54 protein-coding genes (2 of these 54 cut by a window edge) are annotated in these 56,640 nt (G+C 59.8%); 30 read left to right on the plus strand and 24 right to left on the minus strand.

What is annotated here, in order from left to right:
- Positions 1–186, plus strand: partial view of a lysophospholipid acyltransferase gene (locus H8B20_RS12500; RefSeq protein WP_210623297.1) — the end only. It extends 702 nt beyond the left edge of the window; only the last 186 of its 888 coding nucleotides appear in the window; the start codon falls outside the window, past its left edge; it ends in the stop codon at positions 184–186.
- A 121-nt stretch (positions 187–307) separates the two neighbouring features.
- Positions 308–547, plus strand: a complete 240-nt coding sequence (locus H8B20_RS12505) for a PilZ domain-containing protein (protein WP_042561928.1) — start codon at positions 308–310, stop codon at positions 545–547.
- Positions 548–562: 15 nt separating this feature from the next.
- On the opposite strand, the gene H8B20_RS12510 is transcribed toward H8B20_RS12505, so the two are convergent.
- The 5 genes from H8B20_RS12510 to def all read right to left on the minus strand — a co-directional run bounded on the left by H8B20_RS12510 (position 563) and on the right by def (position 5,289).
- Positions 563–877, minus strand: coding sequence for a tetratricopeptide repeat protein (locus H8B20_RS12510; RefSeq protein WP_200616575.1), 315 nt, complete (start codon positions 875–877; stop codon positions 563–565).
- A gap of 168 nt (positions 878–1,045) precedes the next feature.
- On the minus strand, positions 1,046–2,422 hold the full coding sequence (trkA, locus tag H8B20_RS12515) for a Trk system potassium transporter TrkA (protein WP_042556912.1): 1,377 nt from the start codon (positions 2,420–2,422) through the stop codon (positions 1,046–1,048).
- A 22-nt stretch (positions 2,423–2,444) separates the two neighbouring features.
- A complete protein-coding gene (gene rsmB / locus H8B20_RS12520; protein WP_210623298.1) occupies positions 2,445–3,755 on the minus strand; it encodes a 16S rRNA (cytosine(967)-C(5))-methyltransferase RsmB in 1,311 nt (436 codons plus the stop codon).
- Positions 3,752–4,711 (minus strand): methionyl-tRNA formyltransferase, encoded by a 960-nt coding sequence (gene fmt, locus H8B20_RS12525; RefSeq protein ID WP_210623299.1) that lies wholly within the window; start codon positions 4,709–4,711, stop codon positions 3,752–3,754. Before fmt ends, rsmB begins: the two co-directional genes overlap by 4 nt.
- A 71-nt stretch (positions 4,712–4,782) precedes the next feature.
- Positions 4,783–5,289: a peptide deformylase gene (gene def / locus H8B20_RS12530; RefSeq protein ID WP_042556915.1), complete on the minus strand. Its 507-nt coding sequence runs from the start codon at positions 5,287–5,289 to the stop codon at positions 4,783–4,785.
- A gap of 159 nt (positions 5,290–5,448) precedes the next feature.
- Here def and H8B20_RS12535 point away from each other — a divergent pair, with 159 nt between their 5' ends.
- The 8 genes from H8B20_RS12535 to H8B20_RS12570 all read left to right on the plus strand — a co-directional run bounded on the left by H8B20_RS12535 (position 5,449) and on the right by H8B20_RS12570 (position 13,618).
- Positions 5,449–6,474, plus strand: a complete 1,026-nt coding sequence (locus tag H8B20_RS12535) for a LysM peptidoglycan-binding domain-containing protein (RefSeq protein ID WP_042556916.1) — start codon at positions 5,449–5,451, stop codon at positions 6,472–6,474.
- Between the two features lie 83 nt (positions 6,475–6,557).
- Positions 6,558–7,655, plus strand: coding sequence for a DNA-processing protein DprA (gene dprA / locus H8B20_RS12540; protein ID WP_210623300.1), 1,098 nt, complete (start codon positions 6,558–6,560; stop codon positions 7,653–7,655).
- A gap of 55 nt (positions 7,656–7,710) precedes the next feature.
- Complete coding sequence (tsaC, locus tag H8B20_RS12545; protein WP_210623301.1) at positions 7,711–8,268, plus strand: L-threonylcarbamoyladenylate synthase type 1 TsaC; 558 nt, start codon at positions 7,711–7,713, stop codon at positions 8,266–8,268.
- Positions 8,269–8,748: 480 nt separating this feature from the next.
- Positions 8,749–9,216 carry a GNAT family N-acetyltransferase gene (locus tag H8B20_RS12550; RefSeq protein WP_224795351.1) on the plus strand — a complete coding sequence of 156 codons (468 nt, stop codon included), beginning with the start codon at positions 8,749–8,751 and terminating at the stop codon, positions 9,214–9,216.
- Positions 9,194–9,928 carry an iron-containing redox enzyme family protein gene (locus H8B20_RS12555; RefSeq protein ID WP_042556920.1) on the plus strand — a complete coding sequence of 245 codons (735 nt, stop codon included), beginning with the start codon at positions 9,194–9,196 and terminating at the stop codon, positions 9,926–9,928. The genes H8B20_RS12550 and H8B20_RS12555 overlap by 23 nt, the downstream gene beginning before the upstream one ends.
- A 42-nt stretch (positions 9,929–9,970) precedes the next feature.
- Positions 9,971–11,065, plus strand: coding sequence for a DUF3419 family protein (locus H8B20_RS12560; protein WP_210623303.1), 1,095 nt, complete (start codon positions 9,971–9,973; stop codon positions 11,063–11,065).
- Positions 11,062–12,330, plus strand: a complete 1,269-nt coding sequence (locus H8B20_RS12565; RefSeq protein ID WP_210623304.1) for an aminotransferase class I/II-fold pyridoxal phosphate-dependent enzyme — start codon at positions 11,062–11,064, stop codon at positions 12,328–12,330. The genes H8B20_RS12560 and H8B20_RS12565 overlap by 4 nt, the downstream gene beginning before the upstream one ends.
- Complete coding sequence (locus H8B20_RS12570; protein WP_210623305.1) at positions 12,320–13,618, plus strand: phenylacetate--CoA ligase family protein; 1,299 nt, start codon at positions 12,320–12,322, stop codon at positions 13,616–13,618. The genes H8B20_RS12565 and H8B20_RS12570 overlap by 11 nt, the downstream gene beginning before the upstream one ends.
- Positions 13,619–13,625: 7 nt before the next feature.
- On the opposite strand, the gene H8B20_RS12575 is transcribed toward H8B20_RS12570, so the two are convergent.
- Positions 13,626–14,603, minus strand: a complete 978-nt coding sequence (locus H8B20_RS12575; protein WP_042556922.1) for a quinone oxidoreductase family protein — start codon at positions 14,601–14,603, stop codon at positions 13,626–13,628.
- A gap of 164 nt (positions 14,604–14,767) precedes the next feature.
- On the opposite strand from H8B20_RS12575, the gene hemF reads away from it, so the two are divergent.
- Entirely contained in the window at positions 14,768–15,682 is a 915-nt protein-coding gene (hemF, locus tag H8B20_RS12580; protein ID WP_210623306.1) for an oxygen-dependent coproporphyrinogen oxidase, read from the plus strand.
- Between the two features lie 9 nt (positions 15,683–15,691).
- Entirely contained in the window at positions 15,692–16,513 is an 822-nt protein-coding gene (aroE, locus tag H8B20_RS12585; RefSeq protein ID WP_210623307.1) for a shikimate dehydrogenase, read from the plus strand.
- Positions 16,514–16,631: 118 nt separating this feature from the next.
- Here aroE and H8B20_RS12590 read toward each other — a convergent pair whose 3' ends face one another.
- The 3 genes from H8B20_RS12590 to betC form a co-directional block, all read right to left on the minus strand.
- Entirely contained in the window at positions 16,632–18,200 is a 1,569-nt protein-coding gene (locus H8B20_RS12590) for a SulP family inorganic anion transporter (protein ID WP_210623308.1), read from the minus strand.
- A gap of 256 nt (positions 18,201–18,456) precedes the next feature.
- Positions 18,457–19,377, minus strand: coding sequence for a choline ABC transporter substrate-binding protein (gene choX, locus H8B20_RS12595; RefSeq protein ID WP_210623309.1), 921 nt, complete (start codon positions 19,375–19,377; stop codon positions 18,457–18,459).
- A 16-nt stretch (positions 19,378–19,393) separates the two neighbouring features.
- Positions 19,394–20,908 (minus strand): choline-sulfatase, encoded by a 1,515-nt coding sequence (gene betC / locus H8B20_RS12600; RefSeq protein WP_210623310.1) that lies wholly within the window; start codon positions 20,906–20,908, stop codon positions 19,394–19,396.
- Positions 20,909–21,022: 114 nt separating this feature from the next.
- Between betC and H8B20_RS12605 the strand changes: the two genes are divergently transcribed.
- A complete protein-coding gene (locus tag H8B20_RS12605; protein ID WP_210623311.1) occupies positions 21,023–21,973 on the plus strand; it encodes a choline sulfate utilization transcriptional regulator in 951 nt (316 codons plus the stop codon).
- Between the two features lie 4 nt (positions 21,974–21,977).
- Here the strand turns inward: H8B20_RS12605 and H8B20_RS12610 are convergent, their stop codons facing one another.
- Positions 21,978–22,640, minus strand: a complete 663-nt coding sequence (locus H8B20_RS12610) for an NAD(P)-dependent oxidoreductase (RefSeq protein WP_210623312.1) — start codon at positions 22,638–22,640, stop codon at positions 21,978–21,980.
- An 82-nt stretch (positions 22,641–22,722) separates the two neighbouring features.
- Between H8B20_RS12610 and H8B20_RS12615 the strand changes: the two genes are divergently transcribed.
- The 10 genes from H8B20_RS12615 to H8B20_RS12660 all read left to right on the plus strand — a co-directional run bounded on the left by H8B20_RS12615 (position 22,723) and on the right by H8B20_RS12660 (position 33,899).
- Positions 22,723–23,049 carry a DOPA 4,5-dioxygenase family protein gene (locus H8B20_RS12615; RefSeq protein WP_115147892.1) on the plus strand — a complete coding sequence of 109 codons (327 nt, stop codon included), beginning with the start codon at positions 22,723–22,725 and terminating at the stop codon, positions 23,047–23,049.
- A 370-nt stretch (positions 23,050–23,419) separates the two neighbouring features.
- On the plus strand, positions 23,420–24,727 hold the full coding sequence (locus H8B20_RS12620) for a CitMHS family transporter (protein WP_210623313.1): 1,308 nt from the start codon (positions 23,420–23,422) through the stop codon (positions 24,725–24,727).
- A gap of 85 nt (positions 24,728–24,812) precedes the next feature.
- Positions 24,813–25,580, plus strand: coding sequence for a TerC family protein (locus H8B20_RS12625; RefSeq protein ID WP_042556932.1), 768 nt, complete (start codon positions 24,813–24,815; stop codon positions 25,578–25,580).
- A 398-nt stretch (positions 25,581–25,978) separates the two neighbouring features.
- Entirely contained in the window at positions 25,979–27,637 is a 1,659-nt protein-coding gene (locus tag H8B20_RS12630) for a Na/Pi cotransporter family protein (RefSeq protein ID WP_042556933.1), read from the plus strand.
- A gap of 175 nt (positions 27,638–27,812) precedes the next feature.
- Entirely contained in the window at positions 27,813–29,192 is a 1,380-nt protein-coding gene (locus H8B20_RS12635) for a M16 family metallopeptidase (protein WP_042556934.1), read from the plus strand.
- 112 nt (positions 29,193–29,304) lie between these two features.
- Positions 29,305–30,333: a DUF5924 family protein gene (locus H8B20_RS12640; RefSeq protein ID WP_042556935.1), complete on the plus strand. Its 1,029-nt coding sequence runs from the start codon at positions 29,305–29,307 to the stop codon at positions 30,331–30,333.
- A 54-nt stretch (positions 30,334–30,387) separates the two neighbouring features.
- Positions 30,388–31,536 carry an ABC transporter permease gene (locus H8B20_RS12645; protein ID WP_042556936.1) on the plus strand — a complete coding sequence of 383 codons (1,149 nt, stop codon included), beginning with the start codon at positions 30,388–30,390 and terminating at the stop codon, positions 31,534–31,536.
- Positions 31,533–32,336 carry an ABC transporter ATP-binding protein gene (locus H8B20_RS12650; protein ID WP_042556937.1) on the plus strand — a complete coding sequence of 268 codons (804 nt, stop codon included), beginning with the start codon at positions 31,533–31,535 and terminating at the stop codon, positions 32,334–32,336. Before H8B20_RS12645 ends, H8B20_RS12650 begins: the two co-directional genes overlap by 4 nt.
- Before the next feature lies 1 nt (position 32,337).
- Complete coding sequence (locus tag H8B20_RS12655; protein WP_210623314.1) at positions 32,338–33,276, plus strand: MlaD family protein; 939 nt, start codon at positions 32,338–32,340, stop codon at positions 33,274–33,276.
- Positions 33,273–33,899 (plus strand): ABC-type transport auxiliary lipoprotein family protein, encoded by a 627-nt coding sequence (locus H8B20_RS12660; protein ID WP_210623315.1) that lies wholly within the window; start codon positions 33,273–33,275, stop codon positions 33,897–33,899. The genes H8B20_RS12655 and H8B20_RS12660 overlap by 4 nt, the downstream gene beginning before the upstream one ends.
- A 115-nt stretch (positions 33,900–34,014) precedes the next feature.
- Here H8B20_RS12660 and H8B20_RS12665 read toward each other — a convergent pair whose 3' ends face one another.
- The 5 genes from H8B20_RS12665 to H8B20_RS12685 all read right to left on the minus strand — a co-directional run bounded on the left by H8B20_RS12665 (position 34,015) and on the right by H8B20_RS12685 (position 38,486).
- A complete protein-coding gene (locus H8B20_RS12665; protein WP_042556940.1) occupies positions 34,015–35,244 on the minus strand; it encodes a nucleoside recognition domain-containing protein in 1,230 nt (409 codons plus the stop codon).
- A gap of 218 nt (positions 35,245–35,462) precedes the next feature.
- Positions 35,463–36,794 (minus strand): glutamate/aspartate:proton symporter GltP, encoded by a 1,332-nt coding sequence (gltP, locus tag H8B20_RS12670; RefSeq protein WP_210623316.1) that lies wholly within the window; start codon positions 36,792–36,794, stop codon positions 35,463–35,465.
- A 701-nt stretch (positions 36,795–37,495) separates the two neighbouring features.
- Complete coding sequence (locus tag H8B20_RS12675; protein WP_047299191.1) at positions 37,496–37,960, minus strand: inhibitor of vertebrate lysozyme family protein; 465 nt, start codon at positions 37,958–37,960, stop codon at positions 37,496–37,498.
- A 2-nt stretch (positions 37,961–37,962) separates the two neighbouring features.
- Positions 37,963–38,127: a DUF1328 domain-containing protein gene (locus tag H8B20_RS12680; protein WP_042556943.1), complete on the minus strand. Its 165-nt coding sequence runs from the start codon at positions 38,125–38,127 to the stop codon at positions 37,963–37,965.
- A 74-nt stretch (positions 38,128–38,201) separates the two neighbouring features.
- A complete protein-coding gene (locus tag H8B20_RS12685; protein ID WP_042556944.1) occupies positions 38,202–38,486 on the minus strand; it encodes a hypothetical protein in 285 nt (94 codons plus the stop codon).
- Between the two features lie 427 nt (positions 38,487–38,913).
- On the opposite strand from H8B20_RS12685, the gene algB reads away from it, so the two are divergent.
- Both algB and H8B20_RS12695 read left to right on the plus strand, forming a co-directional pair.
- Complete coding sequence (algB, locus tag H8B20_RS12690; protein ID WP_042556945.1) at positions 38,914–40,260, plus strand: sigma-54-dependent response regulator transcription factor AlgB; 1,347 nt, start codon at positions 38,914–38,916, stop codon at positions 40,258–40,260.
- Positions 40,261–40,270: 10 nt separating this feature from the next.
- Positions 40,271–42,061, plus strand: coding sequence for a KinB sensor domain-containing domain (locus tag H8B20_RS12695; protein WP_210623317.1), 1,791 nt, complete (start codon positions 40,271–40,273; stop codon positions 42,059–42,061).
- On the opposite strand, the gene H8B20_RS12700 is transcribed toward H8B20_RS12695, so the two are convergent.
- The 7 genes from H8B20_RS12700 to H8B20_RS12730 all read right to left on the minus strand — a co-directional run bounded on the left by H8B20_RS12700 (position 42,058) and on the right by H8B20_RS12730 (position 49,321).
- Positions 42,058–43,671: an EAL domain-containing protein gene (locus tag H8B20_RS12700; protein WP_397464662.1), complete on the minus strand. Its 1,614-nt coding sequence runs from the start codon at positions 43,669–43,671 to the stop codon at positions 42,058–42,060. The genes H8B20_RS12695 and H8B20_RS12700 overlap by 4 nt on opposite strands.
- A gap of 76 nt (positions 43,672–43,747) precedes the next feature.
- Entirely contained in the window at positions 43,748–44,530 is a 783-nt protein-coding gene (locus H8B20_RS12705; protein WP_210623319.1) for an N-acetylmuramoyl-L-alanine amidase, read from the minus strand.
- Positions 44,531–44,629: 99 nt separating this feature from the next.
- Complete coding sequence (locus tag H8B20_RS12710) at positions 44,630–46,687, minus strand: diguanylate cyclase (protein WP_210623320.1); 2,058 nt, start codon at positions 46,685–46,687, stop codon at positions 44,630–44,632.
- Entirely contained in the window at positions 46,684–47,562 is an 879-nt protein-coding gene (locus H8B20_RS12715) for an endonuclease/exonuclease/phosphatase family protein (RefSeq protein ID WP_210623321.1), read from the minus strand. Before H8B20_RS12715 ends, H8B20_RS12710 begins: the two co-directional genes overlap by 4 nt.
- Before the next feature lie 14 nt (positions 47,563–47,576).
- Entirely contained in the window at positions 47,577–48,218 is a 642-nt protein-coding gene (locus tag H8B20_RS12720; RefSeq protein WP_042556951.1) for a thiol:disulfide interchange protein DsbA/DsbL, read from the minus strand.
- A 188-nt stretch (positions 48,219–48,406) separates the two neighbouring features.
- Positions 48,407–49,018 (minus strand): c-type cytochrome, encoded by a 612-nt coding sequence (locus tag H8B20_RS12725; RefSeq protein ID WP_042556952.1) that lies wholly within the window; start codon positions 49,016–49,018, stop codon positions 48,407–48,409.
- Positions 49,019–49,063: 45 nt separating this feature from the next.
- A complete protein-coding gene (locus H8B20_RS12730; RefSeq protein ID WP_042561931.1) occupies positions 49,064–49,321 on the minus strand; it encodes a c-type cytochrome in 258 nt (85 codons plus the stop codon).
- A 217-nt stretch (positions 49,322–49,538) separates the two neighbouring features.
- Here H8B20_RS12730 and yihA point away from each other — a divergent pair, with 217 nt between their 5' ends.
- Positions 49,539–50,183, plus strand: a complete 645-nt coding sequence (gene yihA, locus H8B20_RS12735) for a ribosome biogenesis GTP-binding protein YihA/YsxC (RefSeq protein WP_150595860.1) — start codon at positions 49,539–49,541, stop codon at positions 50,181–50,183.
- A 329-nt stretch (positions 50,184–50,512) separates the two neighbouring features.
- Here yihA and polA read toward each other — a convergent pair whose 3' ends face one another.
- Positions 50,513–53,317, minus strand: coding sequence for a DNA polymerase I (gene polA, locus H8B20_RS12740; protein ID WP_210623322.1), 2,805 nt, complete (start codon positions 53,315–53,317; stop codon positions 50,513–50,515).
- A 74-nt stretch (positions 53,318–53,391) separates the two neighbouring features.
- On the opposite strand from polA, the gene H8B20_RS12745 reads away from it, so the two are divergent.
- Both H8B20_RS12745 and H8B20_RS12750 read left to right on the plus strand, forming a co-directional pair.
- On the plus strand, positions 53,392–53,682 hold the full coding sequence (locus H8B20_RS12745) for a DUF2782 domain-containing protein (protein WP_042556955.1): 291 nt from the start codon (positions 53,392–53,394) through the stop codon (positions 53,680–53,682).
- A 60-nt stretch (positions 53,683–53,742) separates the two neighbouring features.
- Positions 53,743–54,696 carry a homoserine kinase gene (locus tag H8B20_RS12750; protein ID WP_210623323.1) on the plus strand — a complete coding sequence of 318 codons (954 nt, stop codon included), beginning with the start codon at positions 53,743–53,745 and terminating at the stop codon, positions 54,694–54,696.
- 91 nt (positions 54,697–54,787) lie between these two features.
- Here the strand turns inward: H8B20_RS12750 and H8B20_RS12755 are convergent, their stop codons facing one another.
- Positions 54,788–55,708, minus strand: coding sequence for a zinc ABC transporter substrate-binding protein (locus tag H8B20_RS12755; protein ID WP_080896088.1), 921 nt, complete (start codon positions 55,706–55,708; stop codon positions 54,788–54,790).
- A gap of 66 nt (positions 55,709–55,774) precedes the next feature.
- Between H8B20_RS12755 and H8B20_RS12760 the strand changes: the two genes are divergently transcribed.
- Together H8B20_RS12760 and znuC are read left to right on the plus strand one after the other, a co-directional pair.
- Entirely contained in the window at positions 55,775–56,257 is a 483-nt protein-coding gene (locus H8B20_RS12760) for a Fur family transcriptional regulator (protein WP_042556958.1), read from the plus strand.
- A protein-coding gene (gene znuC / locus H8B20_RS12765; RefSeq protein ID WP_042556959.1) for a zinc ABC transporter ATP-binding protein ZnuC crosses the window boundary here: on the plus strand, positions 56,257–56,640 show its start. Its footprint extends 402 nt past the window's final position; only the first 384 of its 786 coding nucleotides appear in the window; it begins with the start codon at positions 56,257–56,259; the stop codon falls past the right edge of the window. The genes H8B20_RS12760 and znuC overlap by 1 nt, the downstream gene beginning before the upstream one ends.

Genomic DNA, 56,640 nt, shown 5'->3' on the forward strand with positions numbered 1-56,640 from the left:
GATGGCTCCGGCTACAAAGTGATCCTCGAAGCCGCGCCAGAGGCCATGTACAGCACCGATACCGCCGAGTCCTGCGCTGCCATGAGCAAAGTCGTCGAGCGTTACGTGGCAGCATATCCAAGCCAGTACATGTGGAGCATGAAGCGCTTCAAGAAGCGTCCACCGGGCGAAGAACGCTGGTATTAACCGATTTGGCACACTCTGTGGATAACGTGTAGGCGTTGCCGCAGGTTCGGGACGTGATCGGACGATCGTTTGATCTTCCTCCCGTTATCCACAAAAGAAGTTCAGCGAAGGGCGCATGAAGATGTCCGAACACCGCAAATCATTCCGCATCAAGATCAGCCACGACAGCTTCGGCGATTGCCTCGGCCAGACCCGCAATCTGTCGCCCACCGGCGTCTATGTCCAGCATCCGCGCCTCGCATCGTTGCCCAAAGGTGCGGTGGTCTATGGCCAGGTGCAGGATTTACCCACAGGCGCGCCGCGAGTGCGGATGGAAGTGGTGACGGTGGATGCCGAGGGCATCGGTCTTCGTTACTTGTGAACAAGATCCGCTGATCTACTGCGCCTGACGATCGAGCTTCTTCAGAAACACCGTCATCTCTTTCTCGGCCTGCTTGTCGCCATGAGCACGAGCGGCTTCCAGACCGTGTTCCCACGCCTGACGCGCGGCGGCGTGATCGCCCAGCGCCAATTGCGCCTTGCCCAACAGTTTCCACGCCGCGGAATACTTTGGATCGAAGCCGACACAGCGCTGGAAATGCTCGGCGGCCTTGGCGTTTTCCCCAAGATCCAGATAGCCCTTGCCCAGACCGAAGCGCAGCAATGAGTTATCCACACCCTTGGCGAGCATTTTTTCCAGGGATTCGAGCATGAGTGGATTCCTTTGGTGGTGTGTCAGTGAAGATTCGTGCCGCCGCCCTCGCCGGCAAGTCAGCTCCCACACGGTTCTCGGATGTACGTCCTATCCATGAACAACCCAATAACCTGTGGGAGCTGGCTTGCCAGCGATGGGGCCAGTCTGATCACCAGATAATCCGGATCAGAAAAAGCTCAACCCCACATGGAACAGCTTCTCCACATCACGAATATGCTTTTTATCCACAAGGAACAGAATCACATGGTCGCCCGCTTCGATCACCGTATCGTCGTGGGCAATGATCACCTGATCATTGCGGATCACCGCGCCGATGGTGGTGCCCGGCGGCAGGCCGATTTTCTCGATGGGCTTGCCAATGACCTTGCTCGACTTGGCATCGCCGTGGGCAATCGCCTCGATCGCTTCCGCCGCACCGCGACGCAATGAATGCACGCTGACGATATCGCCACGGCGCACGTGGGCAAGCAGCGTGCCGATGGTCGCCAGTTGCGGGCTGATGGCAATGTCGATGTCGCCGCCCTGGATCAAGTCGACGTAAGCCGGGTTGTTGATGATCGTCATCACCTTCTTCGCCCCCAGCCGTTTGGCCAGCAGCGACGACATGATGTTGGCTTCGTCGTCGTTGGTCAGTGCGAGGAAAATATCCGCGTCGGCGATGTTCTCTTCCATCAGCAAATCGCGATCCGACGCGCTGCCCTGCAGCACCACGGTGCTGTCGAGGGTGTCGGAGAGATAGCGGCAGCGCGCCGGATTCATCTCGATGATCTTCACCTGATAACGGCTTTCAATGGCTTCGGCCAGCCGCTCGCCGATCTGCCCGCCGCCGGCGATGACGATGCGCTTGTAGGTCTCGTCGAGACGGCGCATTTCGCTCATCACTGCGCGAATATCCTCACGCGCGGCGATGAAGAAGACTTCGTCATCGGCTTCGATCACCGTATTGCCTTGCGGCAAAATCGGTCGGTCGCGGCGGAAAATCGCTGCGACGCGGGTCTCGACGTTCGGCATGTGCTCGCGTAATTGCCGCAGTTGCTGACCCACCAACGGCCCGCCGTAGTAAGCGCGTACGGCCACCAGTTGCGCTTTGCCTTCGGCGAAGTCGATCACCTGCAAAGCGCCGGGATGCTGGATCAGGCGTTTGATGTAGTTGGTCACTACTTGCTCGGGACTGATCAGCACATCGACCGGAATGGCTTCGTTCTGGAACAGCTGCTCTTCGCGGTTCAGATAGGACGCTTCGCGCACCCGGGCGATCTTGGTCGGGGTGTGGAACAACGTGTGGGCGACCTGACAGGCGACCATGTTGGTTTCGTCGCTGTTGGTCACGGCCACGAGCATGTCGGCGTCGTCGGCGCCGGCCTGGCGCAGCACCGATGGCAGCGAGCCACGGCCCTGCACGGTGCGGATGTCGAGGCGATCGCCGAGGTCGCGCAGGCGCTCGCCATCGGTGTCGACCACGGTAATGTCGTTGGCTTCGCTCGCCAAGTGTTCAGCCAGCGAACCGCCGACCTGTCCTGCACCAAGGATGATGATTTTCATCCAGTCACTCCAATGAATCCGTTTAGCCGCGTGCGGCAGCGATCTTGATCAGTTTGGCGTAGTAGAACCCGTCATGCCCGCCCTGCTGGGCCAGCAGTTGGCGACCATGGGGCTGCTTGATCCCGGCAGTCGTGGCCAGGTCCAGCTCGCGTGCGCCAGGTGTGCGCTCGAGGAACGCGGCGATGACTTCGGTGTTCTCGGTCGGCAGGGTCGAGCAGGTGGCGTAAAGCAGGATGCCGCCGACTTCGAGGGTTTTCCACATCGCGTCGAGCAACTCGCCTTGCAGTTGCGCGAGGGCGACGATGTCGTCGGGCTGACGGGTCAGCTTGATGTCCGGATGACGGCGGATCACGCCGGTGGCCGAGCACGGCGCGTCGAGCAGGATGCGCTGGAACGGTTTGCCATCCCACCACTTCTCGATATCACGACCGTCAGCGGCGATCAGCTCTGCGCTCAAACCGAGGCGTTCGAGGTTTTCCCTCACGCGCACCAGACGCTTGGCTTCCAGATCCACCGCCACCACGCCGGCCAGTGCGGGCTCGGCTTCGAGGATGTGGCAGGTCTTGCCGCCGGGTGCGCAGCAGGCGTCGAGCACGCGTTGGCCCGGCGCCAGATCGAGCAGATCGGCGGCCAGTTGAGCGGCTTCGTCCTGCACGCTGATCCAGCCTTCGGCGAATCCCGGTAGGCTGCGCACATCGGCAGCGGCTTCAAGAATGATGCCGTCGGGGCTGAAGACACACGGCGTCGCCGCGATACCGGCCGCAGTCAGGAGACCGAGATAGGCGTCGCGGCTGTGATGGCGACGGTTGACCCGCAGGATCATCGGCGGATGCGCGTTGTTCGCTTCGCAGATCGCTTCCCACTGCTCTGGCCAGAAGGCCTTCAGGGATTTTTGCAGCCAGCGCGGGTGAGCAGTGCGTACCACTGGATCGCGTTCCAGCTCGGCGAAAATCGTTTCGCTTTCACGCTGGGCATTGCGCAATACGGCATTGAGCAGGCCCTTGGCCCAAGGCTTTTTCAGCTTGTCGGCGCAACCGACGGTTTCACCGATGGCTGCGTGGGCCGGAACGCGGGTGTAGAGCAACTGATAGAGGCCGACCAACAGCAATGCCTCGACATCGGCATCCGCAGCCTTGAACGGCTTCTGCAGGAGTTTTTCCGCCAGTGCCGACAGCCGTGGCTGCCAGCGCGCGGTGCCGAACGCCAGATCCTGAGTGAAACCGCGATCGCGATCCTCGACCTTGTCCAGTTGCGTCGGCAGAGAGCTGTTGAGCGAGGCTTTGCCGCTCAGTACGGCGGCGAGAGCCTTGGCGGCGGCCAGACGAGGGTTCATTGCGCGTCCACCGCTGCGCCAAGAAGGGTGCCGACGGCGAATTTTTCACGACGGCTGTTGAACAGGTCGCTGAAATTCAGCGCCTTGCCGCCCGGCAATTGCAGACGGGTCAGGCACAGCGCCTGTTCGCCGCAGGCGACGATCAGGCCGTCCTTGCTGGCGCTGAGGATTTCACCCGGTGCGCCTTTACCGTCGGCAAGTGTTGCCGCCAGCACTTTCAGCGCTTCACCGTTGAGGGTGCTGTGGGTGATCGGCCATGGATTGAAGGCGCGCACCAGTCGTTCCAGCTCAATGGCCGGACGGCTCCAGTCGATGCGTGCTTCGTCCTTGTTCAGTTTGTGCGCGTAGGTGGCGAGGTCGTCGTTCTGCACTTCGCCCTCAAGAGTGCCAGCCGCCAGGCAGGCAATCGCCTGCACCACGGCCGGCGGGCCCATCTCGGCGAGACGATCGTGCAGCGTGCCGCCGGTGTCTTCGCCGGTGATCGGCGTGACGACCTTGAGCAGCATCGGTCCGGTGTCGAGGCCCGCTTCCATGCGCATCACGGTCACGCCGCTTTCGGCATCGCCCGCTTCGACGGCGCGCTGAATCGGCGCCGCTCCGCGCCAGCGTGGCAGCAAGGATGCATGGCTGTTGATGCAGCCCAGACGCGGAATATCGAGCACCACTTGCGGCAGGATCAGACCGTAGGCGACCACCACCATCAAATCCGGCTTCAGCGCCGCGAGCTCGGCTTGTGCGTCAGCGTTGCGCAGGGTCGGCGGCTGCAACACCTGGATATTATTTTCCAGCGCCAGCTGTTTAACCGGGCTCGGCATCAGTTTTTGTCCGCGACCGGCTGGACGATCCGGCTGGGTGTAGACCGCAACGATCTCGTAAGGGCTGCTCAGCAGGGCCTTGAGGTGCTCGGCGGCGAATTCCGGAGTACCGGCAAAAACGATGCGCAGTGGCTCAGTCATTGAATGGCTCTCTATGGCAAAGCTTCATAAAAAGAAAAAGGCTTGCCGCAGCAAGCCTTTGAAGGAGGGCATCAAGCGTTCTGGCGATGGAGCTTTTCCAGTTTCTTCTTGATCCGGTCGCGTTTGAGTGTGGACAGGTAATCGACGAACAATTTGCCGTTGAGGTGGTCGCATTCGTGCTGGATGCACACGGCGAGCAGGCCTTCGGCAATCAGTTCGTAGGGCTTGCCGTCGCGGTCCAGCGCCTTGATCCTGACCTTCTGCGGACGGTCGACGTTTTCGTAGAAGCCGGGCACCGAAAGGCAGCCTTCCTGATACTGATCCATTTCTTCGGTTAGCGATTCGAACTCGGGGTTGATGAATACCCGCGGCTCGGAGCGGTCTTCGGAAAGGTCCATCACGACGATACGTTTGTGCACGTTGACCTGGGTCGCGGCGAGGCCGATGCCCGGCGCTTCATACATTGTTTCAAACATGTCATCGACCAACTGACGCACTTCGTCGTCCACTACAGCCACAGGCTTGGCGATAGTACGCAGACGCGGGTCCGGAAATTCGAGGATGTTTAAAATGGCCATAGGCTGATTGCTGCACGTGTTGAGTAAAGTCGGGTCGATGGCCTGGCAGGTCCGAAGATGCAGGCTACCGTTGTGAAGCGTAGCTTGTGCATTTTGCTCAAGCGAGCCACGGGGGCTCTGACGATTCACGCGAGCGCACATGATAAAGGGATTCACTGCATGAGGAAAACACTACTCGCCCTGCTGCTGTTGGCTTCGGCTGGCGCGGCGCAGGGGCAAGTGCAACTCAGGGATGGTTTTCCACAGCAATACACGGTGGTTTCAGGGGACACTCTCTGGGATATTTCCGGCAAATACCTGCGCGAGCCCTGGCAGTGGCCACAACTGTGGCGGGCCAATCCGCAGATCGAGAACCCCAACCTGATCTACCCCGGCGACACGCTGACGTTCAGTTACGTCAACGGCCAGCCACGCCTGACCCTCAATCGCGGCGAGTCGCGCGGCACCATCAAGCTCTCTCCACGCATTCGCACCAGTCCGGTGGCCGAGGCGATTCCGAGCATTCCACTCAAATCCATCAACAGCTTTCTGTTGAGCAATCGCATCGTCGACAAGGCCGAAGACTTCGACAAGGCGCCGTACATCGTCGCCGGCGATGCCGAACGGGTGCTCAGCGGCACCGGCGACCGCATTTTCGCTCGTGGCCACTTCGACCCGGATCAGCCGGTGTACGGCATCTTCCGACAGGGCAAGATTTACACCGATCCGCAGACCAAGGAGTTTCTCGGGATCAACGCCGATGACATTGGTGGTGGGGAAATCGTTGCCACCGAGGGCGATGTCGCCACCCTCGCCCTGCAACGCACCACACAGGAAGTACGCCTCGGCGACCGCTTGTTCAGCGGCGAAGAGCGCTCGATCAACTCGACCTTCATGCCCAGCGCGCCGACCAGCAACATCAACGGCGTCATCATCGACGTGCCGCGCGGTGTCACCCAGATTGGCGCGATGGACGTGGTCACCCTGAACAAGGGCAAGCGTGACGGCCTGGCTGAAGGCAATGTGCTGGTGGTGATGAAAACCGGCGAAACCGTGCGCGACCGGATCACCGGTCAGCCACTGAAAATCCCCGACGAACGCGCCGGATTACTGATGGTGTTCCGCACCTACGACAAACTCAGCTACGGCCTCGTCCTTAACGCATCGCGCTCATTGGCGGTGCTCGACAAGGTGCGAAATCCGTAGCGTGCTTAACAAGTTACCAACAGAGTTATCCACAGCTTGCTCCGAATGGTTCGGGGCTTATAACGATCAAGGATTGATCCTTTATGCTGCCTGTCTGTACACCGGTTTCCCCTGCGGAACTGGAAGCGCGCCTGCGCCTGCACCGCTTGCCGACAATCGGTCCGAAGCGCTTTCTCAAATTGCTTGAAGCCTTTGGCTCGGCGTCCAAAGCCATCAGCGCCCCGGCCAGTGCCTGGCGTTCGCTGGGATTGCCGGCGGCGTGTGCCGAGGCGCGGCGATGTCCTGAAGTGCGCGATGGCGCAAGCCACGCAATGCGCTGGCTAGAGCGGCCCAATCAACATTTACTGATGTGGGATCAAGCGGATTATCCGGCGCTGCTCGCACATATCCCGGATCCGCCGCCGTTGTTGTTCGTCGCGGGGGACCCACTGATTCTTGAAAAACCGCAACTGGCGATGGTTGGCAGCCGCCGTGCTTCGCGTCCGGGAATGGACACCGCCGCAGCCTTCTCTCGCTGCCTGGCGGGCGCCGGTTTTGTCATCACCAGTGGTCTGGCGCTGGGCATTGATGCCGCCGCGCATCAGGCCGCGCTGGATGTCGGCGGGCAAACCGTGGGTGTGCTGGGCACCGGCCTGGAAAATTTTTATCCACAGCGCAATCAGCGGCTGGCCGATGCGATGATTGCCTCGGGCAGCGCAGTGCTTTCGGAGTTTCCGCTGGATGCCGGTCCAAGCGCCAGCAACTTCCCGCGGCGCAACCGGATCATCAGTGGTTTGTCCCTTGGCGTGCTGGTGGTCGAGGCGAGTGTGGCCAGCGGTTCGCTGATCACCGCGCGGTTGGCGGCGGAACAGGGGCGGGAGGTTTACGCCATTCCCGGTTCGATTCATCACCCCGGTGCACGTGGCTGTCACCAGTTGATTCGAGATGGCGCAGTGCTGGTCGAAACCATAGAGCACATCCTCGAAGCCCTGCGCGGCTGGCAGCATCTACCGATGTTTATGGACACGCCCAAAGAGACTCATCCACTGCTCACGCTACTGCACGCCGCACCGCATACCAGCGAAGGCTTGGCTGATAGCAGTGGCTGGGCCTTGCCCAAAGTGTTGGCGGCCCTCACGGAACTGGAAATGGATGGCCGTGCGGTGTGCGAAAACGGTCGCTGGCTGGCCAGGACGAGCTAGGTTTTACAAGGAAGATCGGTAAACTGCGCGAAACCTGTTTGTGGAGAGTTTTTTCATGGTCAACAGTTGGCGTGTGCAACAAGCCGCGCGAGAGATTCGCGCCGGGGCGGTGATTGCCTATCCAACCGAAGCTGTCTGGGGGCTGGGTTGCGATCCGTGGAATGAAGAAGCGGTGGATCGACTGCTGGCGATCAAGAACCGTTCGGTCGACAAGGGCCTGATTCTGATCGCCGACAATATTCGCCAGTTCGACTTTCTGTTTGAAGACTTCCCGCAGGACTGGATCGACCGCATGTCCAGCACCTGGCCAGGGCCTAACACCTGGCTGGTGCCGCATCAGAACTTGTTGCCGGAATGGGTCACCGGTGTGCATGACACCGTCGCGTTGCGGGTCAGTGATCACCCGCAGGTGCGTGACTTGTGCTCAATGGTCGGGCCGCTGATTTCGACATCGGCCAACCCGCAAGGACGTCCGGCGGCGCGCACGCGCTTGAGGGTCGAGCAGTATTTCCGCGGACAGATTGACCTGGTATTGGGTGGACAACTGGGTGGGCGCAAAAACCCCAGCGTCATCCGTGACCTGGCCAGCGGCAACGTCATTCGTCCTGACTGACGTTCTCTTTCAAGCTTATATAGATATATGTAGTACTCCTCGGCTTTCAAGGCGAGGAGTACTACATATGGCTGCGACTTTTCCTTCAAGTAACTATTAAAATACAACAACTGTTTGTTTATATCTGTCTTTAATGTGTCGGACTAATCGACGAGCATCCAGTTTCAGTAATTTTTCCTACGTCATTATCAGAAATCGCGCAGTGGCGATATTTCTAAAAGCATCCATCATTTCAATGCGCTCAGAAAACTTCGATAAGTTAACGTCTGCGGAGAAGGAATGGATACTACGGATTTACAACTCACGGATTATCTGCAGGCACTTCAGTCGACATTAAAACGTCAGCATGAAAATTGTCGTGTGGTTACTCTCGAAGCCGGATCAGACACGCGAGAGTTTGAACGGTTTATTGGTCGGCAATTTCGGCTGCGATTGCAACACTACATGCTGACCTCCAGAGCCCGTTTGCTGGAAACAAGCTTGGCGATAACGGCCCGCAGCACGCACTTTCTGCTCTATCAACAAGACCAGTTGATGGCGGTATTGAGAGTGACGCCCTCACCGTTTGAATGGGCATCACTGGCGCATCAGCATCTTTCGCCAACCCAGGCGCTGTCGCGTCATGTCGAGTTCAGCCGGTTGATCACCCTTTCCCAGGGTCACTTGCCGGTGTCGGTCAACTGCCTGCTGGCATCGGCCACCGAATGGGCGATCAAGCGCGGTTATGAGGGCGTCACCGCCCTGTGCCGATCACCCCAGCGGCGACTGTTCCAGCGCTTCGGCCTGACATCGATCACCACCGACTCCCTGCATATCGAACAACGCGCCCGCGGCGATTACTGGCTGCTCTCAGCGCAATGGCCGCAGATCCTCGCAGCCGTTCAACAACCCGCCCACACCGCCCTCAATTCACCGGAGAGTCACGATGACCGCGCATGTCAGTTTTGAACAACAGTTGAGCCTGCTGGACGAACGAATCGAAAATGTATGGGCCGATATTCTCGATAACTCGCGGCTGGTTAAAGCCATCCGCGGCGGCAGCGTTTCGAAGGCCTTGTATGCGATTTACATGATCGAGACTTTCCACTACACCGCACACAATGCGCGAAATCAGGGTTTGGTGGGCGTGCGCCATGCCGATAATCCGGTGTATGCAAAATTTTGTTTTGAGCATGCGGCGCAAGAGGTCGGCCATGAAAAAATGGCACTGCATGACGTCATGAGTCTGGGCCTCAAGAATGAAGTCTTCGATATACCGACGGCACTACCGGCCACCGAAGTGTTAATCGCCTATTTATACTGGATATCTTTTACCGGTAATCCACTGCAACGGCTGGGATACAGTTATTGGGCAGAAAACGCCTATCAATTTATTAATCCGCTTATTAATGGCTTGAGCGAAACATTGTCGTTAAAACCGGCTCAGCTGACATTCTTTATCGCTCACTCCGATATTGATATCGAACACTTCAACGAAATCAAACTCATCCTGCAGCGAACTTGCAAAGATCAATCCGATTGGGACGCCGTTGCTACCGTGATGGAAACCAGTTTGCGTTTGACCGGCAACATGCTTGAAGCCGTCTATGAGCAGTATGAGGCCTGGCAAAACGGCCTCGCACCGCGCTATGACTTCCTGCACGCACTGGATAACTCATGAGTCCTTCACGGCGATTTTCCCGAATGACGCACGGGGGCAGGCATGGCTGACTATTTCGAGCGACTGAACTATGCGCTGGGGGATGAAGACACCGCACTGGAATTCGCCATCCTGCCCCCGCGGGCCAGGCACGTGGTCGGCGTCGCGGGAAGTGGCGGACGGCTGCTGCCGCTGCTGGCCCGCAACCCCGCACGCATGACCTGCATCGATGTAAGTGCGCCGCAACTGGCGTTCACGCGACTGCGCTTTGCTCTGCTGGAACAGACTGATTACACATCGTTTATGGACTTCATGGGTTACCACCCAGGGGTTTTGCCGTCGCGACGCCAATCCATACTTGAGCAACTGGATCTGCCGCATGTCGATCGCCACTGGCTGGCGGAGTTTTTCCAGACACGTCATTGGCAGGCGCCGATCTACATGGGGGCTTTTGAGCAGACTTTGCAGCGATTGGCGAAGGTCAATCGACTGTTTACCGGCGAGGCGGGGAGAGAGATTTTTCAGTGCTGCGATCTCGGCGAGCAAACCGATTATTACCGAACCCGTTTTCCCCTCAGGCGCTGGCGGGCTGTGATCTCGCTGCTGGGCAATGCAGCAGTGCTCAATTCGTTGTTGTACAAAGGTTCGTTTCCACCCAATAACCTGGGTATTAGCTCCCGCGCAGCGTATCTGGACATCTTCCACACCTTGTTTAACACGCAGATCGTGCGCGAGAGCTTCTTTCTGCAAATGCTGTTTTTTGGTGAGCTGCGCTACCCCGAAGGTTTCCCGCTGGAGTGCGATCCGCGGATCTTCAAGCGTGCCCGAGAGGCCATTCAGCAGTGTGAGTTGCGCATCGTGCAGGCCGACATTATCGATTGCGCCGCCAAACACACGGACGTCGATTTCGTATCGCTCTCGGACGTGCCTTCCTTCATGCCCGAGGTCGCTGGAGCGAGTGTCTTGCAACGGCTGCGGCCGTCCCTTGCCGAAGAGGCGTTGCTGGTCATGCGTGGACATTTGCACATCGTCCAGCCCGATTTTGCAGGCTTCTGCGATATCACTGCCCATTACCAGGACGCGATCGCACGAGAAAAAACCCAGCTCTGGCGCGTGCAGATCTACCGCCAGACGACACCTTCGCAGGTATCCCGATGAACAATCAGCACCCAACCGTCAACTGGGTAAAAAACCGTGTGCGTCAGGCCCGTGACGATCAGCAGCAGCTGTTTGATGCCGGCCTCAATGGCTTGAAACTGGTGAGCCGTGAGGGCAAGACCATCGAACTGAGCAGCGGTGAGCGGCTGACCGAGTTTCTCTCATGTTCTTACCTGGGACTGGAGTGCGACCCGCGTCTGATTCAAAGCGCGGTAAGCGCCGTGAAATCCTTCGGCGTGCAATTCGCCGCCGCACGAACCCGCGTACTGCTACCGCCCATGCGCGAACTCGACGAGCAGTTGAACCAGATATTCCAGGGCTATACGGTGACCTTCAACTCGGTGGGCAGTGCGCATCTGGGCTGCCTGCCGTTACTGGGCTCAGGCGAGTTACCGTCCTATCCGTTGCGTCGTGGCCCGGGCTGGATCGTCGACCGGGCGGCCCATGCCTCAATGCAGGTGCTGCAAGGGATCCTGTGGCAGTTCGGCCCTGTACAGCGATGCGACTGCAATGACGTGGACCAAGTCGAACAGGCTTGCTCCACGGCGGTAGCGGCAGGCAATACACCCATCATCCTCACGGACAGCATTGGCTCGATGCGGGGTTTGTATCCGATCAATCGACTGTTGCAGCTGGCGGAGCGCTTTGAAGGCTATTTGTACGCCGATGACGCCCACGGCACCTCGATTCACGGCGTAACAGGCGGAGGTTATGCACTCGTTGCTGCTGGTGAGCAACGGCGCGATCGTCTGATTCTTCTGTCCTCTCTGTCCAAGGCATTTGGTGCCACGGGCGGAGCGATCACGGTCTTTTCCGAAGCCGACGCTGAAATGATCCGCCGCCATGCGTCGACCTATACCTTCGGTGGGCCATTGTCGATGGGCGGTGTCGGTGCGGCGGTAGCGTCTGCGGACATTCACCTTTCGCCGGAGCTGGGACAGTTGCAGGCGGCTCTGTGGCGAAATGTTGCCCTGATCGACAACCTGCTCGGGCCGGTGCTGGGCAACCATGAAGTCGCCTCGCCCATTCGTTTCGTCCGCGTCGGCGCCGAGCGTGATGCCATCAGTCTGGCGTTACACCTGCGGCGAAAGGCCATAGCCGTTACCACGGCCATGTTTCCGGTGGTGGCCAAAGGCGAAGCGATTCTGCGTCTCGCCGTCAGCGCGAATCACAACCAGGCCCAATTGGAGAGCCTGGCCAATGCCGTCCGTGGCGGTTTCGATGAGTTAGGCATTCGCCAGGGTGGTCGTGACGATGAGCGATGATCCCGTGCTCTCTGCCAACCAGGCCTTTGCGCACAAATTGGCTTATGCGCAGTCACTGTCGTGGTTCTGTGCGCTGTGTCCGCAGATCCTCCAGGTGCACAGTCTGAAGGATTTGCAGCGCCTGCCGGTTCAGGCCGTGGAGGACGAGCATGGCGGTGTGTTGTTTTCCGCGCTTGGCGAGGCGTCGCACCGTGCGCCGGGTGGCGGCCTGACCCTGACGTCGGGGGGCAGCACCGGCAACCGCAAACACATCACCCATTCCTGGACGTTCAACGCCAGCATTGTGCCGCTGGGGGCGCGGATGTTTGGCGTGGCGGACGAACGCCCGGGTGTGATCATCAATTGCCTGACCGCGGGTGAAATGCAGGGGGCTTTCCAGTACGCAGCGGCGATCGTGCAGCATGTCGGCGCACGTCTGCTGCCCGCCGGTTCATTAATGGGTGTTCAGCGAATTGCCGGGTTGATTCAGTCGCAAGCGGCCGATGCGCTGATTTGCACGCCTTCCTTCGCCGCGGCGCTGTTCAACCACGATGAAATCGACGCACAGCAATTGGTCAGCCTGAGATGGCTTTACTACATCGGGGAACCCTGCGCTCCTCAATTGCGCGAACAGCTTGTCCGGGACTGGCCGGCGATAAGGCTCCGGTCGCTGGGCTACAGCTCGACGGAAACCGGCCCCATCGGCTATCAATGCGCGCACCTTGGACACGGTTTTTATCATCTGCACGCCGATGCGATGTTCATCGAAGTGGTGGACTCTCTCACCTTGCAAGCAGTGGCCGTGGGCGAAAGCGGTGAGTTCCTGCTGACATCCTTGCTGCCCGATCACGTGCCGCTGTTGCGTTACCGGATTGGTGATCGTGGGCGAATCCTGCGCAATGCGGCGAATTGCGCCTGTGGCAGCGCCTTGCCCGTGTTGCAACTTGAGGGGCGGGTAGAGACATCGATCAAGCTGGGTGGCGCGATCATCACGCAGCGACAGGTGATGAGCGTACTCGCACAGGCGTTGCCAGAGTTGGCCTCTAACGACATTCAGGTACAGATCAATCGACAGGCCAACGGTGTGCGCATGTGTCTGGTCATTGCTCAGGACAAACTGCCGTCCGGCGCAGAAGCCGCCATCGAACAGGCGTTGCACAACGAGGCGCAGGCAAGCGCATTGCTCAGGTTGCCCGGTGTTTTGGGATTGCAGGTGCAGCGTCTGGCTCGCAGCCGTTTCGAAACAACTGCTGCGGGCAAGACGCCGTTCTTTATTGAGTTGGAGGCTACCCCGGACTCACCGGGGTAGCGTGTTTTCAGGGCAGCAGGATGGTCGAACCGGTGGTGCGCCGAGCCGACAACTCGGTCTGCGCTTTCGCCGCTTCAGCCAATGGGTAGCGCTGGCTGATATCGACCTTGAGCTTACCGCTGATGATCATCTCGAACAGTTCATCGGCCATGCGCTGCAGGTTCTGCGCATTGTTGGCATAGGTCGCCAATGTAGGCCGGGTAACGTAGAGCGAGCCCTTGGCGGAAAGGATGCCCAGATTCACCCCGTCGACTGCGCCGGAAGCATTGCCGAAGCTCACCACCAACCCACGGGGCGACACGCTGTCCAGCGAAGTCAGCCAAGTATCCTTGCCAACCCCGTCATAGACCACCGGGACTTTCTTGCCGTCGGTCAATTCCAGCACGCGTTCGGCAACATTTTCGTGGCTGTAGTCGATGGTCGCCCAGGCACCGTTGGCCTTGGCCAGTTCGGCTTTTTCCTTCGAGCTGACGGTGCCGATCAGTTTCACGCCCAGCGCCTTGGCCCATTGGCAGGCCAGCGAACCCACGCCCCCCGCTGCGGCGTGGAACAAAATGGTCTCGCCGCCCTTGAGTTCATAGGTCTGACGCAGCAGGTACTGCACGGTCAAACCCTTGAGCATCACCCCGGCGGCGGTTTCGAAGCTGATCTGGTCCGGCAGCTTCACCAGATTGGCTTCAGGCAGGACGTGCAATTCGCTGTAGGCGCCCAGCGGGCCGCTGCCGTACGCGACGCGGTCACCGACCTTGAACCGGGTAACGTCGCTGCCCACCGCCTCAACAATGCCTGCACCTTCCGCGCCCAGGCCGGACGGCAAGGCTGGCGGTGCGTAGAGGCCGCTGCGGAAATAGGTGTCGATGAAATTCAGGCCGATAGCCTTGTTGGCTACGCGCACCTGATTCGGGCCGGGCGCGGCGGGTTCGTAATCAACAAACTCGAGCACTTCGGGACCGCCGTGGGCGCGGAACTGGATACGCTTTGCCATCTGCCTGCTCTCCTTGGGTCTTTTGTAAGGTCCCTATCCAACGCTTATGCATGATCTTCGTCAACTGCGGCGCGTTGGCCTGCGGTGGTATGCTACGCGCCCATTTGCGCCGACCCCCGCCTGCGGGTTGCCGCGTAGTGATGCCCCCGATTCAAGGTGAAGCCATGACGACCCGCACCGACGCCGTAAAGGCCTATCTGCTCGACCTGCAAGACCGCATCTGTGCCGCACTCGAAACCGAGGATGGCGGCACGCGCTTCGTCGAAGACGCCTGGAACCGGCCTGCGGGCGGTGGCGGTCGCACTCGCGTCATTGAGAACGGCACGCTGATCGAAAAGGGCGGCGTCAACTTTTCCCACGTCTTCGGCAGTGGTCTGCCACCGTCGGCCAGCGCCCATCGCCCGGAATTGGCCGGTCGCGGTTTTGAGGCGCTCGGCGTGTCGTTGGTGATCCATCCGCACAGCCCACACGTGCCGACCTCTCACGCCAACGTGCGTTTTTTCATCGCCGAGAAAGAAGGCGAAGAGCCGGTCTGGTGGTTCGGCGGCGGCTTCGACCTGACGCCGTATTACGGCAACGAAGAAGACTGCATCCATTGGCACCGCGTCGCCGAACAGGCCTGCGCGCCATTCGGCCCTGACGTCTATCCGCGCTACAAGGCGTGGTGCGACACCTACTTCCACATCAAGCATCGCCACGAACCGCGCGGCATCGGCGGCTTGTTTTTCGATGACCTGAACGAGTGGGATTTCGACACCAGTTTCGCCTTTATGCGCGCCATTGGTGATGCCTACATCGACGCCTATCTGCCGATCGTGCAGCGCCGCAAGCACGATGCGTTCACCGCCCAGCAACGTGAGTTCCAGGAATTCCGCCGTGGCCGCTACGTCGAGTTCAATCTGGTTTACGACCGTGGCACGTTGTTCGGCCTGCAATCGGGCGGGCGTACCGAGTCGATCCTGATGTCGCTGCCGCCGCAAGTACGCTGGGGCTACGACTGGAAAGCTGAACCTGGCAGCGAAGAAGCACGCCTGACCGAGTACTTCCTGCAAGACCGCGACTGGCTGACTCAAGCCTGAGGACATCTGATGGATCGTTACGTCGTTTTCGGTAACCCGATCGGCCACAGCAAATCGCCGATGATCCACAAGCTGTTCGCCGCGCAGACCGGCGAGAGCCTCGACTACGCCACATTGCTGGCGCCGCTCGACGACTTTTCCGGCTGCGCTACGGCGTTTTTCCGCGAAGGTCGCGGCGCCAATGTCACTGTGCCGTTCAAGGAAGACGCCTATCGCCTGGCTAACAGCCTGACGGCCCGCGCGCGACGGGCTGGTGCGGTGAATACCTTGAGCAAACTGGCCGACGGTTCGCTGCTCGGCGACAACACCGACGGCGCCGGACTGGTGCGGGATCTGACGGTAAACGCCGGGTTCAGTCTGACCGGCAAACGCATCTTGCTGCTCGGTGCCGGTGGCGCCGTGCGTGGAGCGCTGGAGCCGTTGCTGGCGGAGAAACCCGCCTCGGTGATCATCGCCAACCGTACGGTAGACAAGGCCGAGTTGCTGGCGGAGTTGTTCTGCGATCTGGGGCCGGTGTCGGCCAGCGGCTTTGATTGGCTGCGCGAGCCGGTGGACGTGATTATCAACGCCACTTCCGCCAGCCTCACCGGCGATGTACCGCCGATTGCGCCGAGCCTGATCGAACCGGGCCAAACCCTGTGCTACGACATGATGTACGGCAAAGAACCGACCGCGTTCTGCCGTTGGGCCAGTGAGCACGGTGCGGCGGTGTCGATGGATGGTTTGGGCATGCTCGCCGAGCAAGCTGCCGAGGCGTTCTATTTGTGGCGCGGCGTGCGTCCGGACACGGCGCCGGTTCTGGCCGAACTACGCCGTCAGTTGGCGCAGTAATTACCCATGTGGGAGCGAGCCTGCTCGCGAAAACGGCGGCACATCCAACATTGATGTGTCAGATAGTCCGCTTTCGCGAGCAGGCCCGCTCCCACAGGGTTTTGCAGTGCTTGTCGGGTCAATCCTCAAACCGGATCGGGCATTTCTCTGGCCCTTCCAGCTTGCGCAGTTCCTCCACCACCTGCGGCCGCGCACCGCGCAAAGTCAGGCTGCGACCTTGGCCCAACAGGCGCCGCGCTTCCTGATGCAACATCTCCACCCCCGAATAGTCGATAAAGTTGATCTGCTGCGCCTCGATCACCACCCGCGCGCCGTGCATACGCTGTAAACGCACTTGCAGATAATGGCTGGCGCCGAAGAAGATCGAGCCGCCGACCCCCAGCACATCATCTTCGCCATCGCGCCAATGCTGCACCCGCGGCTGCGAAGTGCGCTTAAGGTAGAAGAACAGCGACGCAAGCACGCCGGCGTAGATTGCGGTCTGCAACTCCAGCAGCAGAGTGGCCAGGCAGGTCAGCGCCATCACCACGAACTCGGCGCGGCTGACCCTGAGCAACGATCGAATCCCGCGATGATCGACCAACCCCCAGGCGATCAGCAAAATGCTGCCGGCCATGGCCGGAATCGGGATGTGTGCGATCAGCCCGGCACCAAAAATCGCAAACAATGCCACCCAGAGCGCCGAAAACACGCCTGCCAGCGGTGAGCAAGCACCGGCCTCATAACTGAGACCCGAACGGGTGAACGAGCCCGCCGACAGCGATCCGGAAAAGAAAGCCCCGACAATGTTCGAAAGGCCTTGCGCGCGCACTTCCTGATTGGCATCGAGCAACTGCTGCGAACGTGCAGATATCGAACGGGCAATCGACAGGCTGGTGACCAGCCCCAGCATGCCCACCGCCACCGCGCTGGGTAGCAGGCGCAGGATCAAATCCAGATCCAGCGGCAACCCGCTGAACGGCGGCAAACGCCCGACAAAAGCGCTGACCAGATGCACGTGGCCGAACATCGCCGGCCACAGCCATACCAGCAGACTGGCCAGCACCAACGTTATCAACAACGTGGGCCAGCGCGGCAACCACTGTTTCAGCACAACGCCCACTGCCACCGTGGCCACTCCGAGCAGCAACGAAGGTTTATCCACAGCCCGAAGGTGTTGCAGCAGATCCATCAAACTGTCCAGCGCCGTGGCTTTGGCGGGCAGATCCAGCCCCAGCAGATTTGGTAATTGCCCAATGGCAATCACAACTGCCGCGCCAAGGGTGAAACCGAGCACCACCGAATGCGAGACGAAGTTCACCAGCGCGCCAAACCGGAGCAAGCCAAGCACCCATTGAAATACCCCGGCGAGGAAGGTCAGCAACAGGATCAGGGTGACGTAGTCCTGGGATGCCGGCACGGCCAGTGGACTGACGCTGGCGTAAAGCACGATCGAAATCGCCGCGGTCGGGCCGCAGATCAGATGCCACGACGAACCCCACAGACAGGCGATCAGCACCGGGATGATCGCGGCGTAGAGGCCGTATTCAGGTGGGAGACCGGCGATCAGCGCGTAGGCAATCGACTGAGGTAACGCGAGAATCGCACCGCTGAGCCCAACGATCAGATCCCGTCCGACGCTGGCGCGGGTTTGCCGGGGTAGCCAGGTGAGAAAGGGAAACAGTGAGCGGCGACTGGGAAAGGCCATGGGTCCTCGCGGTTTGGGGTTTGCTGCAAGGGTAACAGGGGGTCAGTTGGGAAAGCCCCTCACCCTAGCCCTCTCCCAAAGGGAGAGGGGACTGACCGAGGTGTCTGGTCGAGTTACGCCCACGTGCAAAATCTGCGTCGAACTCAATGCTGAATACACCAGAGATCGGCTCCCTTTCCCCTCGCACCCTCTGGGGGAGAGGGCTGGGGTGAGCGGGTAGAATCTCAAGCCGAGCACAATTCCAGCAACCCCACGATCAGAGTTTGGCTTTAACCGCCGCCAGCGCATCCTTGCCATCCAGCGTCTTCACCCCCTCCAGCCACTTGTCCAACACCGCCGGATTAGCCTTGATCCACGCCTTCGCCGCCTCGGCATTGCTGACCTTTTTGTTCACTACCTCGGCCATGATGCTGTTCTCCATCTCCTGAGTGAACGCAAGATTGGTCAGCAATTTACCCACATTCGGACACGCCTCGGCGTATCCCTTGCGCGTCAGGGTGAACACGCTGCCGGTGTCGCCAAAGTATTTCTCACCGCCCTTCAGATAATGCATTTTCAACTGCACGTTCATCGGGTGCGGGGTCCAGCCGAGGAAGGTGACAAATTTCTGCTTTTTCACCGCCCGTGACACTTCGGCGAGCATCGCCTGTTCGCTGGACTCGATCAGTTTCCACTGACCCATGTCGAAGTCGTTCTTCTTGATGATCTCCTGCAGCGAGATGTTCGCCGGGGCGCCCGAGCCGATGCCGTAGATCTTCTTGTCGAACTTGTCGGCAAACTTGTTCAGGTCGGCAAAGTCATGCACACCCGCATCCCACACGTAGTCCGGCACGGCCAGGGTGAACTCGGTGCCGTCGAGGTTCTTCGCCAGTTGCGTGACATCCCCGGTAGCCACGAATTTATCGTAGAAGCCCTGCTGCGCCGGCATCCAGTTGCCGAGGAATACATCCACCTGACCGTCCTTCAAACCGCCGAAGGTGATCGGCACCGCGAGGGTGTCGACCTTGGCCCTGTAGCCCATGCCGTCCAGCAGAAACCCGGTAATGGCGTTGGTTGCGGCGATGTCGCTCCAGCCGGGGTCGGCCATTTTTACCGTGGCGCAGCTTTGCTCGGCGAATGCCGAGGTACTGCTCAGCGCTATCAGGCCAAATGTCACTGCTGTGGATAACTTGCGCATGGACTTCCCCTTCACATTATTGGTTTTGGCAGGGTTGTGGATAACGGGCCTTGCGCTCCAGATCATCGAGGTCGATGTGGTTGCGCATGTACTGCTGACTGGCGTCCACCAACGGCTGGTGATCCCAGCTCTTCAGCTTGCCGATGGTTAACGCATCGGCGACAAAACGGCGGCGGCGCTGGCTGGCGAGAACGTTCTGGTGGATTGCCGGGATATTCCACTTGGCCCGCGCCTCGACGAGAAAATCGTCGAAAAGCTGGCGATGCAGTGGCGATTGGCTGAGTTCTTCCGTTTCACGCGGATCGTTGTCTACGTCAAAGAGTAGGCAAGGGTCGCTTTCGCTGTAGATAAATTTGTAGGCGCCACGGCGGATCATCATCAGCGGGCTGATCGTGCCTTCGGCCATGTACTCGCCGAACACTTCGTCATGGCCGCCCTGCCCTTGCAGGTGCGGCACCAGCGACCGCCCATCCAGCGGCAGACCCGGCTCCAGCGTGCCGCCAGCCAGTTCGACGAAGGTGGGCAGCAGGTCTGCTGTGGACACTGCAGCGCTGATCCGACCCGCGCCAAACTGGCCTGGCGCACTTATCAACAGGGGGACGCGCGCTGCCATCTCGTACCAGTGCATTTTGTACCAGAGGCCTTTCTCGCCAAGCATGTCGCCATGGTCGCCGGAGAAGACGATGATGGTGTCGTCGATCAGCCCTGTTTCCTCGAGGGTTTGCAGAAGTTTGCCGACGTTGGCATCTATGTAGCTGCAAGCGCCGAAGTACGCACGGCGCGCGTCGCGAATCTTATCCACAGGCAAGGGTTTATCCCACAGGTCATAAACCTTGAGCAGCCGTTGCGAGTGCGGATCGAGTTCTTGTTGAGCCGGCGTTGTAGGCAACGGGATATCGGCATCGTCGTACAAATCCCAGAATGCCTTGGGAATCGTGTACGGATCGTGTGGGTGTGTCATCGAAACGGTCAGGCAGAACGGCTGATCGCCATCTTCACGAATGTGATCGAACAGATATTGCTGCGCCTTGAACACCACCTCTTCATCGAAGTCGAGTTGATTGGTGCGCACGCACGGTCCGGCTTGCAGCACCGAAGACATGTTGTGATACCAGCTCGGCCGCACATCCGGCTCGTCCCAATTCACCGACCAGCCGTAGTCGGCGGGATAGATATCGCTGGTCAGCCGCTCTTCGTAGCCATGCAACTGATCCGGGCCGCAAAAATGCATCTTGCCCGACAGCGCCGTGCGATAGCCGAGGCGACGCAGGTAGTGGGCGTAAGTCGGCACATCGGCGGGGAAATCGGCAGCGTTGTCGTAAGCGCCGATCTTGCTCGGCAACTGTCCGCTGACCAGGGTAAAACGCGACGGCGCGCACAACGGGCTGTTGCAGTAAGCGGCGTCGAACACCACGCCTTCGGCGGCCAGGCGGGAAAGATTGGGCAGTTTGATCGGCGAAGGCCCGTAGATCGGCAACATTGGCGCGGCCATCTGATCGGCCATTATGAAAAGAATATTCTTGCGCTTCATGTGATCGCGGCATTCCATAGTGAATATTTATGCGACATTGCTGCGATCGAGCATGGAGTCCATGCTCTGTCGGGTAAAGCCCGCGCCGGGCAATGACTAGGATAAGCACAGCTTATGTATGAAGCTCTTGGTGATCTGTCGCTCGACCTGTTGCGCGCCTTTGAGGCCGCTGCCCGGCATCGCAGTTTTACCGCCGCCGCGGTGGAACTTGGCACCACGCAACCTGCGATCAGTCAGCAGATCAAACGACTGGAAGAGCAACTGGGCTCACGGTTGTTCGATCGAATCTACCGTGGCATTGAGCTCACCGAAGTCGGCACCATCCTGTTCGAGCAAGTTACCCTCGGTTTGCAGAATATCGACGCCGGTTTGAGTGCGATCAGCGCACAGCAGCAACATGAGGTGCTGCAAGTCGCTACCGATTTTGCCTTTGCTGCGTATTGGTTGATGCCGCGTCTGCATCGCTTCCATGAAGCCAATCCGCACGTCGACGTCAGCCTGGTCACCAGTGAGCGCAACCACAACATGCTGCGCACCGATATCGACGTGGCGATCCTGTTCGGCGATGGCCGTTTCAAACAGGGTGAAAGCCATTGGCTGTTCAGCGAAGAAGTGTTCCCGGTGTGCAGTCCGCTCTTGCTCAAGGATCGTGCCCTGCCCTTGACCGCGCAGGCACTACTGGAACTTCCGCTGCTGCACCTGCGGGGGGAGAACAGCAGCAATTGGTTCGACTGGAGTGGGCTGTTCCGCGAACTGGGCATCACTACCCCGCCGGCGCCGGGGCAATTGCGTTTCGACAATTACACACTGCTGATCCAAGCGGCGATCGGCGGCCAAGGCGTGGCGATTGGCTGGCGTCACCTTGTGGATAACTTGCTCAGTCAGGGCTTGCTGTGTCGACCGATTGCCGAGAACACGCTGTCGCGCCTTGGCTATTACGTGGTGTTGCCGCAGCGCAAACGGCGTGGAATGTTGATTCAGCTGTTTGTCGATTGGCTGATGGAGGAGCAGGCCAGCAGTGCCGAATCCCTTACCGGGCTCGCGTTGCCTTCGATTGCGGTGTGATCAATCAGTCGGACACTGCGACAAAATTCACATGCTGACCCACATGCAGATTCAGTCGCAGTTCATCGGCAATTCCCACGGCCACGCGATTCAAGCGTTCCAGCGGTTCTGCCAAACCCGGCTCAAGATTGCCGCCGACCTGACTGAAATGCTCAATGGTCAGCCCAGCCACGCCTTGCGGCGCATTGACCAGCGTCCAGTGCAGTGGACTGCTTTGCACCGCTTCACGAATTTCTTCGGCAGCGTGACGTTGTAAGCGTTCATCCAGCTCCGGCTCGTCGAGTACCGCAAACTCCCCCACCAGAAACAGCCGCGATACATTGGCCGCTTGCAGCCCGTCGACCAGAGCATCAACGGCTAGTACCTGTTCGACCGGGCCAAGCACCACCGAGCGTTCAACATGGTCGCTACTGAACGGCAGCCCCGGGGCATCGAGCAAACAGATCACCGCCGAACTGCCGGCGACACTTTGATTCACCCGCTCGCAATCGAACAGGTCACCGCTTTTGGTGCGCAATCCTGGACGCGGCGCGAGCGCGGTCAGGTCGTCGAGAATGGCGATGACTTCGTGCTGTCGGCGCAGCAGTTCAGCCATCAACGCAGCGCCCAGGCTACTCATGGCACCATAGAGCACCACTTTTACCACCGGGGTTTCGGCATTTTTCATGGCTGATCCCTTTTGTTATCCCTTGTATGACGTGTGACATACGGGCTACGTCGAGGGTTCGAACCGATTCAGAGGGTTTGCGATGCAAGCGATCAAGGGCTACCACGCCCACGTCTATTTCGACGCCAATACGATTGAACAGGCACGGGCACTGTGCGAGCGGGCCGCGCAATTGTTTCCATTGAAGATGGGCCGCGTCCACGAACGACCGGTCGGCCCGCACCCGGACTGGAGCTGCCAGTTGGCCTTCGGCCCCGAGCTGATCGGCGAGGTGCTGCCGTGGCTGGCCCTCAATCGCAAAGGCTTGGTGGTGTTTCTGCACCCGGACACCGGCGATGACTGGGTCGATCACACCGAGCATGCGATCTGGATGGGGGCGATGCGGACGCTGGATTTGTCTGTTTTCTGATCAGGTCGTTGACACGCCCGACGCGTTTCTTCGCGCTCGCACCTGAGATGCTCGTGTGCAAATCGACCTTAATCGCATCCGACGATCGGTTGACCGTTCACCCAAAGGTTTCACCCGCGAAAGGTAGCTGAAAGCTTCCCCGATTAGGATCGCCCTCACTTCCGGCAACAGACCGGTTGGCCAACGCGTGTGATCTCTCGCTCGCCCGGCCCAATTAACAACAACAATGGTGATTCTGATGTCCTCTGTAGCCCGCCTCTTCCCGCGTCTTTTCGTTGCCACTCCGCCCGTACGCCTCGTGCTTCCCGTTCTGCGCTGATCCCGCCCGATCCGCTCACTCAACTAGCCGCGCTACGCCTGGAGTAATCCCATGCTGACTTTCCTTGGCTTCGCCATGGTCATCACGTTCATGTTCCTGATCATGACCAAGCGCCTGTCCGCGCTGATCGCCCTGATCATCATCCCGATTCTGTTTGCGCTGTTCGGTGGTTTCGCGCCGAAGATCGGTCCGATGATGCTCGAAGGCATCACCAAGCTGGCGCCGACTGGCGTGATGCTGATGTTCGCCATTCTCTATTTCGCCCTGATGATCGACTCCGGCCTGTTCGACCCGGCCGTGCGCAAGATCCTCAAACTGGTCAAGGGCGACCCGCTGAAAGTTTCGGTCGGCACCGCCGTACTGGCGCTCGTCGTTTCCCTTGATGGTGACGGCGCGACCACTTATATGATCTGCGTGGCCGCGATGCTGCCGTTGTACAGCCGCATTGGCATGAGCCCGCGGATCATGGCTGGCCTGATCATCCTCGCCGGTGGCGTGATGAACATGACCCCATGGGGCGGTCCGACCGCTCGTGCGGCGAGTGCGCTGCATGTCGATCCTTCGGACATTTTTGTGCCGATGATCCCGGCCATGGCCGCTGGCGTGGTGGCGATCCTGGTGATTGCCTATTTCTACGGCAAACGCGAACGTGCGCGTCTGGGCGAGTTGCACCTGATCGGCGACGAGATCGATCACAGCGAAATCAGCGTTTCGCAGTTCCCGGATGCCCGTCGTCCGAAGCTGATCTGGTTCAACGGCGCCCTGACCTTCGGCCTGATGTGCACGCTGATCGCCGGCCTGTTGCCACTGCCGGTGTTGTTCATGGTTGCATTCAGTATCGCCATGATCGTCAACTACCCTTGCCTGCAACAGCAGAAGGATCGCGTCGCGGCGCACGCCGGCAGTGTGCTGGCAGTGGTCGGGCTGATCTTTGCGGCCGGCATCTTCACCGGTATCCTGACCGGCACCGGTATGGTCGATGCGATGTCGAAGAGCCTGTTGGCAGTGATCCCTGATTTCCTCGGCCCGTACCTGGCGGTAATCACGGCGCTGGTGAGCATGCCGTTCACCTTCTTCATGTCCAACGATGCGTTCTACTATGGTGTGTTGCCGGTGTTGGCCGAAGCCGCCAGCCACTACGGGATTACTGCGGTGGAAATGGCCCGTGCCTCGATCGTCGGTCAGCCCGTCCACTTGCTGAGCCCGTTGGTGCCATCGACTTATCTGTTGGTGGCGTTGGCCGGCATCGATTTTGGTGACCATCAGCGTTTCACCCTGAAATGGGCGATCCTGGTGTGTATCTGCATCCTGATTGCTGCACTGCTGTTGGGGACTTTTCCGCTCTTCAGCACTCTATAAGCCCAAGACTCACTGCACAGAGTCCCGGCTTCGCTGTTTGAAGCCCGGACTCTTTGTGGTTTAACAATCGCTCAAAGGAATACACATGGAATGGCTGACCAACCCTGAAATCTGGGTTGCCTTCTTTACCCTGACCGCCCTGGAAATCGTCCTCGGTATCGATAACATCATCATGATTTCGATCCTGGTCAGCCGCATGCCCAAACACATGCAGCAGCGCACCCGGATTTTCGGTCTGGCGCTGGCCATGATCACGCGGATCCTGTTGCTGCTGTCGATTACCTGGGTCATGCGCCTGACGGCCGATCTGTTCGTCGTGTTCGGCCAAGGCATCTCCGGCCGCGACCTGATCCTGTTCTTCGGTGGTCTGTTCCTGTTGTGGAAAAGCTCGCAAGAGATGTACCACGCACTGGAAGGCGAAGACGAAAGCGAAGAAACGCCAAGCGGCAAGGGTGGCAACTTCCTCTACACCATCATCCAGATCGCGATCATCGACATCGTCTTCTCGCTGGATTCGGTGATCACCGCAGTCGGCATGGTCTCGCACGTTCCAGTCATGGTTGCAGCGATCATCGTTGCGGTGCTGGTGATGATGCTGGCGGCCGGGACTATCAGCGATTTCATCGACAAACATCCGTCGCTGAAGATGCTCGCGCTGTCGTTCCTGCTGGTGGTCGGTACTGTGCTGATCGCCGAATCGTTCGACGTGCATGTGCCGAAAGGCTACGTCTACTTCGCGATGGCGTTCTCGCTGGCAGTGGAAGCGATCAACATCAAACTGCGTGGCGCGATGGCCAAGAAGAAACAACAGCAAGATCCGGTGAAACTGCGCAAGGACATTCCGGGCCAGTAACCCGGTAGTCCAGCAGTCAGTAAAAAACCTGTGGGAGCTGGCAAGCCAGACTCCCACAGGTTTTTTTGTTTTTTGTGTTTGATGCTTGAAAAACCTTTGTTCACGCAGACAGAAGAACCTGTTGGAGCTGGCTCGCCTGCGATAACGGGGTGTCAGTCGACATCAATGTTTGCTGTACCGACGTCATCGCTGGCAAGTCAGCTCCCACAGGGTTTTGCCGTGTTTGTGGCGAACGTGAATGAACGCCTTTTCATGACACTTTTGTTTCAATCTCCACTTTGGCTGTGCAATGCTGGCGCACAGACCGTTAGCCAACTACAGCTTAAGTATCAGAACGTAGAAACCGCGCGGCACCGTCAACTTGCTCCTCTGGAGCGCTGCTATTTCAGGGGGTTTGCATGCTCACCCTGCTCAATCTGCTTTCCGCCGTCGCCCTGCTGATCTGGGGCACGCACATCGTTCGAACCGGCATCCTGCGGGTGTACGGCACCCAGCTGCGCCATGTGATTGGCCAGAACATGTCGAAAAAATGGCTGGCCTTTGTCGCCGGTATCGTCGTGACCGCGATGGTGCAGAGCAGCAACGCCACCGCCATGCTCGTCACCTCCTTTGTCGGCCAGGGCCTGATGGCGCTGACCCCGGCGCTGGCGACCATGCTCGGCGCCGACGTCGGTACGGCGTTGATGGCCCGGGTGCTGACCTTCGACCTCTCTTGGCTGTCGCCGCTGCTGATTTTTGTCGGGGTGATTTTCTTTCTGTCGCGCAAACAGACGCGGCTCGGGCAGATGGGGCGCGTATCTATCGGTCTGGGGCTGATCATTCTCGCGCTGCAATTGATCGTCGAGGCCGCTGCGCCGATCACCCATGCGCAAGGGGTGAAGGTGATTTTTGCATCGCTGACTGGCGATATCCTTCTCGACGCCTTGGTCGGCGCGCTGTTCGCGATGATTTCCTATTCCAGCCTCGCCGCCGTTCTGCTCACCGCCACACTGGCCGGGGCAGCGGTGATCAGTCTGCCGGTGGCGATCGGTCTGGTGATCGGCGCCAACATCGGCAGCGGCATTCTCGCGTTCATGAGCACCAGCATGCAGAACGCGGCGGGCCGGCAAGTGGCGCTGGGCAGTTTGTTGTACAAGCTGATCGGCCTGCTGCTGATCATCCCGGTGCTTGATCCGCTGGTGCACTGGATCGACAGCCTCGATTTCAGCCCGCAGGAAATGGTCATCGGCTTCCATCTGCTCTACAACACCGCGCGTTGCCTGATCCTGCTGCCGAGTGTCGGGCCGATGGCGCGGCTGTGTGCCTGGCTGCTGCCTGAACGGCCGGAGGTCAACGGCACCGCCAAACCGCGTCATCTCGACGCGACCGCACTGGTCACGCCAAGCCTTGCGCTGGCCAACGCCGCGCGAGAAACCCTGCGCATGGGCGATCTGCTCGACAACATGCTCGATGCCACTCTCGATGTGTTGCGCGGCAAGCAGACCGCCGTCACTCAGGAGGTGCGCAGGCTGACCGACGACATCGAAGCGTTGTACAGCGCAATCAAGCTGTATCTGGCGCAGATGCCCCGCGAGGATCTCGGCGAGCGGGACAGTCGACGCTGGGCCGAGATCATCGAGTTGGCGATCAACCTGAAACTGTCCAGCGATGTCATCGAACGCATGCTGCGCAAGATCCAGCAGCAGAAGACTTCGCAACGTCGTTCGTTTTCCGAAGAGGGCCTGGAGGATCTGGCCGTGCTGCATCAGCAGCTCATTGCCAACCTGCGGTTGGGGCTGTCGGTGTTTCTCAGTGGCGACCGGGAAAGTGCCCGGCAGTTGTTGCGCGAAAAACGTCGTTTTCGCGCACAGGAACGCCGTTTGGCCCATGCGCATGTCAGCCGATTGCAGCGCAAGATCGTGCAGAGTATTGAAACCAGTTCGCTGCATCTGGAGTTGATTGCGGACATGCGCCGGCTCAATTCGCTGTTCTGCGGCAGTGCGTATGTGGTGCTGGAAACGGCGGATACCGGCGCGCTGGCGGCGGATGATATGAGCGACATTACGCATTCGCCTTGAACGTCTGCGGTTGTGGTCAGTCAGTAACTCAGAGTTCAGCCTCAAGGCCGTCATCGCTGGCAAGCCAGCTCCCACAGGGTTTTGTGCGCCATAGATCCCTGTGTGAGCTAGCTTGCCAGCGATGAGGGCCTGACTGACGACACGGATCTCCAAATCAGCCGTATGGAAGCCTGTTATGCGTTGCCTGTTGTTCGCCTGTCTGTTGCTCGGTTCTCTACCCTCCTTCGCCCTGGATCGTTTTCAGGTCGAAGGCTATGCGTTGCCCAACGGTTTGCAGTTGATGCTCAAGCCCGGCACCGAGCGTGGGCATGTGGCGATCCGCCTGGTGGTCGGCGTCGGTCTCGACGATTTCGACTGCGACGAAAAAGAGCTGCCGCATCTGCTCGAACACCTGCTGTTCAGCGGCATTGACGCCACCGGCGAAGGTGGTCTCGAAGAACGCATGCAGGCCCTGGGCGGCGAATGGAACGCCTTCACCAGCAATGCCGACACCACCTTCGTCATCGAAGCCCCGGCGAAGAACCAGCGCAAGGTGCTCGATCTGCTGCTGGCTCTGCTGACCCAGACCCGCATTGACGACAACGCGATCAACGCCGCCAAACGCGTGGTCGAGCGTGAAGACGGCGGCCATTACACGCGCCTGCAACGTTTTCTTGATCGTCAGGATCTGGGCCACACCGCGAGCAATCAATTGGCCGTCGAACTGGGCCTGAAATGCCCGCAACGCGCCGAAGTCGATCATCTGACCCAAGAGCAGTTAGAGAAGGTGCGCCAGGCCTGGTACGCGCCGAACAACATGACCCTGATCATCGTCGGCGAACTTGACAAACTGCTGCCGGCTTATCTGGAACGCACGTGGGGCGCCCTCGAACCGGTCGAACCCAGCGAGCACCGTCCGCTGCCGGACATCAGCACCAGCGCCGCCCACGAGCGCACCCTCACCCGCGGCTTCATGGGTGACGGCGCCAAGTTGCACTGGTTAGTGCCGGAGCCGGTGCTGGACGATCAGTACGACCAGACTTTCGATATCCTCAAGGATTACCTCGACTGGGCGCTGTACCGGCAGATTCGCCTGAACCACGGTTTGTCCTACGGGCCGTGGGCCGAACGCGAAGTGTTCGGCGGCGTCGGCTTCATGAGCCTCAACGCTGACCTGGATCGCGATGACGTCGACGAAGCCATTCAGGTCCTGGAAGACCTCAAGGCGGACTTGCTGAAAAACGGTCTCGACCCTGACACCTTCGCCCGGATCAAACAGGCCGCCATCGCCCATCAGGCCTGGGCGGTACAAGGCAACAGTGCGATGGCCGATTATTACTGGAGCGCGCTGAGCGATTATCAGGACGGCCGCTTCGCCAACCCTGCGCGGGACCTGCAAGGCGTGACGCTGGAAACGGCGAACAAGGCCATGCGTGAGTTGATGTTGCAACCGGGGTATCTGCGGATCGAGAAGCCGCTGATCAGTGATGATCAGGTGTTGTGGGTAGCTGCAGGTGGAGTGGGTCTGGTGCTGCTGATGTTGATTGGCTGGCGCTTGCATCGTAAGCGCGCGTGAAGATCAAAAGATCGCAGTCAATACACCGAATAACTGACTGCCAACCTCGCCACGTGGGCCGGTGGGCGCTACTCTGTCGAGGTTTTTTCCCCTATCGTTGTGAACCGCCAAAATGTCCAGACTGACCCTCCTTATCCAGCGCATTATCGAGCTGATGAAGCGCTACCCCGGGGTCATTGCGCTGGGTGGTTTCATCTCGGGGGTCGGCAGTTTCATGCTGGTCGATCGCCAGCAGGGACTGGCGAGCTGGATCACGGTGATCATGCTGCTCAGCTGGATCTGGCTGATGTTGGAAAACACCCTCACCGGCCTCTTCACACGGGTGTTCAAACGGGAAATTCCTCAACCGCTGCTGCGTTATGCGACGCAGATGATCCATCAGGAAAGCCTGTTTTTTGTCCTGCCGTTCTTTTTCATCACCACGACGTGGAACAGCAGCCAACTGATCTTTACCGGCCTGCTCAGCGTCGCCGCGCTGATCTCCATCGTCGACCCGCTCTATTACAAATGGCTGGCGCCACGGCGCTGGGCGTTTCTCGCGTTGCACACCCTGACCCTGTTCGCCGCCCTGCTCACGGCGTTGCCGGTGATCATGCACCTGACCACCTCGCAAAGTTTCAAATGGGCGCTGGGGATTGCCGTGCTGCTGTCGTTCCCGAGCCTGGCGTCGATCTTCCCGATCCGCACCGTGCGCAATGCGCTGGCGATTCTGTGCATCACCGTGGGCATCGGTGGCGTCGGCTGGGCATTGCGTTCGTGGGTGCCGCCGGCGACGCTATGGATGACCGATGTGGCAATCAGCACGCAAATGCAGGATCGCACCCCTGGCGCCAGTCTCGATAAGGTCAGCGCCGAGCAGATCCGCAACGGCGGCCTCTACGCCTACACCGCGATCAATGCACCGCGCGGGCTCGATGAGCGGATTTATCACGTCTGGCAGTTCAACGGCAAAGAGGTCGATCGCATCGCCCTCGACATCCACGGCGGGCGCAAGGAAGGCTACCGGGCGTGGACGCACAAACAGAATTTCCCCGGCAACCCGGCGGGCAAATGGCAAGTGCGGGTGTTGACCGAGGATGGCCAGCTGATCGGTGTGCTGCGCTTTGAAATCACCGACAGCACACCGGTCAAAGAAAAGTAATCCGGTTCGTGCTATTACGTTAGTTCGCTTAGACGCCGAACAAGCACGGAGCTTATGACCAGCAGCTCGATGACAGGCAGCGCCCAATTGGACACGTCCAACACCCCTGCCCGCCTGCGGATCAGCGGAGACTGGACGCTTGCCCATTACACCGAGCTCAAACATCTGAGCGAAACCCTGCGCGGCCAGTACGACACCGACACGCCCATCGACCTCAACGGCCTCGGCGCCCTCGACACTGCTGGCGCGTCATTGCTGGTGGAATTGCTCGGATCCGAGCGCCTCGGCAAGTCCGCCGAACATCCCGATTGCACAATCTCCAGCGCCGACCGCGCGCTGCTGCAGACCGTGTATCAGTCGTTGACCGATTTCTGCGTGCCGATCAAGGAACCGGAAATCAGCGTCAGCGTGCAATTGCTGACGCGCATCGGCCGCGCCGTCGACACGGTCTGGCAAGACACCCTGCAACTGCTCGGCTTCGTCGGCCTGATTCTGGAAACCATCGCTCGTGGCCTGTTTCGGCCCAAGCGCTGGCGTATCACGCCGATGATCGCGCACATCGAACAGACCGGTCTCGACGCCGCGCCTATCGTGGCGTTGCTGACCTTTCTGGTGGGGGCTGTGGTGGCGTTTCTCGGCGCGACGGTACTGGCCAGTTTTGGCGCGAGCATCTTCACCGTCGATCTGGTGGGTTTTGCCTTCCTGCGTGAGTTCGGTGTTTTGCTCACCGCGATCCTGATGGCCGGGCGCACCGCCAGTGCGTTCACCGCGCAAATCGGGTCGATGAAGGCCAACGAGGAAATCGACGCGATTCGCACCCTCGGCCTTGACCCGATGGAGCTGCTGGTGGTGCCGCGCGTGCTGGCGTTGCTAGTGGCGCTGCCGCTGCTGACCTTTCTGGCGATGATCTGCGGAATCATCGGCGGTGCCGTGGTCTGCGCGGTGTCGCTGGATATCTCGCCGGCGATGTTCCTCTCGCTGCTGCAAAGCGACATCGGCGTTCAGCATTTTCTGGTCGGCCTGGTGAAGGCGCCGATCTTCGCGTTTCTGATTGCGGCGATTGGTTGTCTGGAAGGCTTCAAGGTCAGCGGCAGCGCCGAATCGGTCGGTGCACACACCACGTCGAGTGTGGTGCAGTCGATTTTCGTGGTGATCGTGCTCGACGCGGTGGCTGCGCTGTTCTTCATGGAGATGGGCTGGTGAGTCGTCTACCCCGTGCGCCCTCGGAGGCGGTGATTGAAGTCCGTAACCTGTGCAACCGCTTCGGTACGCAGAGCGTGCACGAGAACCTCGATCTGGATTTGTACAAAGGCGAAATCCTCGCCGTGGTCGGCGGTTCCGGCAGCGGCAAATCGGTACTGCTGCGCAGCATTGTCGGCCTGCGCCGGCCCAGCGAGGGCATCGTCAAAGTGTTCGGCCAGAATCTGCCGAGCCTGGCGGAGCATGAGCGCTCGCTGATCGAACGGCGCTTTGGCGTGCTGTTCCAGAAAGGCGCGCTGTTCTCTTCGCTCACCGTGACCGAGAACGTCGCCCTGCCGCTGATCGAACACGCGGGCCTGAGCCGTGAAGACGCCGAGCATCTGGCCGCCGTCAAACTGGCGCTGGCCGGGTTACCGCTGTCGGCGGCAGACAAATACCCGGCGTCGCTGTCCGGCGGCATGATCAAGCGCGCCGCTCTGGCCCGGGCATTGGCGCTGGATCCGGACATTCTTTTTCTCGACGAACCGACCGCCGGCCTCGATCCGATTGGCGCTGCGGCGTTCGATCAGTTGATCCTGACCCTGCGTGATGCGTTGGGCCTGAGTGTGTTTCTGGTGACCCACGACCTCGACACGCTCTACACCATCACCGACCGCGTGGCGGTGCTGGCGCAGAAGAAAGTGCTGGTGGCCGATGCCATCGACGTGGTCTCGGAAACCGATGACGCGTGGATTCACGAATATTTCCACGGCCCGCGCGGCCGCTCGGCGCTGGACGCCGCCAAACTGCTCAACGAGGTCTGACATGGAAACCCGAGCGCATCATGTGTTGATTGGCCTGTGCACCGTGCTGGTGGTGGCCGGCGCCCTGCTCTTCGGCCTGTTCCTGGCCAAATCCAGTGTCGACACCGAGTTCAAGGATTACGAGGTGGTGTTCAACGAGGCGGTCAGTGGCCTGTCCAAGGGCAGTTCGGTGCAGTACAGCGGGATCAAGGTCGGCGACGTGGTCAGCCTGCGCCTCGATCCGCAGGACCCACGGCGGGTGCTGGCGCGGATTCGTCTCGGCGGCGACACGCCGGTGAAGGAAGACACCCAGGCCAAACTGGCGCTGACCGGGATCACTGGCACGTCGATCATCCAGCTCAGCGGCGGCACGCCGCAGAGCCCGACCCTCAAGGGGCATGACGGCAAGCTCCCGGTGATCATCGCGTCGCCCTCGCCTATCTCGCGGCTGCTCAATGACAGCAACGACTTGATGAGCGGCATCAGTGCCCTGCTGCACAATGCTAATCAGATGTTCTCCGAGGATAACGTCGAACGCGTCAGCAGGACCCTCGCTCATCTCGAACAGACCACCGGCACCATTAACGATCAGCGCGGCGACATTCGCCAGGCCATGCAGCAACTGGCGAGCGTCGGCAAACAGGCCGGCAGCATGCTCGAACAGACCTCGGCGTTGATGCGGAACGCCAACGGCCTGCTCAACGATCAGGGCAAACAGGCGCTGGGCAGCGCCGAGCAGGCAATGAAGTCGCTGGAAGACAGCAGCGTCACCATCAATGCGTTGCTGAACAAGAACCAGAATGCCCTCGACAGCGGCATGCAGGGCCTCAACGGCCTGGCGCCGGCGATCCGTGAACTGCGCGAAACCCTGTCTTCGCTGCGGGCCATTTCCCAACGTCTGGAGGCCAACCCCAGCGGTTACCTGCTGGGCAGTGACAAGAACAAGGAGTTCACGCCATGAAGCTGACCCGCCTCGCCCTCCTCGCCACTGGCCTTACGCTGATCAGCGCGTGCACGATCTTCCCCGAATCCGAGCCGCTGGACGTCTACCGCTTGCCGGCAGCACAGGCGCCCGCCTCGCGCGGTTCGGCGGCGACACAGCAGTGGTCGCTGCGCTTGAACAAGTTGCAGGCCAGCGAAGCGCTGAACCGGCCGACCATCGCGGTGATCCCGCAGGGTGACGTGATCAGCAGCTACAAGGCTTCGCGCTGGAGCGATCCGGCGCCTGTATTGCTGCGAAATCGGCTGCTCGATGGTTTTCAGCGCGATGGCCGGGTGACGTTGCTGAGCACCGATGACAGCAACTTTCAGGCGGATCTGGAGCTGGGCGGGAATTTGCAGGCGTTTCAGACCGAGTATCAGGGCACCCAGGCCAGCGTCGTCGTGCGCCTCGATGCGTTACTGGTGCGCGGCTATGACCAGCGAATCCTGGCCAGTCGCCGGTTTGAAGAACGTCAGCCGCTGAGCGATGTGCAGGTGCCGGCGGTGGTCGCCGGGTTTGGCCAGGCCAGTGATCGTCTCACCGCCAACGTCGTCGCGTGGGCCGTGGACCAAGGTCAGAAACTGGCCCCCCAAAGACCCTGAGCTCGACACAATCCCTGTGGGAGCAGGCTTGCCCGCGATGACGGTGTGTCAGTCACCAGAGGTTCTGGATGTGCTGCCCTCATCACTGGCAAGCCAGCGCCCACAGGGTTCTCGATCAGCCGAAGAACCAGTAGCACACGGTGATGGCGCCGATCACGCCGGCCAGTTCCGCCAACAGCGCGCAACCCACGGCATGCCTTGCGCGCTGAATCCCCACCGCACCGAAATACACCGCCAGCACATAGAACGTCGTCTCGGTACTGCCCTGCACCGTCGCCGCGACGAGCGCCGGGAAGCTGTCCACGCCGGAGGTCTGCATTGTCTCGATCAGCATCGCCCGCGCAGCACTGCCGGAGAACGGTTTGACCATCGCTGTGGGCAGCGCATCAACGAATCGGGTGTCCCAACCGGCCCATTCGACCAAATGGCGAATCCCGTCGAGCCCAAAATCCAGCGCCCCGGATGCGCGCAATACGCCAACGGCGCAGAGCATTGCGACCAGATACGGCAGCAGGTTCTTGGCAACGTCGAAGCCTTCCTTCGCGCCTTCAACGAACGCCTCGTAAACCTTCACTTTGCGTAAAGCACCGATCACCAGAAACAGCATGATCAGCCCGAACAACGTGAGATTGCCGAGGATCGACGAAAGCCCCGCCAGCGCCGTGGCCGACATTGTCCCCAGCAGCGCCATGAACGCGCCGAGGATCAGCGCGCCGGGAATCAGATACGCCAGCACCACCGGGTCCCAGATCCGCAGACGCTGCATGAAGGCTACCGACAGGAAGCCGACGATGGTCGAGCAACTGGTCGCCAGCAGAATCGGCAGGAACACCAGGGTCGGATCCGGCGCGCCTTGCTGGGCGCGGTACATGAAGATCGTCACCGGCAGCAGAGTCAAGGAGGAAGCGTTGAGCACCAGGAAAAGGATTTGCGCGTTGCTGGCGATGGTCGCGCTGGGGTTGAGTTCCTGCAACGCCTTCATGGCCTTGAGGCCGATCGGCGTGGCGGCGTTGTCCAGACCGAGACCGTTGGCGGCGAAGTTCAGGGTGATCAGGCCGAGGGCCGGGTGGCCGGGCGGAACCTCAGGCATCAGGCGCAGAAACAACGGCCCCAACACCTTGGCCAGCCAGTCGACGATCCCGGCCTTTTCGGCAATGCGCAGGAAACCCAGCCACAGGGTGAGCGTGCCGAACAGCAGCACCATGACCTCGACCGAGAGCTTGGCCATGGCAAAAATGCTTTCCACCATCGCCGCAAAAATCCCGGCATTACCGCCGACCAGCCACTGCACCAGCGCCGACACGGCTGCCACGATGAAGAAGCCAAGCCACAGGCCATTAAGCATTAGTCAAATCCCCCGGAAGATGCGGCGAATGATAACGGGGTCGCCAGAAACGACAAACCCCGGATTTCTCCGGGGTTTGTCTACGATTGCTGGTGCCCCCGATTACAGGGTTGACCGCCATCTGCTGTAGGAGCTGCCGAAGGCTGCGATCTTTTGCTCTTGCCTTTGAAAACAGAATCAAAAGATCGCAGCCTGCGGCAGTTCCTACACAGGGTGTGTCAGTTCTTCGAGATTTCACCCGCTGGCAGTTTTTCCTTGCTGCGCCAGTGCGGCAGGGAGTTCCAGTAGCGCTCGCCCTTGGCGTCGTCGTACATGCCTTCCCAGCGGGAGATAACCAGCACGGCCAGAGCGTTGCCGATCACGTTCAGCGCGGTACGGGCCATGTCCATGATGCGGTCGACACCGGCGATGAACGCCAGGCCTTCGAGCGGAATACCAACGCTGCCCAAGGTCGCCAGCAGCACCACGAAGGACACGCCCGGTACGCCGGCGATGCCTTTGGAGGTGACCATCAGGGTCAGCACCAACAGCAGTTGCTGGCTGATCGACAAATCGATGCCGTACAGCTGGGCAATGAAGATCGCGGCGATGGACTGGTAAAGGGTCGAACCGTCGAGGTTGAACGAGTAACCGGTCGGTACCACGAAACTGCAGATGGCTTTCGGCGCGCCGTAGGCTTCCATCTTCTCGATCACGCGCGGCAGCACGGTTTCCGAGGAGGCGGTGGAGTAAGCCAGTACCAATTCATCCTTGAAGATGCGCATCAGCTTCAACACCGAGAAGCCAAACAGCTTGGCGATCAGGCCCAGCACCACAAAGGCGAAGAAAGCGATGGCGACGTAAACCAGGATCACCAGTTTGGCCAGCGGTACGAGGGAAGCGAAGCCGAAGTTGGCCACGGTCACCGCGATCAGTGCGAATACGCCGATCGGGGCGTAGTTCATGATCATGTGGGTGACTTTGAACATGCTTTCCGAGACGCCCTGGAACATCTTCACCAGCGGCTCGCGCAGGTCCGACTGCAGGCTCGACAGACCGAGGCCGAACAGCACGGAGAAGAAGATGATCGGCAGCATTTCGCCGCGGGCCATGGCCGCAAAGATGTTCGACGGGATCAGGTTGAGGATGGTCTCGATGAACGCGTGTTCATGCTGTACTTCGGCGGCAGTCGCCTGGTACTTGGAAATGTCCACCGTACCCAAGGTGCTCATGTCGATGCCGGTACCCGGATGGAACAGGTTGGCCAGCACCAGACCGACGACGATGGCGATGGTGGTAACGATTTCGAAATAGATGATCGTCTTCAGGCCGATACGCCCGAGTTTCTTGGCGTCGCCCACGCCGGCGATGCCGACGATCAGGGACGAGATGACAATCGGGATCACGATCATCTTGATCAGACGGATAAAGATATCGCCTGCCGGTTGCAGGACGTTGCTGATCCACCAGGCCTTCTCGGCACTGAAATGGTTGAGCAACGCGCCGATTGCAATCCCCAGAACCAGACCGATGAGGATCTGCCAGGCGAGGCTAATTCTTGCCTTCTTCATTATCTTTACCCTTACTTGCGTTTGACTCAGGCACATGCAGGAACTGGAACGCTTTTTAGCGGAAAAGTCTGTGCATCTGCCTCCGTATAAGGTGCCCCGAAGCGCGTATTGACGGCTCTTCGGCAGGCGAAAAAAGGCGCAACTATTCCGATGCAAGGTTGCGCCGTCTAATGCCGTAAACGCCTACCCTATGCCGAATCGGCATGAGCTTTTTTAAATGAAACTGGCGTCCCAACCGGTTCGATTGTGACATTTCGGCCGGCATAAGTGCCGTGAACCGGCCATCGCAGCGTCAATTGATTATTTTTTGAGCGAGAAATTTCGACGGAAATTTCAGGAAAAAGCCTACATCTGGAGACTAGAAGTCCGACTGTTTAAAAGGTCTCTTTCTCGATATACGGTCGCCAGGAAACACCGCGTAATGTTTTCGCGCGCAGTGTGGACGATAAAAAGAAGGGGCTGGACGCTCTGGATCAACGCTTTGCTTGAATGAAAGCTTGGCGCAAGCCCGTCGAACCCCTTTGGATTGACGAACTTGCGGCAGCTTTTGCCCTGACCCGGCCCTTGCGCAGGCACTCCCTGTACCCGTAGGTCACTCCGACTCTGTAGCAGTCAGAACATCCCGGCCCCCTGGTCATGCGCCGACCTTCATCGGGTGGGCGCAATAGAGGGCAGCGCAGGCGCTACCCTCATGTTCAAACTCAGTACCACTTCGGATCTTTTTTCAATGTTTCCATCAACAGATCCTGCATGCCCTGATCAGGCTTGCCGAAGAACCTGTAAGTGGCATGTCGCGTTGGCGACTTGTCGGACGGCAGACCTTCGGGCACATCAACCAACATGCCGTAGGCATCGTCCTTATCGAAGCTGAACGCAACGATCAAGCGGTGATTGAGGCACTTGTCTGCATTTTCGCAGAGCGGGCCAACAAGGTATTTGTCGCCATCTTCTTCCACGGCATTCATCTGCTGTTCGGAAGTGCCGGACAGGTTCATCACCCATTCCGGCAGGCGTTCTTCCTTCTTCACCACGCCTTGCCAGGTTTCCCTGTACTGCGAGTCGGAACTTAACAGTTCGTTGACCCGCGCCTGGCCGTCGTTGGCCGCCATCGCCATGGCACTACCGCCCAGAAGCAGGGCGGCTGCCAGTGTCTTTAAAGCGCTCATCGTCAACCTCGGCCGCGACGGCCCATGAAGAACGACACAACGAACATCACCAGGAACACGACGAAGAGAATCTTGGCGATACCCGTGGCGGTGCCCGCGATACCACCGAAGCCCAGTACCGCAGCGATGATGGCAATGATCAAGAATGTGATTGCCCAACTCAACATGGTGATTCTCCTTACTTCTCTATTTAGGGATGTTGCGTGTTCCGGCGCATCGCGCCCGAATCCGGTTAATTCAATTAAAAGACCCAGCGCTCTTCACGCGGCAGCTGATCCATTGGCTGCGCCTGGTCGACGTCCATCATGCGCATCGAAGCGCTCTCGGCCGCAGTGTTGCTGACGGCACTGAAGTGCTTCTGCGTGCTGTGCTGGATCGAGATCAGCGGCTCAGGTTTCTGGCTGTTTTCCCAGCTCAGGTATTGCTGACACGCGATCAGGGTGATCAACAGCGCGAGCACGCCAAACAGACCTTGCTGGATATGCAGAGGCGAGATACGCATTTGGGCGGCACGTTGGCGAGTCATCCTGGGTTCCTCACGCTTATTCGGTTGGGGCAGTTCTGATCTGCCCGGGATGAACAAGGTACTGCAGCCTGCATGCCAGTTTTTTATCTAAAAAATAATCAATAAAATCAATAGCTTAAATTGTTCTGAGAAAATCCACGGGACGCATCCTGCACGATGCAGCATCTGCGGTCGTGCGCATTGCACGATTTTTTCGTAGGAGAATTCATTCTTATGGAATTGAGAGCAGGGCGCAGATGTCAGAAAAGTACGCAGGTGAATGCCTGCAAAGCAGTGATTGTTTAAAAATTCAACAAAATCAGTGGATTAGCCGTAAAGGCTGGAGAGGGCTACCCTCCTATGGCTGGCATCGTTCAGAATCAACCATGCAACTTGCCCGATTTTTCCGGGACTAACTCAAGATCAATCACTATGGAGCGTAGGAAAAATGGAATCTGCCACTGAGCAACAAGGCCGCATTCTGCTGGTGGACGATGAATCCGCCATCCTGCGAACTTTCCGCTATTGCCTCGAAGACGAAGGCTATACGGTGGCTACCGCCAACAGCGCGGCTCAGGCCGAGGCACTGCTGCAACGTCAGGTCTTCGACCTGTGCTTCCTTGATTTACGTCTGGGCGAAGACAACGGCCTCGATGTATTGGCGCAGATGCGCATTCAGGCACCGTGGATGCGGGTGGTGATCGTCACCGCTCACTCGGCGGTAGACACGGCCGTGGATGCGATCCAGGCCGGCGCCGCCGACTACCTGGTCAAACCGTGCAGCCCGGACCAATTGCGGCTGGCGACTGCCAAGCAATTGGAAGTGCGCCAACTTTCGGCGCGTCTTGAAGCGCTGGAAGGCGAAATCCGCAAGCCCAAGGACGGCCTCGATTCCCATAGCCCGGCGATGAAAGTCGTCCTGGAAACCGCGCGGCAAGTGGCGGGTACCGATGCCAACATTCTTATTCTTGGCGAATCCGGCACCGGTAAAGGTGAGTTGGCCCGAGCGATTCACGGCTGGAGCAAACGCGAGAAGAAATCCTGTGTGACCATCAACTGCCCGTCGCTGACCGCCGAGTTGATGGAAAGCGAGTTGTTCGGTCACAGTCGCGGGGCGTTTACCGGCGCCAGCGAAAGTACTCTGGGTCGAGTCAACCAGGCAGACGGCGGCACACTGTTTCTTGACGAGATCGGCGATTTTCCCCTGACTTTGCAACCCAAGTTGCTGCGCTTCATTCAGGACAAGGAATACGAGCGGGTAGGTGACCCGGTGACTCGCCGCGCCGACGTGCGGATTCTGGCGGCGACCAACCTCAACCTCGAAGACATGGTTCGCGATGGTCGCTTCCGTGAAGACTTGCTGTATCGCCTCAACGTCATCACCTTGCACCTGCCCCCGCTGCGCGAGCGGGCCGAGGACATTCTGACGCTGGCCGATCGCTTCCTCGCGCGCTTCGTCAAAGAGTACGCACGCCCAGCGCGCGGTTTCAGTGACGAGGCCCGTGAAGCGCTGCTCGGCTACCGTTGGCCAGGCAACATTCGCGAGCTGCGCAACGTGGTCGAGCGGGCGAGCATCATCTGCCCGCAGGAACGGGTGGAGATCACTCACCTGGGCATGGCTGAGCAACCGGCCAACAATGCGCCACGCGTCGGTGCCGCGCTGAGCCTGGATGAGTTGGAGAAAGCCCACATCGGCGCAGTACTCGCCACCGCCGGCACTCTGGATCAAGCCGCGAAAACCCTGGGCATCGACGCTTCGACGCTGTATCGCAAGCGCAAGCAGTACAACCTGTGAGTGCCCGACGATGAAACTGGCGATGAAGTTGCGGACTCGATTGTTCCTCAGCATTTCCGCGCTCATCACCGTGGCCCTGCTTGGGCTGTTGCTCGGGCTGGTGAGCGTGATGCAAATGGCCGGCACTCAGGAAACAATGATCCGTAGCAACTTTGTCACCCTCGACCTGGGGCTGAAACTGCGCCAGACCCTCGGCGATCAGCTGATCATGATGCTTGCCGAGAAGCCTGACCCGGAGGCGTTCGAAGCGTCCAAACAACATTATTTCCAGTTGCTTGACGAAGGCATTGCTCAGGAGGAGAAGGGTGATGGCCGTCACTACGGGTTCTCGCAGGCCAAATCCGATTACCTGAAGTTTCTCCAGGTGTTTGATCAGTCCCGTGACCCGGGTTCAGCCCTAAGTGGCAACAGTGACCTTCGTGAGCGTTTCAATACCTTGCGCAATGGCTTGATCGCCGAGCACAAGCACGCGCTCGACAACATTAATTCGGTACAGCACGCGGCCCGCGACCGGGCGTTGCTGATTGCGAGCCTGCTCGGGTTGGTCGGGTTGGCGGTGTTGATCATCGGATTCATTACCGCGCACGGGATTTCCCGGCGCTTTGGTGCGCCCATCGAGGCGCTGGCCAAAGCGGCCGATAACATTGGCCAAGGCAATTTCGAAGTGACGCTGCCGATCTCCTCGGCGATGGAAGTGAATTTGCTCTCGCGCCGATTCGGGCTGATGGCCGAAGCGCTGCGCGAGCATCAGGCCACTAACGTCGATGAGCTACTGGCCGGTCAGCAACGCTTGCAGGCGGTGCTCGACAGCATCGACGACGGCTTGTTGATGATCGACCGCCAAGGCCATCTCGAGCACCTCAACCCGGTCGCCCAGCGCCAATTGGGGTGGGACGACGACCGTCTCGGCCAGGGCTTGGGCAGCGCACTTGAGCGGCCGGAACTGGATGAGCAGCTGCAACTGGTGTTGCGCGGCGGCACGCTGGAGCGGGCGCCGGAAGACTTGAGTATCGAGGTCGATGGCGAGTCGCGCCTGCTGACTTATAGCCTGACCCCGGTCAGCCACACTCAAGGTCACATACTTGGCGCGGTGATGGTGTTGCACGATGTCACCGAGCAAAGAGCCTTCGAGCGGGTGCGCAGCGAGTTTGTGCTGCGCGCGTCCCATGAACTGCGAACGCCGGTCACCGGCATGCACATGGCGTTCGGGCTGTTCCGCGAGCGGGCGAAGTTTGCGCCGGAATCTCGCGAGGCCGACCTGCTCGACACCGTCAACGAAGAAATGCAGCGCCTGATGCAATTGATCAATGACTTGCTCAACTTCTCGCGCTACCAGAATGGCTTGCAGAAACTGACGCTCGCGCCGTGTTCCATCGAAGATTTGCTGGCGCAGGCGCAGTTACGCTTTGCCGATTTGGCGGCGGAAAAAGGCATCGATTTGACTGTGGAAGTACAAGGACCATTGCCGCGCTTGCAGGCTGACCAGGCACAGCTTGATCGGGTGCTCGACAACCTTATCGATAACGCCTTGCGCCATACCGCCCGTGACGGCCAGATCCGTTTGCAGGCACGTCGCCATGGCGAGCGGGTGATCATCAGCGTCGAAGATAATGGCGAAGGCATTGCCTACGGCCAGCAAGGGCGGATCTTCGAGCCGTTCGTTCAGGTCGGGCGCAAGAAGGGCGGGGCCGGGCTCGGCCTGGCGCTGTGCAAGGAGATTGTTCAGTTGCATGGTGGACGGATGGGCGTTTATTCGCGGCCGGGGCAGGGCACGCAGTTTTATATGGCTTTGGCGGTTTAGGCTTCGTCATCCATCCGGCGCCCTGCAATTCGCCGTCCGCGGGTGATCAGTTCAATGAACTGCACTGCACTCAGGGCATGGGCGAACAGCCAGCCCTGACCAAACTTCACGCCTTCGCTGCTGAGCAGTTCGGCTTGCGATTCCAGCTCGATCCCTTCGGCAATCACCTTAAGATCCAGGGCCTGCGCCATGTGAATGATGTGCGGAGCGACGCCGCTGCTGGCGGCGTCATGGCCGAGCGCGTCGATGAACGCCTTGTCGATTTTCAGGCAATCCACCGGCAGGGTTTGCAGGTAGGCGAGGCTGCAATAGCCGGTGCCGAAATCGTCGATCAGCACTTGATGGCCCAAATCGCGTAGCGCTTGCAGGTTATCCCGAGCGACCACCACATCAATCAAGCCGCGCTCGGTGACCTCGAAGGCAATCTGCTTGGCTGCCACTCTGTGCAGGGCCAGCAGCCGCGCCATGACCGGGCCGATGCGCGGCACCATCACGTCGCATGCGGCAAGGTTGACTGAGATATACAGCTGCGGATTGGCGCGCAACACTGGCCCCAACTGCTCCAGTAGGCGCTGAAGGACAAAGTCGGTCATCTGGCGAATCTGCCCGGTATTTTCCGCCATCGGGATAAACAGGTCCGGGCTGGTCAATGTGCCGTCCGGACGGCGCCACCGCAGCAAGGCTTCAGCGCCGACGCAGTTGCGGCTGTCGAGGTCGAAGATCGGTTGATAGAGCACTTGCAGTTCGCCGCGGCGGATGGCGCCGTGCAGTTCGGCATCCAGTGACTGACGCTGGCGCACCAGCAAAAATATGCAGAACCCCACGACAGCGCCCAGCACCAGGCAGGCCGGGACTATCCACCACCAGATGGCGGGGATCTGCATGCCGGTGCGCGGCGTGATCAGCACCAACTGATACTCCGGGTTGTCGGTGGGCATGCGGTAGATCAATCGATTCTGGGTGACTTGCAGGGCGTCACGGCTTTTTGGCGGCCAGGGTTCCGCTGGTGGCCATGTCTGCGCGGTGCCGAGCACCGGAATTGCGCGGGAGCCGTGGTCCAGCACCACCAGCAGGCTGCTGCCGGGCGACAGGTCGACCATGTCGGTCAAATGCCCGCGTGATGTAGCCACCCGAAAATTGCCGCGCCCCAGCATCAATGCTGCGCGGTTTTCGTCGGGTTCGGTTGTGGTGTTCAGCCAGTAGCTGTAGGTCGGGCCTTTGATGTCCGGCGCGCGGTTAACCGACAGTCCCTCTTCGCGCGGACGATTGGAGCAGACGCGCGAGGCGTCCATATAAGCCGCTTCATAGACGAAGCGATAGTTGAAGGTGACCTGCCGCAGCGTGGCGATCATCTCGTCGTCACAACTGCGCAACGGCTGGGCTTCGAGGTCGTCGAGGCTTTCGCGTAGTTGTCCGAACAACTGCTCGAGCCGGGCGAGAAAGCGCTCGCCCTGAGCGTTCATCACCTGGCTTTCACTTTGTTCGACCTGGCGCATCGCCACGAACATTGCGCCGCTGAACAACAGGCCTGCACTGAGGACGGCCGCGATCATCGCCAAAAACCCTGGGCGATAAAACCAGCTACGCAGCGTCGCTCGGGTAGCAACCATCATGGAATATCCGAAGAATTACCAATGAGTTATAGCTGCTGATTGGAAGTTCGCCCTGACCGTCGGGCGGGCGTCATTATTTTGTCTGATTTAGAACCAGCAGCAACGCCGCCGTTTGCGCGTCCGGGGTGCCGTCAAACCGCGAAGGGCGGAAGTGCATCTGGAACGCGGCGAGGACGTGGCGCGTCGCGACGTCCAGCTCGCCAGTTTGCGGCGTCTCATAGCCCAGACGGGCCAATTGCGCCTGAAACCAGCTGATGCCTGGCAGCTCGCCGCTGGTGAACAACGCTTGCTGGCGCGCTACGGCCTGTTCGTTCGGCCACACGCCCAGACCTTCGGCGGCAAGACGCTTCCACGGGAACAGTGGCCCTGGATCAAGCTTGCGCAGGGGCGCGATGTCGCTATGACCGATGATGTGCTGCGGGCTGATGCCGTTGCGCTTGCTGATGTCTTTGAGCAGGACGATCAGCGCTTGAATCTGCGCTTCGCTGTAGGGATACCACAGGCGCCCGGTTGGGGTGTCTGTGAAACCAGGGTTGACGATTTCGATACCGATGGAGCTGGAGTTGAGCCAGGTGCGGCCCTGCCATTGGCTCTCACCGGCGTGCCAGGCGCGCTGGTTTTCGTCCATCAGCTTGTAGACAGTGGCGCGCTGGTCGTCACCGATCAGGTAGTGGCTGCTGACTTCACCGTGGGTCAGCAACTGCAGCGAACGCTCGAGGGAAGCCGAGGTGTAATGCACGACCACGAACTGGATACGGCTGTCGTAGTTGGCGGAAGGATGGCTGGTGTCATAACGCGGACCGCTGGCACAACCGGCCAGAACGAGTAGCGACGCGAGGAGGGCAAAAAATTTCATGGCAGAGGGCAATTACACAAGACAGTAATGCAACAGTGTAACGTACTGCCTTGGGTCCAGACGGTCAGCGAGCGGATTTAAACAAAATGGAACAATTTCTCAGCCCAGCTCAACTCGATTGCGCCCGCCATTTTTAGCCCGGTATAGCGCCTGATCGGCTCTTTTAAGCACAAGATCGCTGTGTTCTCCTGGCTTGAACGATGCCAGCCCCATGGAAATCGTGATCGTCACCCGTTCACCCTTGAAATGGAACGGGCACGCTTCGATCGCTGCGCGCAGGGTTTCCAACAGTTTTGCACCGACCGCTGGCGGGGTGGCCGGCATCAGCAGAACGAACTCTTCGCCGCCGAAACGTGCGATGAAATCGGAACCGCGCAGGCGTTTGCGCAACACCGTGGCAATGATCTTCAGGACTTTGTCACCGGCCAGGTGGCCGTAGTTGTCGTTGATTCGCTTGAAGTGATCAAGGTCGAGCATTGCCAGGCTCAGTGTGTTGCCGTGCTGCTGCCATTGCTTGATCTCATGCTCGAGACATTCGCTCCAGGCCGCGCGGTTGGGCAGGCTGGTGAGCGGATCGATAAGGGCCTTCTGGCGTTGCTCTTCAAGGTGTTCGCGGAAGCCCTGGGCTTCTTGCTCCATGTGCGCCACGCGCTCGGAGAGACCTTTGAGGTGCGTCGCGACTTCCTGTTCCCGGGCATCGCGCTGCTTCTGATGTTGATCCATGGTGCCGAGCAAGCCTTCGAGATGATTTTCCAGCACCTGCTTGAGGTCATCCAGGTCGGCAGCCTCCTGGACACTGGTCTGCAAGCCGTCGACTTGCTCCCGGATCTGCGTGTCCATTGCTCGCGCCGCCGAACTGTTGTCGGCATGGCCTTCGCTGGCGGCTTGCAAATTGCTCTGGAACGCTTCGAGGCGTTCGTTGAGTTGCTGCAGATACGCTTCGAATTCGTGCTGGCCGCTGTCGGTAATTGCCAGCATCAACGTCGCCAGATCGTCGAGGATCGGGATCAGTTCGTACCAGTTCAAGCCGTGCTTGAGCCGCTCGCGCATGGCTTCGGCTTGTGGGCGATGTCGTTCGGGCAGGGTCAGGTCGTCGAGCAGGCCGATCAGCGTGTCTTCGATGTGTTTGGCCACGGAGCTGTAGGACGGCTCCGGGGAATCCGGCAGGGCGAAGAGGATGTCGTGCTCGGATTGCTCCGGATCGATCGCCGCCAGTGCTTGAGCGATGGGCGGGGGCAGGGGCAGGGTGTCGAGGAACAGCGGCTCTGGATCGCCGGGGTGGATCAATTCGTCGGGGTTGAAGGCGACAGGTAAAACAACTGGCGTCGGAGCAGGTGTTGGCGCGGTTTCGGGCTCGGATTCGACTGCGTCTGCTTCAGGTGCAGCTTGGATCACTTCGCTGGTCACCGTTGGCGGCACGAAGGTCGTTATTTGCGGTTCGCGCTGAGGCGCAAGCGCAGGTGTTTCGGATGTCGCGGCTGGCGCGGCGTCCTGGGTAACGGCAGCGGCCACCGTTCGTTCAGTGACTGCGACAGGCTCTGGGGCGGGTTCGTCTGCAGGTGCAGGTGCAACTGCCGGTTGTGCCGTCGGCGCAACTTGAGCATGCGCCGCAGGTTCCGGCGCCTCCTCGCTGTCTCGGCTGCCGAAAAGCCTTTGCAGCAACCCTGGCCGGCCAGGTTCGGCGGGTGTCTCCACCTGACTCAACGCCTTGCCCTGCAGGCCGCTGAGCTCACCCAGCAGCAGCGGCAGTTCCCTGGCCTGACCGACACGGCCATCCAGTTGTTTGGCAAATTTCTTCAGGGGCTGGGCGACTTCCCGTGGCAGCGGCAACGCTTGCAGCTGAGTCACCAGCGCGTTCAGTGCAGTGCTGACCTGATCGATCCGGGTTTCGCGACGCTGCTCGGAATCGAGCACGGCTTTTTCCAGGCGCGGCAACAGAGCGGCGAGGCCGGCGTCCATGTTGTCGGAGCGCACTACGTCGCGCATTTCTTTCATGCATTGATCAACGACGCGGTCGGTGCCCTCAGCGGCCAGCGTGCTGCGCACCAGGCCTCGGCGCAGCAGGTCGAGCCTTGCGGCCCAGCGACGTTCGAGTTTGTCCTGTTGTTCGATGCTTTTGAGGTATTTCTCTTTCCAGCGCTGGGCTTCGTCGCTCATTCAGGGGTTCCGCGAGGGGCAGGACTCAACGCGGGCAATGCATCGGCCGTGAGCGAACCCGGCAGACGAATCTCTACCGCGACCGGCAGGTGATCGGAAATCGGTTGTGCCAGCACTTCGACCTTTTCCAGGGTCAGGGTCGGGCTGAGCAAAATATGATCAAGGCAGCGCTGAGGACGCCAGCTGGGGAATGTCGCTTCCACCTGCGGGGCCAGCAGGCCGAGATCGCGTAACGGCGACTGTTGTAGCAGATCGCTGGCATGGGTGTTCATGTCGCCCATCAATATCTGATGTTTGTAGCCACCGATCAAATCACGAATGTAGGCCAGTTGCAGGCTGCGCGTTCGCGCGCCAAGGGCCAAATGCATCATCACCACCACCAGCGCTTCCGGGCCTTCGCCGAAGCGCAGCAGGATCGCGCCGCGACCTTTTGGGCCGGGCAGCGGATGATCCTCGATCGCCCACGGCTTGAGACGACTGAGCACGCCATTACTGTGCTGGGCCAGTCGACCGAGGTTGCGATTGAGTTGTTGATACCAATAGGGGAAGGCGCCGAGATGGGCCAGGTGTTCGACTTGATTGATGTAGCCTGAGCGCATGCTGCCGCCATCGGCCTCCTGCAACGCGACCAGGTCGAAGTCGCCGAGCAGGTCGCCGATCTTCTGCAGATTGCCTGAGCGCCCGGTGTGCGGCAGCAGGTGCTGCCAGCTGCGGGTCAGGTAATGCCGATAACGCTCGGTGCTGATACCGACCTGGATATTGAAACTGAGCAAGCGCAGACGATGATCCGCTGGCAGGCCCGTGGACGCCAGGTGATGCTCGTTGACTTGCGGATCATGCAAGCCAACGATGCGTTCGGTCTTCCAGCGGCGCATGGCGGTTGCCGCGCTTAGTTGGCAGCAGCCTTGTTGGTGGCTCGCTCTTTGGCAACCAGTTGGTCAGCCAGTTTCAGCGCTTGCTCGGCACCACCGGCGGAGCCGATGTCGAAGCGATATTTGCCGTTGACGATCATGGTTGGCACGCCGGTGATTTCATACTTCTTGGCCAGTTCGCGAGCCTTTACGATCTGACCCTTGATGGCGAAAGAGTCGAAAGTGGCGAGGAACTTGTCCTTGTCCACGCCTTGAGTGGCGAGGAAGTCAGCCATGTCGTTCTTGTCGATCAGCTTTTTGTGCTGCTTCTGGATCGCTTCAAACACAGCGCTGTGAACCTTGTGTTCAACACCCATTGCTTCCAGCGTCAGGAACATCTGGCCGTGAGCGTCCCATGGGCCGCCGAACATGGCTGGAATACGCACGAAGTTGACGTCGGATGGCAGTTTTTCAACCCACGGATTGATCACTGGTTCAAAGGAGTAGCAGTGCGGGCAGCCGTACCAGAACAGCTCTACCACTTCGATCTTGCCCGGCACGGCAACCGGCACCGGATTGCTCAGCTCTACATAAGGGGCGGCAGGGGCTTCAGCGGCCTGGGCAGTCACGCCGAACAAGCTGGCAGCGACGAGGGCGGCGCTGATGATCAGATTACGCATGCTTTACTCCTGGACAAATTGGGTCGCCTCGCGCGACCTGTTTTCAGACAGGCCTTGGCGGGCATGAGTTCTGTAGTGTAACGGCAGCGGCCACAAAAAAGGGCGGCCAAAGCCACCCTTTTTATACTTGCTGCGACGGATTAATCGAGCGTTAACGTTGCGCGAGATCTCCGTTGCAGCCAGGGCTCTTAGTGCAGGCCCTGAATGTAGCTGGAGACCGCAGCGATGTCTTCATCACTCAGGCGCTTTGCAATGGTCTGCATGGTCATCGTGTCACCATCGTTGGTACGGCCGCCTTCTTCCTTGCGGAAATCGGTCAGCTGCTTGGCGATGTATGAAGCGTGTTGACCACCCAGGTGCGGGAAGCCGGCAGCGGCGTTGCCGCTGCCATTGGGCGAGTGGCAACCGGTGCAGGCTGGCAGGCCCTTGGTCAGGTTGCCACCACGGAACAGGGCTTCACCGCGCGCCACAAGCTTGGGATCGGCGGCGCCGACGCTGCCTTTCTGGCTGGCGAAGTAGGCAGCCATGTCGGCCAGATCCTGATCGCTGAGGTTGGTCAGCAGACCAGTCATTTCCAGGACTACGCGCTTGCCCGACTTGATGTCGTGTAGCTGCTTGGTCAGGTAGCGTTCACCTTGACCGGCCAGTTTTGGAAAGTTTGGCGCCATGCTGTTCCCGTCCGGGCCATGGCAGGCTCCGCATACAGCGACTTTCGCCTGACCTGCTGCGGCATCACCTGCAGCATGGGCGAAACCAGTTATTCCCACGGTCAACAGCAGACTCACGATCAATTTGTTCATCAGCTAATCCAACTACGGCTAAGGGTTAAGAGTTATGGACCGGGCTTACTCGCTCATCCAAAGGATGATGGCTTGGTAATCCTCGGCACTGCAGTCCATGCACAAACCACGCGGCGGCATCGCCTTGAAACCCTGGGTCACGTGTTGCACCAGCGTCTCCATACCTTTCGCCAACCTCGGCGTCCAAGCTGCCTGATCGCCTCTTTCGGGCGCCATGGGTAGTTGGCCGGAATGACAGGCACTACAAACACGGTTGTACACGGCTTCCGGATCCTGTGTAGCCTGTGCGCTGCAAAGCGGCATCAAGACTCCGGCAGCCAGCAGCCATTTAAACGACCTTTTCAGGGTTGAGAGCGTTTTGCGTTCTAATGCGCAATCAAGGTCTGTCGCTCTCGTAAACTTCGTCCTTCGCTGGGACAAAGCACACACAAAATCTGCGGCATTATATACTGGCGTCACTGAAACGGAAGCGACACCGCGTTCCGCGCCCATTCCCGGCGCCGCCCACATCGGAAATCCCATGCAGCTCAAAAATCCCATCCTCGGCCTGTGCCAACAGTCCACGTTCATGCTCAGTGCCGCCAAAGTCGATCAGTGCCCCGACGACGAAGGCTTTGAAGTGGCATTTGCCGGTCGTTCCAACGCCGGCAAATCCAGCGCGCTGAACACCCTGACTCACGCCAGCCTGGCGCGTACCTCGAAAACTCCGGGTCGCACACAGCTGTTGAACTTCTTCAAGCTAGACGAAGATCGTCGTCTGGTCGACCTGCCGGGCTACGGTTATGCAAAAGTACCGATCCCGCTGAAGATGCACTGGCAGCGTCACCTTGAGGCTTACCTGGGTGGCCGCGAGAGTTTGAAGGGTCTGATTCTGATGATGGACATCCGTCATCCAATGACCGACTTCGACCTGCTGATGCTCGACTGGGCGGTTGCGGCCGGCATGCCGATGCACATTCTGCTGACCAAAGCGGACAAGCTGACCTACGGCGCAGCGAAGAACACGCTGCTCAAGGTTCAGGCGGAAATTCGTAAGGGTTGGGGTGATCTGGTGACTATCCAGCTGTTCTCAGCGCCGAAACGCATGGGCTTGGAAGAGGCCTACACTGTGTTGGCGGACTGGATGGAATTGGCAGACAAGGGCGCCGAAACGGCGTCTGAGTAAAAGGATTTAAAAATCGGCTGTGGTGTCTTGCGTAGCACCACAGCCAATTTTTGGGCAAAAAAAGCCCCGGATTTCAGTGGGGAGGGAGAAATTCCGGGGTTTAAGTTCCGAACCGCTAGGGCGGGGTTCAGATATCTGCCAACACTTAACACAACATAGGAGCATTGAAGGGCTTCACCAGCCATTCAGTAACTCTGAGTAGTGAGCTGCAAGATTAGTTCAGATTTTTTTCAAAAAGCTTTGGAATAAGCCCAAGCGCTATTCGGACTAAGCACCGTTCAACGGGTCTGCCGCGGCGTGAAGCCGCAGCAAAACCAGCTCAAAATGGCTTAGTGCGCCTCATCCCAGTTATTGCCCACACCCACTTCGACCAGCAGCGGCACATCCAGCTTCGCCGCTTCGCTCATGTGCTGACGAATTTCGGCGCTGACCTGATCGACCAGATCCTCGCGAACCTCCAGCACCAGTTCATCGTGCACTTGCAGGATGACTCGCGCGTCCAGCCCGGAGGTCGTCAGCCAGTTATCCACCGCGACCATGGCTTTCTTGATGATGTCGGCTGCCGTGCCTTGCATCGGCGCGTTGATTGCCGTGCGTTCAGCGGCAGCGCGTTCCTGCGGCTTGTTGGAGTTGATTTCCGGCAAGTACAGGCGACGGCCGAAGAACGTTTCGACATAACCCTGATCCGCAGCCTGCGCGCGGGTGCGATCCATGTACTCGCGAACGCCCGGATAACGCGCAAAGTAGGTGTCGATGTAAGCCTTGGCGGTCTTGGTGTCGACGCCAATGTCCTTGCCGAGTTTCTGTGCGCCCATGCCGTAGATCAGGCCGAAGTTGATCGCCTTGGCGCCACGGCGCTGGTCGGAAGTCACTTCGTTGAGCTCGACCTTGAACACTTCGGCAGCGGTGGCGGTATGCACATCCAGATTGTTGCGGAAGGCGTTCATCAAGCCTTCGTCCTTGGACAGGTGGGCCATGATCCGCAGTTCGATCTGCGAATAGTCCGCCGCCAGCAGTTTGTAGCCTTTTGGCGCGACGAAGGCCTGACGGATGCGTCGGCCTTCAGCGGTACGCACCGGGATGTTCTGCAGGTTCGGATCGCTGGAGGACAGGCGCCCGGTCGATGCCACGGCCTGATGGTACGAGGTATGGACGCGCCCGGTGCGCGGGTTGATCTGCTCCGGCAGGCGATCGGTGTAGGTGCTTTTCAGCTTGCTCATGGAGCGATGCGCCATCAGCACTTTCGGCAAGCGGTGATCGTCCTCGGCCAGTTTCGCCAAGACTTCTTCGGCGGTGGACGGCTGGCCCTTGGCGGTTTTCTTCAAAACCGGCAGGCCCAGTTTTTCGTAGAGAATCACGCCGAGCTGCTTGGGCGAACCCAGGTTGAACTCTTCCCCAGCGATTTCGAACGCTTCGCGCTCCAGCGCGACCATCTTGTTGCCCAGCTCAATGCTCTGGATACCGAGCAGCTCGGCATCGACGAATGCGCCCTGGCGTTCGATGCGCGCCAGCACCGGTACCAATGGAATCTCGATGTCGGTCAGCACGCTGGCCAGGCTTGGAATGGCGCTGAGTTTTTCGAACAGCGTCTGGTGCAGACGCAAGGTGATGTCGGCGTCTTCGGCGGCATACGGCCCGGCCTGTTCCAGCGCGATTTGATCGAAGGTCAGTTGCTTGGCGCCTTTGCCGGCGATGTCCTGGAAACTCACGGTGGTGTGGTCCAGGTACTTCTGCGCGAGGCTGTCCATGTCGTGGCGGGTGGCGGTGGAGTTGAGCACGTAGGACTCAAGCATCGTGTCGAAGGCGACGCCGCGCACGGTGATGCCTTCGTTCTGATCGCCGCCGATGGCGCAGTTGGCCAGAATGTTCATGTCGAACTTGGCGTGTTGGCCGACCTTGAGTTTGTTCGGGTCTTCCAGAATCGGCTTGAGCGCGCGCATTACGGTGTCGCGATCCAGTTGCTCCGGCACGCCGATGTAGGAGTGGGTCAGCGGAATGTACGCCGCTTCGTTGGCCTGCACCGCGAACGACAGACCGACAAGCTGCGCCTGCTGCGCATCGATACCCGTGGTTTCAGTGTCGAAGGCGAACAGTTTGGCGTTCTTGAGTTTTTCCAGCCAGACGTCAAAACGCGCCTGATCGAGGATGGTTTCATAAGCAGCTTCAGCCGGGGCGGCCGGGGCCTCGGCCTCTGGCGCGCTGAACAGATCACCCGCCGGCTCAGGCGCCGCAGCGCTGCTCAGCTCCAGGCGTTTGGCGTCGCGATCGAGATCGTTGATCCAGCTTTTGAATTCCAGCAGCGTGTACAGCTCGTAGAGCTTGGCCGGATCTTCGGCGCGCATCTGCAAATCGTCGAGTTCGACGTCCAGCGGCACGTCGATCTTGATGGTCGCCAGTTGATAGGAGAGGAAAGCCATCTCCTTGTGTTCTTCGAGCTTGGCCGGCAGGGTCTTGGCGCCGCGAATCGGCAGGGTTGGCACGATGTCGAGCTGCGCGTACAGCTCCGTCAGACCGCCGTTGACGCCGACCAGCAGTCCGGATGCGGTTTTCGGGCCGATGCCGGGAACGCCCGGAATGTTGTCGGAAGAGTCGCCCATCAGCGCCAGATAATCGATGATCTGCTCCGGAGCGACGCCGAATTTCTCCTTCACGCCCTCCACGTCCATCGAGCTACCGGACATGGTATTGACCAAGGTAATGTGGCCATCGACCAGTTGTGCCATGTCCTTGTCGCCGGTGGAGATGATCACCGGGCGATCCGCCGCCGCACTGCTGCGGGCCAGCGTGCCGATCACATCGTCGGCCTCGACGCCTTCCACGCACAGCAGCGGGAAGCCGAGGGCGATCACGCTCTGGTGCAGGGGCTCGATCTGTACGCGCATGTCGTCGGGCATGCTCGGGCGGTTGGCCTTGTATTCGGCGTACATCTCATCGCGAAATGTGCCGCCCTTGGCGTCGAAAACCACGGCGAACGGACTGTCCGGGTACTGTTTGCGCAAACTTTTGAGCATGTTCAGCACGCCCTTGACCGCACCGGTCGGCAGACCTTTGGAGGTGGTCAAAGGAGGCAGGGCGTGGAAAGCGCGGTACAGGTAAGACGAACCGTCCACCAGGACGAGGGGGGCTTGGCTCATGAGCAGAATCAACCTTTTCGGCGGGCCCGGCGCTAGAATAGCGGGACCGTTGACGACAAAGGGACAAGGTTATCATGCGTACGTTAAATCGCTTGCTGCTGGTCGGGTTGATTGCTGCTTCACCATTGGCCGCGATGGCGGCGGATGATGCGCCGACGGGGGACCCCGAAGTTACCATTCGCACGGAAGGCGACAAGACCATTCAGGAGTATCGACAAAACGGTTTCCTGTATGCGATCAAAGTCACGCCGAAGGGCGCACCACCGTACTTTCTTGTGCGCGCAGACGGGACGGATGCGAACTTCATTCGCTCGGATCAGCCGGATATGCTGATTCCGTCGTGGAAGATTTTCGAATGGAAGTAGTCTCTTAATTTTAATCGGCGTCGCGTTGATCGCGGCGCCCGAACTGAGCAGTTTTTAACCATGTCTGTGTTCACCCCCCTGGCTCGGCCCGAGCTGGAAACCTTTCTCGCCCCTTACGGGCTTGGCCGTCTGCTTGATTTCCAGGGGATTGCCGCCGGCAGCGAAAACACCAATTTCTTCATCAGCCTGGAGCAGGGCGAATTCGTCCTGACCTTGGTCGAACGCGGCCCGGTGCAGGAGATGCCGTTCTTCATCGACCTGCTCGACGTGCTGCACGAAGCCGATCTGCCGGTGCCGTATGCACTGCGCACCACCGACGGCGTGGCGTTGCGTGAACTCAAAGGCAAACCGGCATTGCTGCAACCGCGTCTGGCTGGCAAGCACATCAAGGTCGCCAACGCCCAGCATTGCGCGCAGGTCGGCGAGTTGCAGGCGCATCTGCACCTGGCGACCCAGGGCGAGCACATGATCAAGCGCAAGACCGATCGTGGCCTCGACTGGATGCTGGAGGAGGGCACCGCGTTGCTCTCGCACCTGAGCGATGCGCCGCGCGCGTTGCTGCAAAAGGCGCTGGATGAAATCACTGCGCGCAAGGACAAGATTCTCGCGCTGCCACGGGCGAATATTCACGCTGACCTGTTTCGCGACAACGCGATGTTCGAAGGCACGCATCTGACCGGGCTGATCGACTTCTACAACGCCTGCTCGGGCCCGATGCTCTATGACGTGGCGATTGCGTTGAACGATTGGTGCTCGGACGATGATGGTCTGATCGATGGCCCGCGTGCCCGTGCTTTCCTCGGCGCCTACGCGGCGCTACGGCCGTTTACGGCGGCAGAGGCTGAGCTGTGGCCGACCATGCTGCGCGTGGCGTGTGTGCGGTTCTGGCTGTCGCGGTTGATCGCGGCCGAGCAGTTTGCCGGGCAGGACGTGTTGATTCACGATCCGCAGGAGTTTGAGCAGCGGTTGGCGCAGCGGCAGGTTGTGAGTATCCATCTGCCTTTCGCCCTTTAAAAGCTTCGCGAGCAGGCTCGCTCCCACAGGATTTTATTAATCCTTGTGGGAGCGAGCCTGCTCGCGAATGGGGGCAACACGAATGCCGGGGTTACAACGACTCCAGGCACCCCGCCAAATCATTGCCCAGCTTCTCCAGTACCTGCTCATACCCCTGAGCCGTCGCCGGGGTGTAACCGCCCAATGCATCCAGTTCCGCCAGTTTCACCGGAAGGCCGGCGACGAGCGTTTCCGCCAGACGCGGGCGCAATGGCGGCTCGCTGAACACGCAGGTCTTGCCCACTTCCTGCAGACGCTTGCGCATCGCAGCGACGTGCTGGGCACCCGGTTGCACCTCGGCCGCCACGCTGAACACGCCGGTATGCTTCAAGCCATAAGCGTCTTCAAAGTAGTCGAACGCTTCGTGAAAGACGAAATACGGTTTGCCTTCAACACTGGCCAGACGCTTCTTCAAACGCAGATCCAACGCATCCAGACGCTCGTCGAAAGCCTTGGCGTTACTTTGATAGCGCTCGGCATTCGCCGGATCAGCTGCGCTCAAATCAGCGGCCATTTTGTCGGCAATTACCCGCGCGTTCACCGGCGATAACCACAAGTGCGCATCCAGCGTGCCCGGGCGGTGATCGTGGTCATGATCGTCGGCTTCTTCGGCGTGGGAATGACTGTCTTCAGCGAAATGGCGCAGTTTCATCCCCGGCAGATCCTGCACCGCGACGCTTGGCAGCGTACGACCGTTCAGCACGCGCGGCAGGAAACCTTCCATGCTCGGGCCGACCCAGTAGAGCAGATCCACCGATTGCACCTTCCGTACGTCGGATGGGCGCAGCGCATAGTTGTGCGGCGAGGCACCCGGCGGCAGCAGTACCTCGGGAATCGCCACGCCGTCCTGCACGGCTGCGGCAATCAGCTGCAGCGGTTTGATGCTGGTGAGCACTTTGACCTCGGCCTGAGCCGAACCGATCAGCAGGAAACTGGCGACAAACGCCACAAAAACAGAAAAAAGTCGGGACACGATGACCACTCAAGGAGGCGAGAACGGGTAACATAATAACGTCTCTATCAAAACTCGTCGCCGCCCATGCCTATTACACCGATCGCCAGCCGTCCCCACGACCACTCTCATTGCGTGCACAGCGCTTTGTCCGAGGCCGATACTTTGTGTGCACAGAAAGGCTTGCGCCTGACTGCGTTGCGCCGCCGAGTGCTGGAGCTGGTGTGGCAAAGCCATAAACCGCTGGGTGCCTACGACATTCTGGCGGTGCTGAGCGAGCAGGACGGCCGCCGTGCCGCGCCGCCGACCGTATACCGGGCGCTGGATTTCCTGCTGGAAAACGGCCTGGTGCATCGCATCTCCTCGCTCAACGCCTTTGTTGGTTGTGTGCACCCGGAACATGCGCATCAGGGCCAGTTCCTGATCTGCCGCGAATGCCACGCTGCCATCGAGCTTGAGCAAAAAGTGATCAGTGACGCAATCATCAACAGCGCCATGGATGTCGGTTTTATCGTCGAAGCGCAGACCGTCGAAGTGGTCGGCCTGTGCTCCGGTTGCCAGGGGGCTTGATGAGCAATGCGCTGATCCGTCTGGAGCAGGTCGCCGTCACGTTTGGCGGACAAACCGTGCTGGACAACATCGAGCTGAGCGTCGAGCCGGGGCAGATCGTCACCCTGATCGGCCCCAATGGCGCGGGCAAGACTACGCTGGTGCGCGCCGTGCTCGGTTTGTTGAAGCCGAACAGTGGCAGCGTCTGGCGCAAGCCGAAACTGCGCGTCGGTTACATGCCGCAAAAGCTCCACGTCGATCCGACCTTGCCGCTCTCGGTGCTGCGTTTTCTGCGTTTGGTGCCGGGCGTTGATCGCCCGCGTGCACTGGCGGCTCTGAAAGAAGTCGGCGCCGAGCATGTCATCGACAGCCCGGTGCAGAGCGTTTCCGGTGGTGAAATGCAG

The sequence above is a fragment of the Pseudomonas sp. P42 genome (genome assembly GCF_017973755.1).
Classification (GTDB): domain Bacteria; phylum Pseudomonadota; class Gammaproteobacteria; order Pseudomonadales; family Pseudomonadaceae; genus Aquipseudomonas; species Aquipseudomonas iridis.

Bases quoted from the DNA above. Each gene is read 5' to 3' on its own strand.
- H8B20_RS12505 (WP_042561928.1), top strand. From the start codon at position 308: ATGTCCGAACACCGCAAATCATTCCGCATCAAGATCAGCCACGACAGC.
- H8B20_RS12510 (WP_200616575.1), bottom strand. From the start codon at position 877: ATGCTCGAATCCCTGGAAAAAATGCTCGCCAAGGGTGTGGATAACTCA.
- trkA (WP_042556912.1), bottom strand. From the start codon at position 2,422: ATGAAAATCATCATCCTTGGTGCAGGACAGGTCGGCGGTTCGCTGGCT.
- rsmB (WP_210623298.1), bottom strand. From the start codon at position 3,755: ATGAACCCTCGTCTGGCCGCCGCCAAGGCTCTCGCCGCCGTACTGAGC.
- fmt (WP_210623299.1), bottom strand. From the start codon at position 4,711: ATGACTGAGCCACTGCGCATCGTTTTTGCCGGTACTCCGGAATTCGCC.
- def (WP_042556915.1), bottom strand. From the start codon at position 5,289: ATGGCCATTTTAAACATCCTCGAATTTCCGGACCCGCGTCTGCGTACT.
- H8B20_RS12535 (WP_042556916.1), top strand. From the start codon at position 5,449: ATGAGGAAAACACTACTCGCCCTGCTGCTGTTGGCTTCGGCTGGCGCG.
- dprA (WP_210623300.1), top strand. From the start codon at position 6,558: ATGCTGCCTGTCTGTACACCGGTTTCCCCTGCGGAACTGGAAGCGCGC.
- tsaC (WP_210623301.1), top strand. From the start codon at position 7,711: ATGGTCAACAGTTGGCGTGTGCAACAAGCCGCGCGAGAGATTCGCGCC.
- H8B20_RS12555 (WP_042556920.1), top strand. From the start codon at position 9,194: ATGACCGCGCATGTCAGTTTTGAACAACAGTTGAGCCTGCTGGACGAA.
- H8B20_RS12560 (WP_210623303.1), top strand. From the start codon at position 9,971: ATGGCTGACTATTTCGAGCGACTGAACTATGCGCTGGGGGATGAAGAC.
- H8B20_RS12565 (WP_210623304.1), top strand. From the start codon at position 11,062: ATGAACAATCAGCACCCAACCGTCAACTGGGTAAAAAACCGTGTGCGT.
- H8B20_RS12570 (WP_210623305.1), top strand. From the start codon at position 12,320: ATGAGCGATGATCCCGTGCTCTCTGCCAACCAGGCCTTTGCGCACAAA.
- H8B20_RS12575 (WP_042556922.1), bottom strand. From the start codon at position 14,603: ATGGCAAAGCGTATCCAGTTCCGCGCCCACGGCGGTCCCGAAGTGCTC.
- hemF (WP_210623306.1), top strand. From the start codon at position 14,768: ATGACGACCCGCACCGACGCCGTAAAGGCCTATCTGCTCGACCTGCAA.
- aroE (WP_210623307.1), top strand. From the start codon at position 15,692: ATGGATCGTTACGTCGTTTTCGGTAACCCGATCGGCCACAGCAAATCG.
- H8B20_RS12590 (WP_210623308.1), bottom strand. From the start codon at position 18,200: ATGGCCTTTCCCAGTCGCCGCTCACTGTTTCCCTTTCTCACCTGGCTA.
- choX (WP_210623309.1), bottom strand. From the start codon at position 19,377: ATGCGCAAGTTATCCACAGCAGTGACATTTGGCCTGATAGCGCTGAGC.
- betC (WP_210623310.1), bottom strand. From the start codon at position 20,908: ATGAAGCGCAAGAATATTCTTTTCATAATGGCCGATCAGATGGCCGCG.
- H8B20_RS12605 (WP_210623311.1), top strand. From the start codon at position 21,023: ATGTATGAAGCTCTTGGTGATCTGTCGCTCGACCTGTTGCGCGCCTTT.
- H8B20_RS12610 (WP_210623312.1), bottom strand. From the start codon at position 22,640: ATGAAAAATGCCGAAACCCCGGTGGTAAAAGTGGTGCTCTATGGTGCC.
- H8B20_RS12615 (WP_115147892.1), top strand. From the start codon at position 22,723: ATGCAAGCGATCAAGGGCTACCACGCCCACGTCTATTTCGACGCCAAT.
- H8B20_RS12620 (WP_210623313.1), top strand. From the start codon at position 23,420: ATGCTGACTTTCCTTGGCTTCGCCATGGTCATCACGTTCATGTTCCTG.
- H8B20_RS12625 (WP_042556932.1), top strand. From the start codon at position 24,813: ATGGAATGGCTGACCAACCCTGAAATCTGGGTTGCCTTCTTTACCCTG.
- H8B20_RS12630 (WP_042556933.1), top strand. From the start codon at position 25,979: ATGCTCACCCTGCTCAATCTGCTTTCCGCCGTCGCCCTGCTGATCTGG.
- H8B20_RS12635 (WP_042556934.1), top strand. From the start codon at position 27,813: ATGCGTTGCCTGTTGTTCGCCTGTCTGTTGCTCGGTTCTCTACCCTCC.
- H8B20_RS12640 (WP_042556935.1), top strand. From the start codon at position 29,305: ATGTCCAGACTGACCCTCCTTATCCAGCGCATTATCGAGCTGATGAAG.
- H8B20_RS12645 (WP_042556936.1), top strand. From the start codon at position 30,388: ATGACCAGCAGCTCGATGACAGGCAGCGCCCAATTGGACACGTCCAAC.
- H8B20_RS12655 (WP_210623314.1), top strand. From the start codon at position 32,338: ATGGAAACCCGAGCGCATCATGTGTTGATTGGCCTGTGCACCGTGCTG.
- H8B20_RS12660 (WP_210623315.1), top strand. From the start codon at position 33,273: ATGAAGCTGACCCGCCTCGCCCTCCTCGCCACTGGCCTTACGCTGATC.
- H8B20_RS12665 (WP_042556940.1), bottom strand. From the start codon at position 35,244: ATGCTTAATGGCCTGTGGCTTGGCTTCTTCATCGTGGCAGCCGTGTCG.
- gltP (WP_210623316.1), bottom strand. From the start codon at position 36,794: ATGAAGAAGGCAAGAATTAGCCTCGCCTGGCAGATCCTCATCGGTCTG.
- H8B20_RS12675 (WP_047299191.1), bottom strand. From the start codon at position 37,960: ATGAGCGCTTTAAAGACACTGGCAGCCGCCCTGCTTCTGGGCGGTAGT.
- H8B20_RS12680 (WP_042556943.1), bottom strand. From the start codon at position 38,127: ATGTTGAGTTGGGCAATCACATTCTTGATCATTGCCATCATCGCTGCG.
- H8B20_RS12685 (WP_042556944.1), bottom strand. From the start codon at position 38,486: ATGACTCGCCAACGTGCCGCCCAAATGCGTATCTCGCCTCTGCATATC.
- algB (WP_042556945.1), top strand. From the start codon at position 38,914: ATGGAATCTGCCACTGAGCAACAAGGCCGCATTCTGCTGGTGGACGAT.
- H8B20_RS12695 (WP_210623317.1), top strand. From the start codon at position 40,271: ATGAAACTGGCGATGAAGTTGCGGACTCGATTGTTCCTCAGCATTTCC.
- H8B20_RS12700 (WP_397464662.1), bottom strand. From the start codon at position 43,671: ATGGTTGCTACCCGAGCGACGCTGCGTAGCTGGTTTTATCGCCCAGGG.
- H8B20_RS12705 (WP_210623319.1), bottom strand. From the start codon at position 44,530: ATGAAATTTTTTGCCCTCCTCGCGTCGCTACTCGTTCTGGCCGGTTGT.
- H8B20_RS12710 (WP_210623320.1), bottom strand. From the start codon at position 46,687: ATGAGCGACGAAGCCCAGCGCTGGAAAGAGAAATACCTCAAAAGCATC.
- H8B20_RS12715 (WP_210623321.1), bottom strand. From the start codon at position 47,562: ATGCGCCGCTGGAAGACCGAACGCATCGTTGGCTTGCATGATCCGCAA.
- H8B20_RS12720 (WP_042556951.1), bottom strand. From the start codon at position 48,218: ATGCGTAATCTGATCATCAGCGCCGCCCTCGTCGCTGCCAGCTTGTTC.
- H8B20_RS12725 (WP_042556952.1), bottom strand. From the start codon at position 49,018: ATGAACAAATTGATCGTGAGTCTGCTGTTGACCGTGGGAATAACTGGT.
- H8B20_RS12730 (WP_042561931.1), bottom strand. From the start codon at position 49,321: ATGCCGCTTTGCAGCGCACAGGCTACACAGGATCCGGAAGCCGTGTAC.
- yihA (WP_150595860.1), top strand. From the start codon at position 49,539: ATGCAGCTCAAAAATCCCATCCTCGGCCTGTGCCAACAGTCCACGTTC.
- polA (WP_210623322.1), bottom strand. From the start codon at position 53,317: ATGAGCCAAGCCCCCCTCGTCCTGGTGGACGGTTCGTCTTACCTGTAC.
- H8B20_RS12745 (WP_042556955.1), top strand. From the start codon at position 53,392: ATGCGTACGTTAAATCGCTTGCTGCTGGTCGGGTTGATTGCTGCTTCA.
- H8B20_RS12750 (WP_210623323.1), top strand. From the start codon at position 53,743: ATGTCTGTGTTCACCCCCCTGGCTCGGCCCGAGCTGGAAACCTTTCTC.
- H8B20_RS12760 (WP_042556958.1), top strand. From the start codon at position 55,775: ATGCCTATTACACCGATCGCCAGCCGTCCCCACGACCACTCTCATTGC.